57 protein-coding genes (2 of these 57 running past the window's edge) are annotated in these 55,817 nt (G+C 64.9%); 39 read left to right on the forward strand and 18 right to left on the reverse strand.

Annotated features, from left to right (window positions below):
* From DK842_RS02230 to DK842_RS02245, 4 genes are all read left to right on the forward strand, one after another.
* A protein-coding gene (locus DK842_RS02230) for a CTP synthase (RefSeq protein ID WP_114059897.1) crosses the window boundary here: on the forward strand, positions 1-830 show its 3' portion. Its footprint begins 811 nt before the window's first position; only the last 830 of its 1,641 coding nucleotides appear in the window; its start codon lies off the left edge, out of view; its stop codon occupies positions 828-830.
* Positions 831-986: 156 nt separating this feature from the next.
* Entirely contained in the window at positions 987-2,270 is a 1,284-nt protein-coding gene (gene eno, locus DK842_RS02235) for a phosphopyruvate hydratase (RefSeq protein WP_114059898.1), read from the forward strand.
* A 4-nt stretch (positions 2,271-2,274) separates the two neighbouring features.
* On the forward strand, positions 2,275-2,577 hold the full coding sequence (gene ftsB, locus DK842_RS02240; RefSeq protein ID WP_114059899.1) for a cell division protein FtsB: 303 nt from the start codon (positions 2,275-2,277) through the stop codon (positions 2,575-2,577).
* 63 nt (positions 2,578-2,640) lie between these two features.
* The gene (locus DK842_RS02245) at positions 2,641-4,407 is read left to right on the forward strand and encodes a GGDEF domain-containing protein (protein WP_114059900.1); all 1,767 of its coding nucleotides are present in this window, start codon (positions 2,641-2,643) and stop codon (positions 4,405-4,407) included.
* Between the two features lie 72 nt (positions 4,408-4,479).
* Here DK842_RS02245 and DK842_RS02250 read toward each other — a convergent pair whose 3' ends face one another.
* Positions 4,480-4,782: an RnfH family protein gene (locus DK842_RS02250; RefSeq protein WP_114059901.1), complete on the reverse strand. Its 303-nt coding sequence runs from the start codon at positions 4,780-4,782 to the stop codon at positions 4,480-4,482.
* Positions 4,775-5,212, reverse strand: a complete 438-nt coding sequence (locus tag DK842_RS02255) for a type II toxin-antitoxin system RatA family toxin (protein ID WP_114063574.1) — start codon at positions 5,210-5,212, stop codon at positions 4,775-4,777. The genes DK842_RS02250 and DK842_RS02255 overlap by 8 nt, the downstream gene beginning before the upstream one ends.
* Before the next feature lie 189 nt (positions 5,213-5,401).
* On the opposite strand from DK842_RS02255, the gene smpB reads away from it, so the two are divergent.
* The 7 genes from smpB to DK842_RS02290 all read left to right on the forward strand — a co-directional run bounded on the left by smpB (position 5,402) and on the right by DK842_RS02290 (position 10,633).
* Positions 5,402-5,857, forward strand: a complete 456-nt coding sequence (gene smpB / locus DK842_RS02260) for an SsrA-binding protein SmpB (protein WP_114059902.1) — start codon at positions 5,402-5,404, stop codon at positions 5,855-5,857.
* Complete coding sequence (locus tag DK842_RS02265; RefSeq protein ID WP_114059903.1) at positions 5,854-6,204, forward strand: hypothetical protein; 351 nt, start codon at positions 5,854-5,856, stop codon at positions 6,202-6,204. Before smpB ends, DK842_RS02265 begins: the two co-directional genes overlap by 4 nt.
* 72 nt (positions 6,205-6,276) lie before the next feature.
* Complete coding sequence (gene guaA, locus DK842_RS02270) at positions 6,277-7,860, forward strand: glutamine-hydrolyzing GMP synthase (protein WP_114059904.1); 1,584 nt, start codon at positions 6,277-6,279, stop codon at positions 7,858-7,860.
* 372 nt (positions 7,861-8,232) lie between these two features.
* Complete coding sequence (locus tag DK842_RS02275) at positions 8,233-9,537, forward strand: MFS transporter (RefSeq protein WP_114059905.1); 1,305 nt, start codon at positions 8,233-8,235, stop codon at positions 9,535-9,537.
* A gap of 117 nt (positions 9,538-9,654) precedes the next feature.
* Entirely contained in the window at positions 9,655-9,969 is a 315-nt protein-coding gene (locus DK842_RS02280; RefSeq protein WP_114059906.1) for a DUF883 family protein, read from the forward strand.
* Positions 9,970-9,974: 5 nt separating this feature from the next.
* A complete protein-coding gene (locus tag DK842_RS02285) occupies positions 9,975-10,367 on the forward strand; it encodes a phage holin family protein (RefSeq protein WP_114059907.1) in 393 nt (130 codons plus the stop codon).
* A complete protein-coding gene (locus DK842_RS02290; protein WP_114059908.1) occupies positions 10,364-10,633 on the forward strand; it encodes a hypothetical protein in 270 nt (89 codons plus the stop codon). The genes DK842_RS02285 and DK842_RS02290 overlap by 4 nt, the downstream gene beginning before the upstream one ends.
* A gap of 33 nt (positions 10,634-10,666) precedes the next feature.
* Here DK842_RS02290 and DK842_RS02295 read toward each other — a convergent pair whose 3' ends face one another.
* Positions 10,667-11,713: a hypothetical protein gene (locus DK842_RS02295; RefSeq protein ID WP_114059909.1), complete on the reverse strand. Its 1,047-nt coding sequence runs from the start codon at positions 11,711-11,713 to the stop codon at positions 10,667-10,669.
* Positions 11,714-11,904: 191 nt separating this feature from the next.
* Here DK842_RS02295 and tadA point away from each other — a divergent pair, with 191 nt between their 5' ends.
* The 3 genes from tadA to DK842_RS02310 are packed head-to-tail and all read left to right on the forward strand — an operon-like array spanning position 11,905 to position 13,683.
* Positions 11,905-12,639, forward strand: coding sequence for a tRNA adenosine(34) deaminase TadA (gene tadA / locus DK842_RS02300; RefSeq protein ID WP_114059910.1), 735 nt, complete (start codon positions 11,905-11,907; stop codon positions 12,637-12,639).
* 1 nt (position 12,640) lies between these two features.
* Positions 12,641-13,270 carry a L,D-transpeptidase gene (locus DK842_RS02305; RefSeq protein WP_114059911.1) on the forward strand — a complete coding sequence of 210 codons (630 nt, stop codon included), beginning with the start codon at positions 12,641-12,643 and terminating at the stop codon, positions 13,268-13,270.
* Complete coding sequence (locus DK842_RS02310) at positions 13,270-13,683, forward strand: DUF2721 domain-containing protein (protein WP_114059912.1); 414 nt, start codon at positions 13,270-13,272, stop codon at positions 13,681-13,683. The genes DK842_RS02305 and DK842_RS02310 overlap by 1 nt, the downstream gene beginning before the upstream one ends.
* 62 nt (positions 13,684-13,745) lie before the next feature.
* Here the strand turns inward: DK842_RS02310 and DK842_RS02315 are convergent, their stop codons facing one another.
* The 4 genes from DK842_RS02315 to DK842_RS02330 all read right to left on the reverse strand — a co-directional run bounded on the left by DK842_RS02315 (position 13,746) and on the right by DK842_RS02330 (position 18,308).
* Positions 13,746-14,516 carry a class I SAM-dependent methyltransferase gene (locus DK842_RS02315; protein ID WP_168194804.1) on the reverse strand — a complete coding sequence of 257 codons (771 nt, stop codon included), beginning with the start codon at positions 14,514-14,516 and terminating at the stop codon, positions 13,746-13,748.
* Between the two features lie 203 nt (positions 14,517-14,719).
* Positions 14,720-16,246 (reverse strand): fumarate hydratase, encoded by a 1,527-nt coding sequence (locus tag DK842_RS02320; RefSeq protein WP_114059914.1) that lies wholly within the window; start codon positions 16,244-16,246, stop codon positions 14,720-14,722.
* A gap of 235 nt (positions 16,247-16,481) precedes the next feature.
* On the reverse strand, positions 16,482-17,210 hold the full coding sequence (locus DK842_RS02325; RefSeq protein WP_198414618.1) for an MgtC/SapB family protein: 729 nt from the start codon (positions 17,208-17,210) through the stop codon (positions 16,482-16,484).
* Between the two features lie 201 nt (positions 17,211-17,411).
* On the reverse strand, positions 17,412-18,308 hold the full coding sequence (locus DK842_RS02330; RefSeq protein WP_114059915.1) for a DMT family transporter: 897 nt from the start codon (positions 18,306-18,308) through the stop codon (positions 17,412-17,414).
* Between the two features lie 95 nt (positions 18,309-18,403).
* Here DK842_RS02330 and DK842_RS02335 point away from each other — a divergent pair, with 95 nt between their 5' ends.
* Positions 18,404-19,225 (forward strand): AraC family transcriptional regulator, encoded by an 822-nt coding sequence (locus tag DK842_RS02335; RefSeq protein WP_114059916.1) that lies wholly within the window; start codon positions 18,404-18,406, stop codon positions 19,223-19,225.
* On the opposite strand, the gene DK842_RS02340 is transcribed toward DK842_RS02335, so the two are convergent.
* Both DK842_RS02340 and DK842_RS02345 read right to left on the reverse strand, forming a co-directional pair.
* A complete protein-coding gene (locus DK842_RS02340) occupies positions 19,215-20,630 on the reverse strand; it encodes a cryptochrome/photolyase family protein (RefSeq protein ID WP_114059917.1) in 1,416 nt (471 codons plus the stop codon). The genes DK842_RS02335 and DK842_RS02340 overlap by 11 nt on opposite strands.
* Positions 20,627-21,577 (reverse strand): LysR family transcriptional regulator, encoded by a 951-nt coding sequence (locus DK842_RS02345; RefSeq protein ID WP_114059918.1) that lies wholly within the window; start codon positions 21,575-21,577, stop codon positions 20,627-20,629. Before DK842_RS02345 ends, DK842_RS02340 begins: the two co-directional genes overlap by 4 nt.
* A gap of 110 nt (positions 21,578-21,687) precedes the next feature.
* Here DK842_RS02345 and DK842_RS02350 point away from each other — a divergent pair, with 110 nt between their 5' ends.
* Positions 21,688-22,155: a DMT family transporter gene (locus tag DK842_RS02350; protein WP_114063576.1), complete on the forward strand. Its 468-nt coding sequence runs from the start codon at positions 21,688-21,690 to the stop codon at positions 22,153-22,155.
* 2 nt (positions 22,156-22,157) lie between these two features.
* The gene (locus tag DK842_RS02355) at positions 22,158-22,631 is read left to right on the forward strand and encodes a DMT family transporter (RefSeq protein WP_114059919.1); all 474 of its coding nucleotides are present in this window, start codon (positions 22,158-22,160) and stop codon (positions 22,629-22,631) included.
* Here the strand turns inward: DK842_RS02355 and DK842_RS02360 are convergent.
* The gene (locus tag DK842_RS02360; protein ID WP_114059920.1) at positions 22,628-22,969 is read right to left on the reverse strand and encodes a YnfA family protein; all 342 of its coding nucleotides are present in this window, start codon (positions 22,967-22,969) and stop codon (positions 22,628-22,630) included. The genes DK842_RS02355 and DK842_RS02360 overlap by 4 nt on opposite strands.
* Before the next feature lie 120 nt (positions 22,970-23,089).
* On the opposite strand from DK842_RS02360, the gene DK842_RS02365 reads away from it, so the two are divergent.
* On the forward strand, positions 23,090-23,473 hold the full coding sequence (locus DK842_RS02365; protein ID WP_114059921.1) for a VOC family protein: 384 nt from the start codon (positions 23,090-23,092) through the stop codon (positions 23,471-23,473).
* Positions 23,474-23,541: 68 nt separating this feature from the next.
* Here DK842_RS02365 and DK842_RS02370 read toward each other — a convergent pair whose 3' ends face one another.
* The 3 genes from DK842_RS02370 to DK842_RS02380 form a co-directional block, all read right to left on the reverse strand.
* Positions 23,542-23,979: an Rrf2 family transcriptional regulator gene (locus tag DK842_RS02370; protein ID WP_114059922.1), complete on the reverse strand. Its 438-nt coding sequence runs from the start codon at positions 23,977-23,979 to the stop codon at positions 23,542-23,544.
* Between the two features lie 55 nt (positions 23,980-24,034).
* A complete protein-coding gene (gene hmpA, locus DK842_RS02375; protein ID WP_114059923.1) occupies positions 24,035-25,249 on the reverse strand; it encodes an NO-inducible flavohemoprotein in 1,215 nt (404 codons plus the stop codon).
* 164 nt (positions 25,250-25,413) lie between these two features.
* Complete coding sequence (locus DK842_RS02380; protein ID WP_114059924.1) at positions 25,414-26,046, reverse strand: lytic polysaccharide monooxygenase auxiliary activity family 9 protein; 633 nt, start codon at positions 26,044-26,046, stop codon at positions 25,414-25,416.
* Between the two features lie 300 nt (positions 26,047-26,346).
* Between DK842_RS02380 and DK842_RS02385 the strand changes: the two genes are divergently transcribed.
* From DK842_RS02385 to DK842_RS02395, 3 genes are all read left to right on the forward strand, one after another.
* On the forward strand, positions 26,347-28,971 hold the full coding sequence (locus DK842_RS02385) for a glycoside hydrolase family 15 protein (protein WP_114059925.1): 2,625 nt from the start codon (positions 26,347-26,349) through the stop codon (positions 28,969-28,971).
* On the forward strand, positions 28,968-29,303 hold the full coding sequence (locus DK842_RS02390) for a hypothetical protein (RefSeq protein ID WP_198414620.1): 336 nt from the start codon (positions 28,968-28,970) through the stop codon (positions 29,301-29,303). The genes DK842_RS02385 and DK842_RS02390 overlap by 4 nt, the downstream gene beginning before the upstream one ends.
* Before the next feature lie 90 nt (positions 29,304-29,393).
* The gene (locus DK842_RS02395) at positions 29,394-29,921 is read left to right on the forward strand and encodes a GNAT family N-acetyltransferase (RefSeq protein ID WP_114059927.1); all 528 of its coding nucleotides are present in this window, start codon (positions 29,394-29,396) and stop codon (positions 29,919-29,921) included.
* A 53-nt stretch (positions 29,922-29,974) separates the two neighbouring features.
* On the opposite strand, the gene DK842_RS02400 is transcribed toward DK842_RS02395, so the two are convergent.
* Together DK842_RS02400 and DK842_RS02405 are read right to left on the reverse strand one after the other, a co-directional pair.
* Positions 29,975-32,242 carry a nitric-oxide reductase large subunit gene (locus DK842_RS02400; protein ID WP_114059928.1) on the reverse strand — a complete coding sequence of 756 codons (2,268 nt, stop codon included), beginning with the start codon at positions 32,240-32,242 and terminating at the stop codon, positions 29,975-29,977.
* A 186-nt stretch (positions 32,243-32,428) separates the two neighbouring features.
* Positions 32,429-33,535, reverse strand: a complete 1,107-nt coding sequence (locus DK842_RS02405) for a nickel/cobalt efflux transporter (protein WP_114059929.1) — start codon at positions 33,533-33,535, stop codon at positions 32,429-32,431.
* 114 nt (positions 33,536-33,649) lie between these two features.
* Between DK842_RS02405 and DK842_RS02410 the strand changes: the two genes are divergently transcribed.
* From DK842_RS02410 to nemA, 4 genes are all read left to right on the forward strand, one after another.
* Complete coding sequence (locus DK842_RS02410) at positions 33,650-33,922, forward strand: metal/formaldehyde-sensitive transcriptional repressor (RefSeq protein ID WP_114059930.1); 273 nt, start codon at positions 33,650-33,652, stop codon at positions 33,920-33,922.
* 99 nt (positions 33,923-34,021) lie between these two features.
* On the forward strand, positions 34,022-34,639 hold the full coding sequence (locus DK842_RS02415; RefSeq protein WP_114059931.1) for a TetR/AcrR family transcriptional regulator: 618 nt from the start codon (positions 34,022-34,024) through the stop codon (positions 34,637-34,639).
* Between the two features lie 78 nt (positions 34,640-34,717).
* Positions 34,718-35,458 carry an NADPH-dependent oxidoreductase gene (locus DK842_RS02420; RefSeq protein ID WP_114059932.1) on the forward strand — a complete coding sequence of 247 codons (741 nt, stop codon included), beginning with the start codon at positions 34,718-34,720 and terminating at the stop codon, positions 35,456-35,458.
* Positions 35,459-35,489: 31 nt separating this feature from the next.
* Complete coding sequence (nemA, locus tag DK842_RS02425; RefSeq protein ID WP_114059933.1) at positions 35,490-36,584, forward strand: alkene reductase; 1,095 nt, start codon at positions 35,490-35,492, stop codon at positions 36,582-36,584.
* Positions 36,585-36,629: 45 nt separating this feature from the next.
* Here the strand turns inward: nemA and DK842_RS02430 are convergent, their stop codons facing one another.
* Positions 36,630-37,229 carry a TetR/AcrR family transcriptional regulator gene (locus DK842_RS02430; protein WP_114063577.1) on the reverse strand — a complete coding sequence of 200 codons (600 nt, stop codon included), beginning with the start codon at positions 37,227-37,229 and terminating at the stop codon, positions 36,630-36,632.
* A gap of 119 nt (positions 37,230-37,348) precedes the next feature.
* Here DK842_RS02430 and DK842_RS02435 point away from each other — a divergent pair, with 119 nt between their 5' ends.
* From DK842_RS02435 to DK842_RS02450, 4 genes are all read left to right on the forward strand, one after another.
* Positions 37,349-38,803, forward strand: a complete 1,455-nt coding sequence (locus DK842_RS02435) for an amidase (protein ID WP_114059934.1) — start codon at positions 37,349-37,351, stop codon at positions 38,801-38,803.
* Positions 38,804-38,990: 187 nt separating this feature from the next.
* On the forward strand, positions 38,991-41,063 hold the full coding sequence (locus tag DK842_RS02440) for a prolyl oligopeptidase family serine peptidase (RefSeq protein WP_114059935.1): 2,073 nt from the start codon (positions 38,991-38,993) through the stop codon (positions 41,061-41,063).
* A 144-nt stretch (positions 41,064-41,207) separates the two neighbouring features.
* Entirely contained in the window at positions 41,208-45,740 is a 4,533-nt protein-coding gene (locus tag DK842_RS02445; protein ID WP_114059936.1) for a response regulator, read from the forward strand.
* A gap of 14 nt (positions 45,741-45,754) precedes the next feature.
* On the forward strand, positions 45,755-46,672 hold the full coding sequence (locus DK842_RS02450) for a diguanylate cyclase (RefSeq protein ID WP_114063578.1): 918 nt from the start codon (positions 45,755-45,757) through the stop codon (positions 46,670-46,672).
* Positions 46,673-46,688: 16 nt separating this feature from the next.
* Here the strand turns inward: DK842_RS02450 and DK842_RS02455 are convergent, their stop codons facing one another.
* Together DK842_RS02455 and DK842_RS02460 are read right to left on the reverse strand one after the other, a co-directional pair.
* Entirely contained in the window at positions 46,689-47,852 is a 1,164-nt protein-coding gene (locus DK842_RS02455) for a PP2C family protein-serine/threonine phosphatase (RefSeq protein ID WP_114059937.1), read from the reverse strand.
* 222 nt (positions 47,853-48,074) lie between these two features.
* Positions 48,075-49,136 (reverse strand): M35 family metallo-endopeptidase, encoded by a 1,062-nt coding sequence (locus DK842_RS02460; protein ID WP_168194805.1) that lies wholly within the window; start codon positions 49,134-49,136, stop codon positions 48,075-48,077.
* 302 nt (positions 49,137-49,438) lie between these two features.
* Between DK842_RS02460 and queC the strand changes: the two genes are divergently transcribed.
* From queC to DK842_RS02510, 10 genes are all read left to right on the forward strand, one after another.
* Positions 49,439-50,143 carry a 7-cyano-7-deazaguanine synthase QueC gene (gene queC, locus DK842_RS02465; protein WP_114059939.1) on the forward strand — a complete coding sequence of 235 codons (705 nt, stop codon included), beginning with the start codon at positions 49,439-49,441 and terminating at the stop codon, positions 50,141-50,143.
* 1 nt (position 50,144) lies between these two features.
* The gene (locus tag DK842_RS24325; RefSeq protein WP_114059940.1) at positions 50,145-51,164 is read left to right on the forward strand and encodes a 6-pyruvoyl trahydropterin synthase family protein; all 1,020 of its coding nucleotides are present in this window, start codon (positions 50,145-50,147) and stop codon (positions 51,162-51,164) included.
* Between the two features lie 28 nt (positions 51,165-51,192).
* Complete coding sequence (queE, locus tag DK842_RS02475; RefSeq protein ID WP_114059941.1) at positions 51,193-51,828, forward strand: 7-carboxy-7-deazaguanine synthase; 636 nt, start codon at positions 51,193-51,195, stop codon at positions 51,826-51,828.
* Between the two features lie 274 nt (positions 51,829-52,102).
* On the forward strand, positions 52,103-52,354 hold the full coding sequence (locus DK842_RS02480) for a BufA1 family periplasmic bufferin-type metallophore (RefSeq protein ID WP_114059942.1): 252 nt from the start codon (positions 52,103-52,105) through the stop codon (positions 52,352-52,354).
* A 91-nt stretch (positions 52,355-52,445) separates the two neighbouring features.
* Positions 52,446-52,703, forward strand: a complete 258-nt coding sequence (locus DK842_RS02485; protein ID WP_114059943.1) for a BufA1 family periplasmic bufferin-type metallophore — start codon at positions 52,446-52,448, stop codon at positions 52,701-52,703.
* Between the two features lie 56 nt (positions 52,704-52,759).
* A complete protein-coding gene (bufB, locus tag DK842_RS02490) occupies positions 52,760-53,590 on the forward strand; it encodes an MNIO family bufferin maturase (RefSeq protein ID WP_114059944.1) in 831 nt (276 codons plus the stop codon).
* Positions 53,577-54,344 carry an HvfC/BufC N-terminal domain-containing protein gene (locus tag DK842_RS02495; RefSeq protein WP_114059945.1) on the forward strand — a complete coding sequence of 256 codons (768 nt, stop codon included), beginning with the start codon at positions 53,577-53,579 and terminating at the stop codon, positions 54,342-54,344. Before bufB ends, DK842_RS02495 begins: the two co-directional genes overlap by 14 nt.
* Positions 54,341-54,820, forward strand: coding sequence for a DoxX family protein (locus DK842_RS02500; protein WP_114059946.1), 480 nt, complete (start codon positions 54,341-54,343; stop codon positions 54,818-54,820). Before DK842_RS02495 ends, DK842_RS02500 begins: the two co-directional genes overlap by 4 nt.
* Before the next feature lie 77 nt (positions 54,821-54,897).
* Positions 54,898-55,746 (forward strand): phosphoserine phosphatase SerB, encoded by an 849-nt coding sequence (serB, locus tag DK842_RS02505; protein WP_114059947.1) that lies wholly within the window; start codon positions 54,898-54,900, stop codon positions 55,744-55,746.
* A 9-nt stretch (positions 55,747-55,755) separates the two neighbouring features.
* Positions 55,756-55,817, forward strand: partial view of a hypothetical protein gene (locus DK842_RS02510; protein WP_114059948.1) — the 5' portion only. 463 nt of this gene lie beyond the right edge of the window; only the first 62 of its 525 coding nucleotides appear in the window; it begins with the start codon at positions 55,756-55,758; its stop codon lies off the right edge, out of view.

Here is a 55,817-nt window from a genome sequence, read left to right on the forward strand (position 1 = left end):
ATCTGTCCGCCTGGAACGGCATCATCGACGCGATCGAAAAACCCGACCACGCGATCAAGATCGCGATGGTGGGCAAATACGTCGACCTGACCGAATCCTACAAGTCGCTGACCGAGGCGCTGAAGCACGCAGGCATTCACACCCGCACCAAGGTCGACATCATCTACGTCGACTCTGAAGAAATCGAACGCGACGGCGCCGAGTCGCTGCGCGGCATGGACGCCATTCTGGTGCCCGGCGGCTTCGGCAAGCGCGGCGTGGAGGGCAAGATCAAGGCAGTGAAGTTCGCCCGCGAGAACAACATCCCCTATCTGGGCATCTGCCTGGGCATGCAGATCGCGCTGATCGAATACGCGCGCGACGTGGCCGGCATGGCCGGCGCCAACTCCACCGAGTTCGACCTGGACACCAACTTCCCGGTGGTGGCCTTGATCGACGAATGGGTGAACCACGACGGCAAGATCGAGAAGCGCGACGAGAACTCCAACATGGGCGGCACCATGCGCCTGGGCGGCCAGCAATGCGATCTCGTTGACGGCTCGCTGGCGGCTCGCGTGTACGGCAATACCGAAATCACCGAGCGTCATCGCCATCGCTACGAAGTCAACAACTACTACATCCAGCGCCTGGAGCAGGCCGGTCTGACCATCAGCGGACGTTCCTCTGGACACGAGAAACTGGTGGAAACCATCGAGCTGGCAAATCACCGCTGGTTCTTCGCCTGCCAGTTCCACCCGGAATTCACCTCCACCCCGCGTGACGGCCATCCGCTGTTCATCGCCTACGTGAAGGCCGCGCTGGCATACCAAGCCGACAAGATGGCGAGCTGATCGGAAATAGCTGACCACGCTCAATGCGCCGGACGAGCGTGTACAGCACAATCCCAAGCTGAGCACTTGCTGTCATAAACAGCCGGTACAGTCCGCCTGGCCCGCCAGGCGGACCGCCTCTGCAAGTTCAACCAAAAAGCTATGAAGGGAAAGACAATGAGTTCGATCATTGACGTGGTAGCTCGCGAAATTCTGGACTCCCGCGGCAATCCGACCGTGGAAGCGGATGTATTGCTTGAGTCCGGCATCATGGGCCGCGCGGCCGTGCCGTCCGGTGCCTCCACTGGCACTCGCGAAGCCCTGGAGTTGCGCGACGGCGACAAGAGCCGCTACCTGGGCAAGGGCGTGCTGAAAGCCGTTGACAACATCAACACCGAAATCTGCGAAGCCATCATCGGCCTGGACGCTTCCGATCAAACCTTCATAGACAAGACCCTGATCGAACTGGACGGAACCGAGACCAAATCCCGCCTGGGCGCCAACGCCATGCTGGCCGTCTCCATGGCCGTAGCCCGCGCCGCCGCCGAAGATTCCGGCCTGTCGCTGTACCGCTACCTGGGCGGCGCCGGCCCGATGGCGCTGCCAGTGCCGATGATGAACGTCATCAACGGCGGCGAACACGCCAACAACACCCTGGACATCCAGGAATTCATGATCATCCCCGTGGGCGCGCAAACTTTCCGCGAAGCGTTGCGCATGGGCGCCGAAATCTTCCATAACCTGAAGAAGATCTGCGACAAGAAGGGATACGCCACCACCGTCGGCGACGAAGGCGGCTTCGCCCCGAACCTGGAAAGCCATGAAGACGCGATCAAACTGATCCTGGAAGCCGTGGACGCCGCAGGCTACGTGGCCGGCCAGGACGTGATGATCGCGCTGGACTGCGCCGCCTCCGAGTTCTTCCGCGACGGCAAGTACCACCTGACCGCGGAAAAACTGTCGCTGTCCTCGGAAGAGTTCGCCGACTACCTGGAAAATCTGGTCAACAAGTACCCGATCATCTCGATCGAAGACGGCATGGCCGAGCAAGACTGGGCGGGCTGGAGCCTGCTGACCGATCGCCTGGGCCAGAAAGTCCAGATCGTCGGCGACGACGTGTTCGTCACCAACCCGAAAATCCTGGCCGAAGGCATCGCCAAGGGCGTGGCCAATTCGCTGCTGGTGAAAGTGAACCAGATCGGCACGCTGTCGGAAACCCTGAAAGCAGTTGATCTGGCCAAGCGTTCCCGCTATACCTGCGTTATGAGCCACCGCTCCGGCGAGACCGAAGACAGCACCATCGCCGATCTGGCAGTCGCCACCAACTGCATGCAGATCAAAACCGGCTCGCTGTCGCGCTCAGACCGCATGGCCAAATACAACCAATTGCTGCGCATCGAGGAAGAACTGGGCGACGCCGCCTACTATCCGGGCCGTGCAGCGTTTTACCACCTGAAGTGATTGCATGCGCTGGCTGACCGTGACCCTGGTATCCTTGATTCTTGCCTTGCAATGGCCGCTCTGGTTCGGCAAGGGCAGTTGGCTCAGGGTCTGGCAGCTGGACAAGCAGCTGCAGGAACAGCGGGCGACCACCCAACAGCTGGTTGCCCGCAACGCCGCCCTGGATGCGGAAGTGCGCGATCTGAAGCAAGGCAGTGACGCAATCGAGGAAAGAGCTCGAAATGAACTTGGCATGATTCGCAACGGCGAGGTATTTTTCCAACTGCTGGACCCCAGCAAAAATCCCTCCCGACCGAGTCCGCGATAACGTACACTCACCCACTGACAACCGATGATGGCAGGCCGCCTTAAAAGCACCAAGGTTTGGGCAATGACGACACAAAACCCCATCGAAGTGGCAAGAGAAACCCTGAAGCAGCTTTCCATGCGCAAGCTGCTTCCGACACCGGAAAACTTCGAGCGGGTCTACCATGAGTTGACGCAAACCCCACTGGGGCGCGACAACAAATTGGCGGTGCTGCTGCTAAGAGCGCTGGAAACGCTGCCCCAGGACAATCCCCAGGCCAAGGTCACGCTGACCCGCCTGCGTCAGGTATTGGATGAAAACCGCTGGGAGCAAGCCCCGCAGCTGGTCATCGACTTTCTGCGCTCAATCTTCTCCGCTCAGCAACTGACGCAAAGCTGGGGCCAGCTGATCCAGAACCTGATCAAGAGCTGGGACATGCGCCAGCCCGATCTGCCCCTTCACCACAAGCAAAGCACGCTGGAACGCGTGCTGATCAATTTCGGCAACCAGCCCGACGAACTGAACCAGAAGCTGGTCGCCCTGCTGCAAAACTGGAACGCCTCGCCATCCAGCCGCGACCTCCCCCCGCCAGATCCCCTGCCCGCGCTCGAAGCCGCCGACGATGAAGCCGCAGGCAACTGGCAAGCCTGGCAAAAAACCCTCGCCTTCGCCCTCAAGCACGGGCTCGAACCTCGCCTGCTGGACTATCCGGACCTGGTAGATGGCCTGGAAGCGATGCTGCAGGAGCTGGAAGGCATCAATGACGATGCCAGCCTGAATGTGTTCATGCCCAAACTCCGGGCCTTCATGATCAAGCTGGAGCTGCAATCGCAACAGGAAGGGCGGCTGGCCACCGGCCTCGCCAATCTGTTGAAGCTGATGCTGGACAACGTTGCCGAGCTCAACCGCTCAGACGACTACCTGCTGGGCCAGGTCAGCTCGCTGCAGGAGATTCTGTCGCACGAACCGCTGTCCATGCAGCAGATTTATCAGCTGGAAACCAGCCTCAAGGAAGTCATCCGCAAGCAAGGCATGCTGAAGAGCTCGCTGGACGAAGCCGCCAGCTCCCTGCGCGCGCTGCTGGACCGCTTCGTCAGCCGGTTGGCGATGATGACCGACAGCACCGACGAATTCCACGGCAAAATCCAGGCCCACAGCGAGAAGCTGAAGCAGATGCCCGCCGTGGACGAATTGGGCGGCATCATCGGCGCGTTGATGGAGGACACCTCCATCATGCAACTGGACCTGACGCGCTCCCGCGACGAGCTGGTCTCAGCCAAAGAGCAAGTGGAAGCCGCCGAACGCCGCATCCATGAGCTGGAAAACGCGCTGGAGGCCGCCAGCGCCAAGGTCAAGGAAGACCAGTTGACCGGCGCCTACAACCGCCGCGGCCTGGCCGAGTATTTCCAGCGCGAGATCGGCCGCGCCGAGCGCACCGCCGCGCCACTGTCCGTCGCGCTCTTGGACGTGGACAACTTCAAACAGCTGAACGACCGCTACGGCCACCTGGCCGGCGACGACGCGCTGAAATATCTGGTCGACACCATCAAGCACAGCCTGCGCCCTGCCGACATCGTCGCCCGCTTCGGCGGCGAGGAGTTCGTGATCCTGATGCCGGACACGCCGGAAACCGAAGCGGTGCAGACCGTGCAGCGGCTGCAGCGCGAACTCACCAAGACCTTCTTTCTGGCCAACAACGACAAGCTGCTGATCACCTTCAGCGCCGGCATCGCCCGCTGGCATCTGGGCGAACAAGAGTCCGACGTGCTGGAGCGGGCCGACCACGCGATGTACCAGGCCAAGATCAACGGCAAGAACCGCGTCTGTTCGGCCGAGGACATGCCAAGCTGACGCCAGGCCCTGCTCTCCCCGCGCAAAAAGGGATGGCGAAAGCCATCCCTTTTTCACCATGCAACAAGCGGATCAGCCGCCCTTCTTCATTCTCTTGCCCGCCTCCGCGCGCTGGCGGCGCACTTCTTTCGGGTCCGCCAGCAGCGGACGGTAAATCTCGACCCTATCGCCCTCGCGCAACGGCGCGTCCGGCTTCGCCGCCTTGCCGAACACCCCCAGCTTCAGCGCCGAGCGATCCAGCTCCGGACACGCCTCCAAAATGCCCGAAGCCAGCGCCGCGCCCTGGACGGTCGCGCCCTCAGGCAAGTTCAACGCCACCAGCCACTGCCGGTCTGGCCGGGCATAGGCCACTTCCACATTCAGCCGCTCAGTCATCGCCATACTTCCTATCCGCTTCCTTGATGAAGGCATCCACCAAGGAGCCCGAGATATGGCCGAACACCGGCCCGATCAGCTTTTCCAGAATGCGGCTGGAAAACTGGTAGCGCAGGCTGAACTCAATCTTGCAGCCAAAATCGCCCAGCGGCTTGAAGCTCCATACGCCTTCCAGTTGCTCGAACGGCCCCTCCACCAGCTCCATGCGGATGGATTCGTTCTCCACGTTATGGTTGCGGGTGGTGAACTGCTGGCGCACCTTCAGGTAATCGATATGCAGGCTGGCCACCACCTGGCCGCCATCGCGCGACAGCACCTCGGTCTTGCCGCACCAGGGCAGGAAACGGCTGTAGTTTTCGATATCGTCCACCAGCGCGTACATCTGCGCCGGGGTATGCGCCACCAGGACGCTTTTTTCGACAAGCTGCATCGGCAAAAACCCGGCCCGGCCGGGATCCCGGAACTGACAATCAAGCCCTAATTCTAACAAAAACCGCTTGTCGCCGCCCGCCGGCCCGAAACGGCGCGGATCGTTCAACATCAAGCCACTGAAAAGACACGACTTTGGTTGCGCGGCCGCTTCTGATACAATGTCGGATTCAAAGGAACTCACCGTCACATGAGCATCATCCAGAACCGCAAGGCTTTCCACGACTACTTCATCGAGGAAAAACTCGAGGCCGGGCTTGTGCTGGAAGGGTGGGAAGTCAAGGCCATCCGCGCCGGCCGCGTGCAGCTGAAGGAAAGCTACGTCGATTGGAAAAACGGCGCCTTCTGGCTGATAGGCTGCCACATCACTCCGCTGCAGTCCGCCTCCACCCACGTCAAGCCAGACCCTGTTCGCCCGCGCAAACTGCTGATGTCGCAAGAGCAAATCAATCGCTTCATCGGCAAGGTGGAACGCGCCGGCTACACCATGATGGCGCTGGATCTGCATTACGCCAAAGGCAACGTCAAGGCCGAAGTGGGCCTGGCCAAGGGCAAGAAGCTGCACGATAAGCGCGACACCGAGAAAGACCGCGAATGGCAGCGCGAGAAGCAGCGCGTGATGAAGAACCAACGGGGCGCGGCATGAAGCGCGGCGCCTCCCTGCCCATCGCCCTGATCTGCGTCGGCAGCGTCTGGCTGCTGAAAAGCACCGCCCTGCTGCCCAACACCTCCACCCTGCTCGCCCTGCTGCTGTTCGCGGCGGGCGTGTTGCTATTCGCGCTGGACGGCTTCAACAAATCCACGCTGGTGACCAGCCCGATGCTGGCCTACTCCGGAGCCAGCGTCTACGCGATAGACCAGCTCGGCCTGCGCGCCACCCACTTCGTGGCGCTGGGCATGGTATTGATGGGCGCCCTGCTGCTGGCCGCGCGCAGCGACCGCGTGCCGGAGCGCTCAGAACCTCGCCGCCGGCTACCGCCCGACGAAGACTGAGCGCGGCGAAACCGCAAAATAATTTTCAGCATTGACGATAATGGCCTTAACGGCCTGCATTACTTTTCAAGGATAGGCATGGACAAGATCCTCATTCTCGACTTCGGCTCCCAGGTCACCCAGCTGATCGCCCGCCGCGTACGCGAAGCTCACGTTTACTGTGAGCTTCATTCTTTCGACATGCCCATCGAAGAGATCCAGGCCTTCGCGCCCAAGGCTATCATTCTGTCCGGCGGCCCCAATTCGGTGTACGAGTCCGACTACCAGGCCGATCCCAAACTGTTCGAGCTGGGCGTGCCGGTGCTGGGCATCTGCTACGGCATGCAGTTCATGGCCCAGACCCTGGGCGGCAAGGTGGAAAGCGGCGACAAGCGCGAGTTCGGCTACGCCCAGATCAAGGCCCGCCACCACTCCAAGCTGCTGGAAGGTCTGCAGGACCAGATCGACGACGCCGGCAACGGCTATCTCGACGTCTGGATGAGCCACGGCGACAAAGTGACCGCGCTGCCGGCCGGCTTCCAAGTGATCGCCGAAACCCCATCCTGCCCGTACGCAGCGATGGCCGACGAAGCCCGCGGCTTCTACGGCGTGCAGTTCCACCCGGAAGTGACCCACACAAAGCGCGGCACTGAAATCATCCACCGCTTCGTGCTGCACGTGGCCGGCTGCAAACCCAGCTGGACCATGCCCAACTACATCGATGAAGCGGTGAAGAAGATCCGCGAGCAAGTCGGCGACGAAGAAGTGATCCTCGGCCTGTCCGGCGGCGTGGACTCCTCGGTGGCCGCCGCGCTGATCCATCGCGCCATCGGCGACCAACTCACCTGCGTCTTCGTCGACCACGGCCTGCTGCGCCTGAACGAAGGCAAGATGGTGATGGAAATGTTCGCCCAGAACCTGGGCGTCAAGGTGGTCCATGTGCAGGCCGAAGCCGACTTCATGGCCAAGCTGGCCGGCGAGTCCGACCCAGAGAAGAAGCGCAAGATCATCGGCGCCGAATTCATCGAAGTCTTCGACCGCGAGTCCGGCAAGCTGACCAACGCCAAGTGGCTGGCCCAGGGCACCATCTACCCGGACGTGATCGAATCGGCCGGCGCCAAGACCAAGAAGGCGCACACCATCAAGAGCCACCACAATGTGGGCGGCCTGCCGGAAGACATGAACCTGAAACTGCTGGAGCCGCTGCGCGAGCTGTTCAAGGACGAAGTCCGCCAGCTGGGCGTAGCCCTGGGCCTGCCGCACGACATGGTCTATCGCCATCCGTTCCCGGGCCCGGGCCTGGGCGTGCGCATCCTGGGCGAAGTGAAGAAGGAATACGCCGACCTGCTGCGCCAGGCCGACGCCATCTTCATCGAAGAGCTGCGCAACACCGTCGACGAGAAGACCGGCAAGAACTGGTACGAACTGACCAGCCAGGCCTTCGCCGTGTTCCTGCCGGTGAAGTCCGTCGGCGTGATGGGCGACGGCCGCACTTACGACTACGTCGTCGCATTGCGCGCCGTGGTGACCAGCGACTTTATGACCGCCCACTGGGCGGAGCTGCCCTACAGCCTGCTGGGCCGCGCGTCCAACCGCATCATCAACGAAGTCCGCGGCATCAACCGCGTGGTTTACGACGTATCCGGCAAACCGCCGGCGACGATCGAGTGGGAGTGATTCCACGTTAGGCTGGCATCTCCCAGCACATAAAATCCTCAAGCCCGCGTCGCCGCGGGCTTTTTTCTGTCTCGGCATTAGGCCGCCACAGGGTACCCGCCCTCTTCCAAGACCTATTGAGATGGGAACTGACGCGCCATTCGCTCTTTCATGCTTGGCTGATGTCGTCAAGAACGCCGCCAGGCGGGCACTTAGGTCTATGCCAACAGCCACGCCTCCCGAAAAACAATGCGATAGGAATATGATTATTACCGCAGTATGGCCATCCCGCGCTAAACTGGCGACCATGCGCGAGCGAGCCGCCCCCTAAACGGACTCGCTCTTTACCATAGCGATGCCGCCAGATCGGCATCCCAAGCACCGTGATTGACCATGACTGACTCCCGATCCACCCCGCTCACCCGCACCGATTACAAGACGCTGGGCCTGGCCGCGCTGGGCGGCGCGCTGGAAATCTACGATTTCATCATCTTCGCCTTCTTCGCCACCACGCTGAGCAAGTTGTTCTTCCCGCCGGACATGCCTGAATGGCTGCGGCTGCTGCAAACCTTCGGCATCTTCGCCACAGGCTACCTGGCGCGGCCGCTGGGCGGCATCCTGATGGCGCATTTCGCCGACCGGCTGGGCCGCAAGCGCGTGTTCAGCCTCACCATTCTGATGATGGCCGGCCCCTGTCTATTGATAGGCCTGATGCCCACCTATGCCGACATCGGCATCCTCGCCCCGCTGGTTTTGCTGTCGCTGCGCATCCTGCAGGGCGCGGCGGTTGGCGGAGAAGTGCCCAGCGCCTGGTCCTTTGTCGCCGAACACGCGCCACCCGGCCGCCGCGGCTACGCGCTGGGCGTGCTTCAGGCCGGTCTGACCTTCGGCTATCTGCTGGGCGCGCTGACCGCCACCTTTCTCGCCCGCGTGTTCACGCCGCAGGAAATGCTGGACTACGCCTGGCGCATTCCCTTCCTGCTGGGCGGCCCCTTCGGCCTCCTGGGCGTATGGCTGCGTCGCTGGCTGAGCGAAACGCCGGTATTCCTGGCGATGCGCGAGCGCCAGACCGAGCGCGCGTCCTACCCGCTGGCCAACGTGCTCCGCCGCCATAAGGGCGCGCTGCTGCCGGCCGCGGCGCTGACCTGCGTCCTCACCTCGGCGGTGGTGGTGCTGGTGGTGGTGACGCCCACACTGCTGCAGCAACGGTTCGGCCTGCACGCGGACCACGCCTTCGCGCTCAGCAGCGTCGGCATCGTGTTTCTCAATATCGGCTGCGTGATCGCCGGCCACGTCTGCGACCGAATCGGGCAACGCCGCAGCCTGCTGCTGTATTGTCTGCTGCTGCCGATAGGCATCGCCGCGCTGTACGCGGACCTGATCGGCAACTGGGGCTGGACCGGCCTCGCCTACGCCTTCGCCGGTCTGTGCTGCGGCATCGTCGGCGTAGTGCCGTCCATCATGGTGGGCATGTTTCCCGCAGACGTGCGCGTGTCGGGCATCTCGTTCACCTACAACATCGCCTACTCGGCCTGGGCCAGCGTCACGCCGCTGCTGCTGATCGCGGCCATGCCGTGGAGTCCATGGATTTGCGTGCTGTACTGCGCGCTGCTGGCGCTGGCGGGGCTGCTCTGCGCCGGCGTCGCCCGCCGCGCGCAGGAACCTTCGCTGGACGAGGCGCTCTACCAACATGGATAGGCCGCCGGCGCGGAGGTTTGACTCTGCCGCCGCGGCCTGTTAGCTTGGGCTTGACTCGGCCGGCGTGCTGCGCCGCGTCATGAGCCGCTTCTTTTCAACATTCGCCAGGAGGTTGTCATGTCCACTGCCGCTAGCGCCAAGGAAAAAGAACAATTGCTGGATGACGTGCGCCAGGTGCTGAACAGCACCGAAGAGTTGATCAACACCGCCGTCGACGACGGCAGCCAGCACAGCAAGGAGCTGCGCAAACGCCTGTCCGACAAGCTGGGCACCGCCAAAGCCAAGCTGCGCGACGCCGAAGTGGCCGTAGTGGGCAAGGCCAAGGAAGCCGCCAAGGCCACCGACCAATACGTGCACGACAACCCGTGGAAATCCATCGGCATCGCCGCCGGCGTGGGCTTCCTGCTGGGCATGCTGGTATCCCGCCGCTAAGCTCGATGTCCGATCCCGCTCAAGCCCCCCGCCCCGGCACCCTTCGTTCGTTCGCGGGCGGCTTGGCGTCGCTGCTGCTGACCCGTGCCGAACTCGCCGCGCTGGAAGCGCAAGAGCTGAAAGACGAGATTGTCGGCAATTTGCTGCAAGGCATGCTGGGCATGGTGCTGCTGGGCTGCGGCCTGATCGCCGCGGTGCTGGCGCTGTGGGCGCTGACGCCGGCACCATGGCGCATCGCCGTCATGGCCGGCTTGGCGCTGTTGCTGTGCGGCGGCGGACTTAGCCTGCTGCTGGCGCTGCGGCGACGCTTGCGCCGACAGGCGCCGCCGTTTTCCGCCACGCTGGAAGAAACCCGCAAGGATTGGGCCGCTCTGGGTCCAGGTGGGGAACGCGCATGAGCCCGCAGGACAGGGAACTGAAGAAACAGCTGCTAGTGATGAAGGGCGAAGCCCTGCGCGTCAAATTGCGGCTGGAAAAACAGCGGCTGCTGCTGCCGTTGCAGTGGGCCGGTGATGGTTTCTCCGTCTGGCGCTCGCCCGGCCTGGCCGCCGCGCTGGAGGCGCTGAGTAGATTCGTACCGGACGGCAAGCTGGGCCGCTGGCTGAAAGACGGCGCCAGACTGTGGGCCGTCTGGCGTCTGCTGCGCCGCGCGCTCAGCCGCTGACGCCCAGGCGACGGCAAGCGGCTCTCCACGCCATCAGGCGCTCGCCGTCTCTCCGCTCTCTGCCGGCGCGCTGACATCGACCGCCATCTGCTCGCCCATCGCAGCCAGGGCCTCAGGCCCACCCTTGAGTATCTTGTCGACATCCTCCAGCGACTTTTCCGCTTTCTGGATGTCCTCGCGCAGCCCCCTCTCCTTGTGCTCGTCCTGGCTCTTCAGCTGTTGGGCCATCTGTTTGACGAACGCTTTCACCATGTTCAAGACCTGCTTCATTTCCTGGATATCCGGATCGGAAGCCACAGGATTGCCCTTCATCAGCATGCTGCGCAGCGCGGCTCTGGAATCCACCGCCTGCGCCTGCGGGACATCCTGATTTTTTGCCGCTTCGCCGGCCGCCTCCTGCTTGGCGTCTGCCGAAGCAGGGACGCCCGCCGCGCCAGCCGCATCCTGCCGTTCCCTGTCCTCGCCAGACCGAGTAGGCTCTTCCGGCTTGGCCGCGGCGAGCGCGGCGTCAGCCGCTGCTCCCGCGCCCGTGCCGCCGGCATCGACAGCGGAATCGCCAGCCGCCTGCTCATCCGCAGCGCCTGCGGCCGGCTCAGCCCCCTCTCCGCCAGCAGGCGATTCGCCCGCAGCCTGGCCCTCCCCGGCGCGGACCGCCATCTGCTGATCCACCGCGCTCTCCGTCATGCTGGCCACCAGCTCTTTCAAAGACCGGGCCAGCCTGGCCAATTCCGACGCCAGCGCGCGCAGACTGGCCTTGTCGTGCACCATCATCATTTGCTGACGCAAAGCCTCCACCCTTTGCTTCAGGAGAGCCTTCTGCATGGCGTTCGCCTCGCTGCTTTGCTTCTGAGTCGGGCGGCTCAGATCCACCCGCAACTTCTGCATATAGGCCTGCAGCCCCTGATTCAACGACTTCTGCAGCGCGCTTAACGGATCCGGCAGCTTGGCCTGAAGAGGATTTTGGGCATTGTTTTCTTGGAGGTCTGAGGGCGTCGCGCCGCCCCCTTTGGCGGCGGCGGCCGGCGTCGGGCTCTGCCTCCACAGGTTGATGCCGGATGGCGAAGACGGAATCACGGGCATGGCTATTCTTTCTGCTATTTTCTTACCATATCGTCACGAATCCGCAATTCTTTATGCCAAATAAGGCAATCTTCATGTTAAAACGGGATTTCCGCATGCCAGACCGGCGCAAGAGTCCATTCGTTTTGCCCCGCGCGGGAAACGCGCGATAATGACAGCATCGCCGCAACCGTTTTTCACGCCGACTCTCCGTGACGCTTTCTTCCCCACCGCTGCCGCCGACGGCCATATCCTGGCTGGCCCAGCTGAATATTCATACCCGCCAGCAGTTGCGCGACCGCGGCGCGGTCACCGTCTTTCTGCAATTGAAAGCCGCCGGCCACACCGCCACCCGACGACTGTTGTTCGCGCTGGAGGCCGCTGCCCGCGGCATACACTGGCAGCAACTGCGGGATGACGACAAAGCCGAGCTGCTGCGCCTGCTATCCGCCCATCCGCCGGTGGCCCTGCCGCCGGATGCTCGCGATTGCCGCCGCCACATGCAGCTGGCGCGGGAGCTGGCGGCGCAGGCCGCAGCCGAGGGCGAAGTGCCGGTGGGCGCGCTGGTGGTGAAGGACGGAGAGATCATCGGCCGCGGCTACAATCAGCCGATAGGCCGCCACGACCCGTCCGCCCACGCCGAAATGCAGGCGCTGCGCGACGCCGCCGCGCGCCTGGGCAACTACCGGCTCGACGGCTGCGACCTCTACGTGACGCTGGAGCCCTGCCCGATGTGCAGCGGCGCCATCCTGCACGCGCGCGTCTCCCGCGTGATCTACGGCGCCGCCGACGCCAAGACCGGAGCGGCCGGGAGCACCATCGACCTGTTCGCCGATCCGCGGCTCAACCACCACGCGGCGGTATTCGGCGGCGTGGAGGCGGAAGCCTGCGCCGAACAGCTATCCGCCTTCTTCCGCCAACGGCGGCAATCGGCCGGGGAGGCCTGACATGCGCCGGCTCATCGCCATTCTGCTCGCCTGCCTGGCCGGCCAGTCCTTCGGAGCCGGCATCGACGACGCGGCGCTGATCCTGCAGGCGCAAACCGATGGCCCGCTGCGCGCCACCCATCCCAACACCCGCCATTACGGCGCGCCCTGGGTCTGGGTAAGCGTCAAATCGCAAACGCTTCGCCTGTTGGACGGATGGGGCCTGATACAGAAGGAATACGTGGTCTCCACCGCCAAAAACGGCGTGGGCGAAACGAGCGGCAGCTACCAGACCCCGCGCGGCTGGCACAGCGTCTGCGAAAAATTGGGCGACGGCGCCGAGGAAAACACCATTATTTTCCGGCGCAAGGTGACGCCGTGGAAATACACGCCCGAGCTGCACGCCCAGTATCCGAACAAGGACTGGATCCTCACCCGCATCCTGTGGCTATGCGGACAGGAGCCCGGCCTGAACCAGGGCGGCAACGTGGACAGCTATGATCGCGCCATCTACATCCACGGCGCCGGAGATCATGTACCATGGGGCCGTCCCAGCTCGCTGGGCTGCGTCCGCATGAAAAACCGCGATGTGATTGAACTGTTCGATGCCGTGCCCAACGGCACCGACGTATGGATAGACGAGAACTCCTGATGCATTCCGCCCTGAACTTGGCCACTCCGGCCCTGCTGTTTCCCGCCGTCTCGCTGCTGCTCTTGGCCTACACCAACCGTTTCCTGGGGCTGGCCGGCATCATCCGCAACCTGTACGAGGAATACCGCGACAGCCAGGACCAGAAAATCCTGCGCCAGATCGGCAACCTGCGCACCCGCATCACGCTGATCAAGTGGATGCAGTTCATGGGCATCGCCAGCCTATTCCTGTGCACGGTGGCCATGTTCCAGATCTATACCGGCTGGCAGGCCACCGGGGAAGTGACCTTCGGCGCCAGCCTGCTGTGCATGATCGCTTCGCTGGCGGTGTCGCTGCTGGAGCTGGTGCGCTCGTCGGACGCGCTCAACATTCTGCTGTCCGACCTGCAGGCGGAATACGACCGCCGCCATTGATCCCCTGCCGCAAACGAAAAAGCGCCCGCGATCGGGCGCTTTTTTGCGTCCATTGAACTCGCTCAGCCGATCAGGCCAGCCGCGCCATCCTTGCGCGCCACCATCAGGTGCAGCGGCAGATCCACCCGCCGGGTCTGGCCTCTCGGCCCCCAGGCGCGGGTGATGCGCTGACAGGCGTCGTCCAGAATGCTCTCCCCCAGCGCCTGCTTGCACAGCTTGCTGGCCGACGTGGTGTTGAGAAAGCCCAGGAAATGATCCAGCGCCCAATCGTTGCTGATGGTGAAGCTGGGCGCCTTCAACAGCGGCAACGGACAGCCGCTGCCGCGGAAATCGTCCCACAACAGCTGGCAGCGGCTGGACCAGAACGGCTCGATGATGGACCACAGCACGCTGCAGGCGCGGTCGATTTCCGGCGACACCACGCAATGGTGATAGCCCCAGGCGGCGAAAATGCCGCCTGGCTTCAGCACCCGCTCCATTTCCGGCCAGAACGACGGCAGATGGAACCAGTGCAGCGCCTGCGACACGCAGATCAGGTCAAAGCAGTCGTCGTCGAACGGGGTCACTTCGGCCGGGCATTCGCGGTAATACACCTGTGTATGCGGCTCCGCCGCGGACAACTGGGTGGAACTGATGTCGGTGGCGTCGACGCGCGAGAAGTTCTGTCCCAGCCTGACCGCCGTCTGCCCGCTGCCGGTCGCGCAGTCCCACGCGCGCTGGTTGCCGGGACACAACGGCAACAGCCAGTCATACAGCGCTTCCGGGTAAGCCGGACGGAAACGCGCGTACAGATCGGAGTAAAGATTGAAGGTGGCGACGGAGCCGAGTTCCATATTCATTACTCGCTAGGTAAAAACACTGAAACAATGCCGGAAACATTTTTAGTATGTATGCCCTAAGCCACAGATTTGCAAGATAAAAAATGGAAAACATCGCAGATTGCCATGCTGTGCCGTCAGTCTGCAACACGGGAGTCCCCGCAGCGGCCGCGACACAAAAAAAACCGCTCCATTTGGAGCGGTTTTTCTGCGCGCTGTCAGGCCGCGCTGACCGGAATCTTTCCAATCTTCACTCGCCATTCCGCCGGGCCGGTGTTGTGCACCGAGGTGCCACAGGAATCCACCGCCACCGTCACCGGCATGTCCTTGACCTCGAACTCGTAGATCGCCTCCATGCCCAGGTCGGCGAAGCCCACCACCTTGGACGCCTTGATCGCCTTGGACACCAGGTAGGCGGAACCGCCCACCGCCATCAGGTACACCGCCTTGTTGTCCTTGATCGCCTCGATCGCCGCCGGGCCGCGCTCGGCCTTGCCTATCATGCCCAACAGGCCGGTCTGCTCCAGCATCTGGCGCGTGAACTTGTCCATGCGGGTGGCGGTGGTGGGGCCGGCCGGGCCGACCACTTCATCGCGCACCGGATCGACCGGGCCGACGTAGTAGATGAAGCGGTTGGTGAAGTCCACCGGCAGCTTCTCGCCCTTGTTCAGCATGTCGATCATGCGCTTGTGCGCGGCGTCGCGGCCGGTCAGGATCTTGCCGTTCAGCAGCAGCACATCGCCCGGCTGCCAGCTGGCCACTTCGTCCTTGGTGATCTTGTCCAGATCCACGCGCTTGCCGTTGGACGCGTCGTAGGTGATGTCCGGCCAGTCTTCCAGCTTGGGCGGCTCCAGATGGGCCGGGCCGTTGCCGTCCAGATGGAAATGGATGTGGCGGGTGGCGGCGCAGTTCGGGATCATCGCCACCGGCAGCGAGGCCGCGTGGGTCGGGTAGTCCAGAATCTTCACATCCAGCACCGTGGTCAGGCCGCCCAGGCCCTGGGCGCCGATGCCCAGCGCGTTGACCTTCTCGAACAGCTCCAGGCGCAGCGCTTCGACGCGGGACAGTTCCGCGCCGGCGGCGGCCTTGGCCTTCAACTCGTGGATGTCGACATGGTCCATCAGGCTTTCTTTGGCCAGCAGCATGGCCTTTTCCGGCGTGCCGCCGATGCCGATGCCGAGGATGCCCGGCGGACACCAGCCGGCGCCCATGGTCGGCACCGTCTTCAGCACCCAATCCACGATGGAGTCGGACGGATTCAGCATCGCCAGCTTGGACTTGTTCTCCGAGCCGCCGCCCTTGGCCGCGCAGATCACGTCCACCTGGTCGCCTTCGACGATCTCGAAGTGCACCACGGCCGGGGTGTTGTCCTTGGAGTTCTGGCGCTTGCCTGCCGGGTCCAGCAGCACGGAGGCGCGCAGCTTGTTGTCCGGATGGTTGTAAGCGCGGCGCACGCCCTCGTTGACCATCTCCTGCACGCTCAAAGCGGCATCCCACTGCACTTTCATGCCCACTTTGAGAAACACCACGGCGATGCCGGTATCCTGGCAGATCGGGCGCTGGCCTTCGGCGCACATGCGGCTGTTGACCAGGATTTGCGCCATCGCGTCCTTGGCGGCGATGCTCTCCTCGTTCAAGTAAGCCTGGTACAGCGCGTCGATATAGTCCTTCGGGTGGTAGCAGCTGATGTACTGGAAGGCATCGGCGATGCTCTGGATGAAGTCTTCCTGGCGGATGATGGTCATAAGGCTGTCTCGAGAAACCGGGCGCCGGTGGGGCCGCCCGTGAATTACCCCGCCGCCGGCGCCCTGTCCGTCCAGCGCCGCGCGACAACTAAAAACCTAGTTTTGATTGTAACACCGTCTGTCATGAACTTTGACCCCGGACAAAGCGCGGCGGCGGCCATTCGAGGCGGCACCGCAAACAAAGCCGCAGAACCCGGGCTCGGCGGCGGCGCAATGGCGAAAGGCCTGGCCGCGATCATTCGCTGGTGCTGGTGTTCCAATACGCCTGATGGATGTAGGGGTTGCCCGCCAGCTCGGCGGCGATGCGGTCCAGTTCATCCGAATCCACCGAGGTGGCCAGCAGGGTGGCGGTCATCTCCACCTCGTTGTCGCTGAACGCTTCCACGTCCAGATCGCCCACCGGATAGTTGGCCTGCTCCAGCATGCCGCTCACCTGGGCCAGCACCCGCTTCTGCTCGTCGCGGCTGGCGATCACGCACAGCTGGTAGGTCACTTCGCTGGAGTCGTCATCCAGCGGGCGTCGGTTGATGGAGTTGACCACCGGCCGCAACAGCGTGTTGACCGCCAGCACGAACACGGCGGTCAATATGGCCTGGCCAAGCATGCCGGCGCCGGCGCAGGCGCCGGTGGCGGCCGACCCCCACAAGGTGGCGGCGGTATTGAGGCCGCGGACGTTCAAGCCCTCTTTCATGATGGTGCCCGCGCCGAGGAAGCCGACGCCAGACACCACGTAAGCCACCACCCGCGACGCGCTGCCGCTGCCGTCCAGCTGCAACGCCATATTGACGAAGGCCGCGGCGCTGACCGCCACCAGCGCGTTGGTGCGCAAGCCGGCGGTGCGCTGGCGGTACTGCCGCTCCAGGCCGATCACCGTGCCGCAGATAAAGGCCATGGTCAGGCAGACCAGTGAATGCAGCAGTCCGAACCAGTCGAGATCGAACAGATTGTGCAGGTTGTAATGCATGCGTCCTCCCGCTTTGAGGGTTTGCCGATGGCAGGACGGGTGCGTCGTGGTTTTGCCGGAAAGCCACCAGGCACCGATCCTGACGCGAAAGCTGCCCTAGGCGGCTCTCGCCAGTCGGACGGCGCGCCGGAGGACGCGCCACCGGCGACACCTTACCTTGCCGCTTGCGGGCGAGGCAAGGCATCCGGTCGCCGGCGGGACTCAGCGCTGGGCCAGCGCCGGCCGGCGCAGCCTGCCCGGATTGAGCATGCCCTGCCCCAGCGCCACGCCCAGCAGAATCATGCCGCCGCCCAACCAATGGTAATGGTGGATGGTTTCGCCCAGCAGCGCGCTGGCTAGCAAAGCGGTGAACAAGGGCAGCAGGTTCATGAAGATGGCGGTGCGGTCGCTGCCCAGCCTCTGGATGCCGCGCATCCACAGATAGGCGGCGAACAAGGATGAACCGATCCCCGCGAACAAGACCAGGCCCACGCCCTGGGCCGGCACGGCCATGCTGCGCGCGGTGAGGGTGAGCGGCAGCAGCAGCAACACCGCCAGGCTGGCCTGCAGATAGAGATTGAGCCAGGCGCCGAACGGCGGCGCCCAGCGCCGCAGCAGGATGCCGTACAAGGCATAAGACGCGGCGCCAGCCAGGATCAGCGCGTCGCCGCTGTTGACGCCGTTGGCCAGCAGGCTCACCGGATCGCCCTTGCCCAGCAGGTAAACCACGCCGGACAGCGACACCGCCACGCCCAGCCAGGCCATGGCGCTCACGCGCTGGCGAAACGCGGCGGCGTTCAGCAACAGGCCCAACAACGGCACCAGCGCGGTGATCACGCCCATATTGGTGGCGCTGGTGCTGTGCGCGGCGTAATACGCCAGGCACTGGAACATCACCATGCCCAGCGCGGACAAGGCCAGCAGCTTGCCCAGCCAGGGCTTCAGCTCGCGCGCGCGGCGGCGCAGCTGCGGCAGGCAGAACGGCGTCAGCACCAGCGCCGCCAGCAACCAGCGGTAAATGGAAATCGCCGCCGGGTCCAGCACCTGGGCGGCAGCCTTGGAAACAATCACGTTGGCGGCCCAGATCAACACCGCCAGCAATGGAAACAGCATGGCCATCACAGCCTCCTTCTACTCGATGCGTCTATTCTAGAGTCGTCCGTTATGGACGATATAATGCAAAACAGACAATCCACTGAGGCGAACCGGACAAGATGAGCCCAGACCTAGACGATTACTTCGCCAGCGACGCCGCGCTGCCGGAACCCGCGCCGCTGACCTTTCGCTACCATCGCTTCACGCCCAGGAGCGAGTTCGCCCGCCATCGTCACCGCTGGGGCCAGCTGAGCCGCATCAACCTGGGCCTAGTGGAGCTGCTGCTGGACGAGGGCAAAGTGGTGGCGCCGGCCCAGTACCTGCTGTGGACGCCGCCGGAAGTGCCGCACGCGGCCTATGTGCGGCAGGCCATGCACTACATCTCGATCTATGTCAGCGGCGACATGGCCGCGCGGCTGCCGGACCATACCTGCCTGATCGAGCAGACGCCGCTGGTGCGCGCCCTGCTGGACGACTTCGCCCAGCGCCGCGTCGCCGTGCCCAGCGATCCCTGGGACATCCGCCAGGCCGAGCTGCTGTGCCAGCGGCTGCTGGAATCCGGGCGCGAAGCCAACTATCTGCCGGACAGCGGCCAGAAACTGTTGCGGCCGATACTGGACGCCATCCGCCACGACCCGGCCGACACCACGCCGCTGAAACAATGGGCGGATCGCGTATTCAGCACCGAGCGCACCTTGGCGCGCGCGTTCCAGCGCGAGCTGGGCATGAGCTTCGGCCAATGGCGCGCCCGCGCGCGTTTGCTGGAAGCGCTGTCCAGGCTAAAGCAAGGCGACAGCGTGCAGGACATTTCGGCGCGGCTGGGCTACGCCACGCCATCCGCCTTCATCGCCATGTTCCAGAAGCAGCTGGGCGCGTCGCCGGAGCGCTACCGCCGCCAGTTGCTGGAGGGCGGTCAATGGAACGAGGACGTCAGCGCTTGAACAGGGCCAGCGCCCGCTCGCGCTGAACGGCGTGATCGACAATGGGATGCGGGTAGTCCCGCCCCAGCCGCACGCCGGCGTCCATCAACTGTTCCGGCTTGGCCAGCCACGGCCCGTGGATCAGCTTGTCCGGCAGCGCCGCCAGCTCCGGCACGTAACGGCGGATGAAGCGGCCGTCCGGGTCGAATTTCTCGCTCTGGCTCACCGGGTTGAAGATGCGGAAATAAGGCTGGGCGTCGCAGCCGGTGCTGGCCGCCCATTGCCAGCCGCCGTTATTGGCCGCCAGGTCGAAGTCCAATAGCTTTTCGGCGAAGTAGCGCTCGCCCCAGCGCCAGTCGATCAGCAGATCCTTGACCAGGAAGCTGGCCGCCACCATGCGCAGCCGGTTGTGCATATAGCCGCTATGGTTCAGCTGCCGCATCGCCGCGTCCACCAGCGGGTAGCCGGTTTGCCCGTTTTTCCAGGCCTCGAACCATTCCGCGTCATTGGGGAAAGGCAGCGCGTCATACTCCGGCTTGAACGCGTGTTCCACCACGTCCGGCCGGTGCCACAGCACTTGCTGGTAGAAATCGCGCCAGATCAGCTCGCTCAGCCAAGTCATCGCCCCCTCGCCGCCGTCATGCCAGGCATAGGCCGCCAGCCGGCGGATGGAAATGGTGCCGAAGCGCAGATGGACGCTGAGATAGGACACGCCCTTGACGCCGGGGTAGTCGCGCATGGTCTTGTAATGGGCGATGCGGCGGGAAAAATCGGCGAACAGGGCCTCTGCCCCGTCGGCGCCCGCCCGCACCGGCAGCGCGGCCAGGCCGCTGGGGCTAAAGCCGATGTCGGCCAGCGACGGCATGGCCTCGGGCGCGCGCGGCAGCAGCGCGTCCAGATAGCGCCGCACCGGATAGGCCTGCAGATGGAAGGGCGTCAGTTTCTTCAACCAGGCGTTCTTGTACGGCGTGAATACGGCAAACGGCTTGCCGGCGCCGGTCAGCACCTCGTCGGTTTCAAAGACCACCTGATCCTTGCAGCCATGAAAAGCGATGCCGCGCTCGGCCAGCTTCTCCGCCACCTCCGCGTCGCGCGCGCGCGCGGCCGGCTCGTAATCGCGGTTGCAGAACACCGCCTCCGCGCCCAGCTCCGCCGCCAGCCGCGGTATCTCGTCCCGCGGCTGCCCATAGCGGATCAGCAGGTCGCCGCCCAGCTGATTCAACTCCGCCTTCAGCGCCGCCAAGCTTTGATGAATGAAGTCGACGCGGCGGTCGTCGCGCGGCAACGCGTCCAAAATCGAGGCGTCGAACACGAACACCGGCAGCGCCGCCCGGCTGTGCTTCAGCGCGTGGTAAAAAGCGGCATGGTCGTCCAGCCGCAAATCGCGGCGCAACCAGACCAGCGCCGTGCCTATCGTCTTGCTCATGGTCGGCTCCCGTTTGGCGATGCCAGCAAAGATGCGGGCAGGCCGCTGTCCCACAAGGGCCGCTCGCCGCCCAGCTTTTCCTGCAGAAAATCGATGAACGCGCGGGCCTTGGCCGGCAGCCGCCTGCGCTCAGGATAGACAACGTGGATGGCGTGCCGCGGCAAAGGGTAATCGGTCAACACCGCCTTGAGCCGCCCCGCCGCCAGGTCCGGCCCGACGATGAAAGTGGGCATCTCGCAAATGCCCAGCCCGGCCAACAGCGCGTCGCGGCGCGCCTCGCTATTGTTCACCTGGTAATTGCCGCGCGGCTGCACGCGGATGTCGCCGCCCGGCCCCTGGAACACCCAGCTGGCGCCGCCGCGATAATAGGAATACGCGATGCAGTTATGCTGGGCCAACTCGGCGGGATGCCTGGGCTCGCCATATTCCGCCAGATAGTCCGGCGAGGCGCACACCCACACCCGGCACGGCGCGAGGCGGCGCGCCACCATGCTGTTGTCCGGCAGATTGCCGATGCGCACCGCCAGATCGTAGCCATCGGCCACCAGGTCCACCATGCGGTCATCCATCGCCAGGTCCAGTTCGATATTGGGATGGCGGCGCAGAAATTCCGGCACCAGCGGCGACACATGCAGGCGGCCGAAAGCCATCGGCGCGCTGACGCGCAGCAAGCCGGCCGCCTGGCTTTGCAGGCCGGCCGCCGCCTCCTCCGCCTCCATGGCGATGGCCAGCGCGTGGCGCACGCTGTCGTAATAGCGCTCGCCGGCCTCGGTCAGGCTCAGGCGGCGGGTGGTCCGCTGCAGCAGCCGCACATTCAGCCCGGCCTCCAGTTGCTGCACCCGCTTGCTGACGGCGGATTTGGTCAAGCCCAGCTTGGCCGCGGCGGCGGAAAAACTGCCTGCCTCCACCACGGCGACGAAGATAGGGATCGCGGCGAAATGCTCCATCGCTATTGTCCACTTATTTTCTACGATAAGTTTCCACAAAGCCGGATTATCAGTCAATCAAACACAATATACGATGCGTTTTCATTCCATCACCGACAAAACCCATGGCCATGCCCGCACCACGCATTCCACTCAATCGACTCACGCTGCCGGCGCTTGCGCTGTTCGCAGGCGGCTTGCTCGCGCTGATGATCCATAGCAACAGCCAACTCGCGCGCGACAGCAATCCGCTTTGCGCCTCCTGGCTGGCGCACGGCATCGGCATGCTGGCCGCTTTGCTGATATGGCTGGCCATGCCGGCCTCAAAGACGACAGGCCGTTCAGACCCGCCGCCCATCTGGGCTTACCTTGGCGGCGTGCCTGGCGCGCTGGTGGTGTCGCTGGCCGCCATCACCGTCAACAGTCCGCTGGCGATGTCCGGCACGCTGGCGATAGGCATGCTAGGGCAAGTTCTCTTTGGTTTGTTTTCCGACCATTTTGGCTGGTTTGGCCTGCCGAAGCGGCGCTATCGCTTGCCAGACACCCTGGCGCTGCTGCCCATCCTGTCCGGCTGCGCCCTTTTGATTTTTGGAGCCTGAACATGGGGTATTTGATGCTATTGGCGCTGGCGAACGGGCTTTGCATAGCCGCCAGCCGCGCCATCAACGGCAAGCTTGCGCAAAGCCGCGGCGCGATGTCCGCCTCTTTCTGGAATCATCTGGGAGGGTTTCTGTTTCTCAGCCTGCCGCTTATCGGCGGTAGCGCCCCATATCGTCTGCCGTTGCAGGCGCCCGGCCTGGCTTGGCTGGGAGGCGTGCTAGGCGCCTGGTTTGTCGCGATCAACAGCATCGCGCTGCCCAGGCTGGGCATCATGAGAACCACGCTGCTAGTGATAGCGGGCCAGATGATAGGCGGCGTCCTGATCGACTACTTGTCGGGCCCCGGCACCAAATCGATTCCACTGCAACTGGGCGGCGTCGCGCTGATTTTGGCGGGCCTCTATCTGTCGAAACGCCGCCCGGAATCGCCCGCCGAGTCCCCGACCCCATCCGGCATGCGCAGGCCCACGCTTTAAGCGCGCGGCGCGAACATGATCACCAGCATCCCGGCCAGCGCCAGCGAACACCCCAGCGCGTCCCAGCGATCCGGCCGGATGCCGTCCACCAGCCACAGCCAGAGCAGCGCCACGCTGACATACACGCCGCCATAAGCCGCATAAACGCGGCCGGCGGCGGCGGGATGCAGGGTCAGCAGCCAGGCGAACAGCGCCAGGGAGACGGCCGCCGGCGCCAGCAGCCATAAGGACCGCCCCTCGCGCAACACCAGCCACGGCAGGTAACAGCCTATGATTTCCGCCAGCGCGGTCAATACAAACAGGCCCGCCACCCGCGGCAAGCCAAGCCACCATTCCATGCCCTCTTCTCCTTGGCCGCCGCGCCGGCATGGCGCTATCGGCATCATTCAAAAGAACAATTTAACACCTAAGCGCAATTTAAATAACATATCAGCATCCAACAGCCACAGGAGAACGCCATGTCGCCATTCCGGATACGGGGAATCGACCACGTCGTGCTGCGCGTCGCGGACATCGCCCGCGCGGAACGATTTTATCGCGACGCCTTGGGTTGCCAGGTGGTGAAGAAGCTAGAACAGCTGGGCTTGGCGCATCTGGACGCCGGCGGCGCGCTGATCGATCTGCTGGCCGGCGATGCCCCATCCGGCTGCAATGTCGACCACATCTGCCTGCGGGTGGAGCCGTTCGATGAGGAAGCGATCCGCGCCCACCTGGCCGGGTTGGGCATCGACGTCGAACCGGCCCAGCAACGCTTCGGCGCCGAAGGCTACGGCCCTTCGGTCTACCTGCGCGATCCGGACGGCAACGGCATCGAGCTGAAAGGCCCGCCGACGGCCGAATAGCCAAGGCGCGCCGACGCGGACGGCACGCATCGCACGACAAGATGGCGCAGCGCAGGATCAGGCCGCGATCAGCGACTCGAGCGGTGCAGGCGGATGATGGCTTCGCCGGTGGGGCCGGCGACGATGTCGCGCAGCGTGTAGCCGTCCAGCGACAGGAAGAACGCTTCCAGCGCCTCGTCCAGCGCGCCCTTCAGCAAGCAGCCGCGGTTGAGCGCGCAAGGCGGCTCGGCGCAGTCTATCAACTGCGTCTTGCCCTCCAGCGAGCGCACCACCTCGCCCAGACGGTAATGCTCGGGCGGCCGCGACAAGGACATGCCGCCGCCCTTGCCGCGGGTGGTGACCAGCCAGCCTTGCTGCCCCATGAAATGCACCACTTTGACCAGATGGTTGCGCGAGATTTCGAATCGCTCGGCGATTTCCGGAATCGTGGCCAGTTGGCCGGACGGCTGCCCGGTCAGATACATCAGCACGCGCAGTCCTAGGTCGGTGAAACGGGTCAGTTGCATGGCAGTCCATCGGTGCGAAGAGTCGGCGGCAGCATACCGCGTCCGGGCCGCGCCCTCAATCGTCGCCGGGGTTGGAGCCGAACACCTCGTAATGGATGCGATCCGCCGCCACCCCCAGGCCGCGCAGGCTGTCGCGCTGCGCGCGCATGAAGCCCAGCGGGCCGCAGATGTAGTAATCGGCGTCCGGCAGCAGCGCCCACTCCTTCAGCTCCGCCAAATCCAGACGCCCGGCGGCGTGGTAGTCGATGCCCCGCACATCCTGCGCGCGCGGCGTCTCGTAGCGGACATGAATCCGCAGCTGCGGATGGCGCTCGGCCAGTTGGCGCACTTTCAGTCCCATCGCGTGCGCGCCGCCGTGGCGCGCCGCATGCAGGAAACGCACCTCGCGGCCGCCGCGCTTGAGCAGGCGGCCCAACATCGCCTGCATCGGCGTCTGGCCGACGCCGGCGCTGATCAGCACCGCCGGACCGTAACGGTCTTCATGCAGGAAGAAGTCGCCCTGGGGCGCAGTCAGCTCCAGCACGTCGCCAACCTGGACTTCGCGATGCAGCAGATTGGACATCCGGCCCGCCGGCTTGCCCTCGGCCGCGTCCTCGCGCTTGACCGAGATGCGCAGGTATTCGCCATTGGGCGCGTCGGACAGGCTGTACTGGCGCGGCTGGCTCAGCCCCCACTCGGCGACGAAGCGCTTCACCGTCACGTACTGGCCTGGACGAAAGCCCGGCAGCGCGCCGCCATCGCAAGGCTGCAGATAGAAGGAGACGATTTCCTCGCTCTCGGCCTCCTTGCGCGCCACCCGGAACGGCCGCCAGCCGCTCCAGCCGCCGGCCGCATTGGCGGACTCGCCGTACATGCCGTTTTCGATGCCGATCAAGGTATCCGCCAGCAAGCTGTAAGCCTCGGCCCAAGCCTGGATCAGGTCATCGCCGGCCGCCTCGCCCAGCACTTCGCGGATGGAGGCCAGCAAATGCTTGCCGACGATGGGATAGTGCTCGGCGCGTATGCCCAGGCTGACATGCTTGTGCGCGACCCGGATCAGCACCGGCAGCAGCGGCGATGGATCGTCGATGTGCTGGGCATAGGCCAGCACCGCGCCGGCCAATGCCTGCTGCTGCTGGCCGGAATGCTGGTGCCCCTGGTTGAACAGGTTCTTCAGCTCCGGATTGTGCTCGAACATGCGGCGGTAAAAGTGGCTGGTCAGCGCCACGCCATGCTGTTGCAGCACCGGCACGGTGGCCTTGACCAGGGATCGGGTTTGTTCACTCAGCATGTCAGGCTCCTTAAGATACTTAAAAAATACATCTTAATTGTCGGAAAAAATCCCCGCGCGGAGGGGATTCGTTAAAAGATGCTCAAATAATACATGTTTATTTGACTTGTGTCACAAAACTACACCACTCGCTGCCCGGCGTGGCGCGGATGCGACAAAGCCGGCTAGGAAAAATCGAAATCGACTACCTGATAGAAGGCATTGCCGGTATCGGCCACTTCCCACACCGTCAGCACCACATGGTAGCCCTGGCGCTGCGGCAGGCGCAGCTCATGGATGGTCGGCTGCGGCGGCGTCAGCTCGGCCTGATGCTCCCAGAACGGCTGAGCGGTGAGTTCGGCCTTGTAGAAAGGCTCGGATTCGAACTGGGCACGGCTCAGCGGGCGGTTGGGATCCCAGCCTTCGCGGGTGATGAAGTAATTCCAGCGCCGGGTCAGGTGGGAGGCGTGATAGCTCCATTTGAACTCCAGCATCTGCCCGGATTTGACCGGATGCTTGTGCCAGCGATCCGCGCTTTGCTCGTCCAGCACTGCGGAATGCGCCTGCCCGGCGCTGGCGATCTTGCCGTCCGCCGGCGGAGCGGCGTTTGGCGCGTCGGTCGGCGCCAGCGGGTCATGCAGATTGGCTGTCGGCGCCGGGAAAAACTTGCCGGCTTCCAAGCCATTGACGTTCCAGCTCTGCAGCGGGCATTGCGCGTTGACGCCATCCACGCACAACTGGCCGCGCGAAGCGGGTTCGAACACTTGGCCGTGGCGAAGCTGGGCGTTGGATTGAGGCTCTACCTTGGTCTGGCTCATTGCATCCCCTTGTGTCGCATGATTGGAAAAACCGGACAGAACATCCGGCTGTGCGCAGCGTAAGCGGCGTTCCCATTCTCTCGCCCCATCCTTTGTGCCGGTTATCCCCTAGCGCCCATGGCATCCAGTCCCAATGGGCGGCTTCGCCTTGCTTATTCCCAATACCTGTACTCTCGAACAATCGTTTGAACTGGCGCAATGCCGGCCGCTCTTTCTTTGATATATTGCGTAACAAAATTACATTGACATCGAGCCGACCGGCCTCGTCAACCGCAGCGCTACAAAGTGGAGACAACAACCATGAAACAACCGTCCCTGATCCGTCCGGCCTTGCTGGGCCTGCTGATCGCCAGCCTGTTCAGCCCACTTGCCCACGCCGGCGAAGCCTTCGGCTCGCCCGGCAACGCGCCGGTTCGAGGCCCGGCGTCCAAGTCCTTCCTCGGCACGGCCGTCGGCGGCCCCTCCAAGGTTTACTTCACCGGCTACCGCGGCATCGTGTCCGAGGTGTACTACCCGGTGCTGGACACGCCGGAATCGGTGGACCTGCAGTTTCTGGTGGGCGACGCCGGCAAGACCTTCGTCGACGAGGAGAAACAGCAGGCGTATTCGGCCAGCCAAACCGACAAGCGCACCATGAGCTGGATCGCCAGCACCGGCAACGCCGGCCACAACTGGCGGATCAGCAAGCGCATCTTCGTCGATCCGGCCCGCGACGCGCTGGTGCAGCGCGTCACCTTCAGCGCGCTGAATGGCCGCAAGCTGGGCGACTTCAACCTCTACCTGCTGTTCAAGCCTTGCCTGGACAACAGCGGCGCCGGCAACAATGCCCAGACCGTGGCCGCCGCCGGCGGCTACGCGCTGGCCGCCAGCCGCAACAGCCGCGCCTCGGCGCTGATGGCCAGCCAGCCGTGGAAAACCGTCAACGGCCAACCTATGCTGTCCAACGGTTTCGTCGGCCAGAGCGACGGCTGGACCGATCTTGTCGGCAGCGGCGACAACGCGATGAACTGGACCTTCAGCTCCGCCAGCGGCGGCAACGTGGCGCAGACAGGCTGGCTGGACCTGGGCGACCCGAACGCCACCAGCGTGTCCTTCGACGTGGTGCTGGCCTTCGGCAAGAGCCAGGGCGAAGCGGTCAACGCCGCCGCCGCCTCGCTGGGCTCCGACCTTGCCGCCGCCCAGCGGCAATACGACGATGGCTGGCACGCCTACGCCGCCGGCCTGTCCGCCCAGGGCGGCCTGGCCGACGACCGCTACTATCTGGCGGCGATGACGCTGAAAACCATGCAGGACAAGAGCAACGGCGCCATGATCGCCGGCATCGGCACGCCATGGGGCGAAACCCAGGGCGACGCCAACCAGGGCGGTTACCACCTGGTGTGGCCGCGCGACCTGTTCAAGTTCGCCAACGCCCTGACCACGGCCGGCGACACCGCCACCGCCACGACCGTAGTCAATTACCTGTTCAATACCCTGCAGCAAACCAGCAACTGCGGCGCGGCCGAATACAACGCCGCCGGTTGCGCCGCCGGCTACAGCCGCGTCGGCCGCTTCCCGCAAAACGCCTGGGTCAGCGGCTGGCCGTACTGGCAAGGCACGCAGATGGACGAACAGGCCATGCCCATCCTGCTGGCCTGGCGGCTGGGGTCGGTCGTGTCCAATCCCTTGTGGCCCAAAATCAAGCTGACCGCGGACTACATAGTCGCCACCGGACCATGGAGCTACCAGGAACGCTGGGAGGAAAACTCCGGCTACTCGCCGTCCACCCTCGCCGCCGAGATCGCCGGCCTGGTGGCTGCCGCCGACATCGCCCGCGCCAACGGCGACGACGCCAGCGCCGGCCGCTACCTCTCCGCCGCCGATTACTGGCAGCAAAGCGTCGCCGCCTGGACCTACACCACCAGCGGCGGCTTCGGCAATGGAAGCTACTATGTCCGCGTCAACCCGGCCAGCCGCGCCGGCAGCGGAACCGACCGCGCCAGCTTCCGGCCCATCGCCGGCCCAGACACGCCGCAAACCGTCACCGTGAAGAACGGCGGCGGCGACCGCGATGCCCGCCGCGTGGTGGACGGCGGCTTCCTGGAACTGGTGCGCATGGGCGTCAAACGCGCCGACGATCCCACCATCGTCAACACCATGGCCGTGTTCGACAGCGTGCTGGGCCAGAAACTGGCGCTGCCCGGCGCGCCATCCTTGCCGGTCAACGCCTGGTTCCGCTACAACTTCGACGGCTACGGCGAACACAACGACGGCCGCGACTTCGACGGCGCGGGCGTTGGCCGGCTGTGGCCCATCTTCACCGCCGAGCGCGGAATGTACGAGATCGCCCGCCAGGGCAAGGCCTCGGCCGGTCAGCCTTATCTCGCCACGCTGAAGCTGCTGGCCACGCCGGAAGGCATGCTGCCGGAACAAGTGTGGTCCAACAGCGCCACGCTGCCAGACGGCTGGACGGTGACCACGCCGGCCGGCTACCAAGCCGGCGCCGCCACCAAATCGATGGGGCCGTTGAACTGGGCGATGGGCGAATACATCAGCCTCTTGGCCTCGATCCATGCCGGCAAGGTGGTCGACATTCCGCAGGTGGTCTGCGCCCGCTACAACAACTGCCGCGCCGCGCCCAAGGCCGGCGAGGTGCCGGTCGGCATCAACGTGACGGCCAGCACGCAGTGGGGCCAGCAGGTCTACGTCACCGGCAACGCGCGGGCGCTGGGCAACTGGAACACCGACCTCGGTCTTCCGGTTGATGCGGTCAACTACCCGGTATGGCAAAACGGCGTCAACCTTCCGGCCGGCCAGCCCATCGCCTACAAGTACTACCGCAAGAACGCCGACGGCAGCGTGACTTGGGAGAACCTGTCCGGCAACCGCAGCCTGCTGACGCCGGCCAGCGGCAGCCTCAGCCTGAATGATCAGGTGAGCTGGTGATCCCGCGCCGCGCCTGGCCCGCCGCCCTGCTCTTGACCGCGGCGGCGGCCGGCGGCGCGGCCTGGCGGCTATGGCCGGCGGAGGCGCCCGCGCCTCCTCCTCCGGCTGCGGCGAAGCCGCCTCCGGCCGCCTTGCCCGCTCGGCCCATCGTCCATCAGACGACGCCGGCCCAGCCCTGGCGAGCGCCCTCACGCCCGGCGCTGCCGCCAGTGAAAAAGGGCGGCGACAGCTGGCAGCCGGAGGCCGCGCCAGTAGTCAGCAAGACGGAAGTCCAGCGCGGCGCGCCGGACATCCCGGACGCGCAGCCGCTGCCCAGGCCGCCCGATCCCTGATCCGCTACGCCGCGCCAGGCCCGGGGAACCGGGCCTGTTTCTTGCTTATTACCGTATTTGGAATGTCTCCCAAGAAAGTGACCAAGCAAGATGCCGCAACTGGACATCCTCGCGCTCGACGCCGAACCCGCCTCCGCCCTGCTGCCGGAACTGGCCGAACTGCTGCACGCCTGCGTGCATGACGGCGCCAGCATCCATTTCGTGCTGCCGTTTTCCGTGGAGCAAGCCGCCGCCTTCTGGCGCGACAAAACCCTGCCCGGCGTCGCCGGCGGCGGCCGCGTCCTGCTGGCCGCGCTGCTGGACGGAAGGCTGGCCGGCAGCGCGCAGCTGGACTGCGACACCCCGCCCAACCAGCCCCACCGCGCCGAAGTCTGCAAGCTGCTGGTGCATCCGGACTGCCGCCGCCAGGGCATCGCCCGCGCGCTGATGGCCGAACTGGAAAACCAGGCCCGGCGGCGCGGCCGCAGCCTGCTGACGCTGGACACCGCCAGCGGCGACAAGGCGGAGCCGCTCTATCGGTCATTGGGCTATCAAGAAGCCGGCCGCATCCCCGGCTACGCCTGGGACGGCCGCGGCGAAAAACTGCAAGCCACCACGCTGATGTACAAGACGCTGTAGACGCGAAAAAGCCGGGCACGCCCGGCTTTTGCTGTTTGCCATCAGTCTTCCGCTCACACGCCTTGCCCAGCCAGCGCCTTCTTGCCGCCCCAGCCCAGCAGCCGCAGGGCGAAGCGGCCCAGATACAGCACGCCCAGCGCGAACACGATGTCGCCCGGCACCCGCAGCCACACCAGGTTCTGCATCAACGCCGAGTGCACCACCTCCGGCGAACGCGCGTACCAAAGGCCGTACGTCACGCTGGCCCAGGCCTGATAAATGCCGGATGGCAGGATGGACAAGAACACCATCATGAACAGGCCGATATTGAGCAGCCAGAACATAGGCTTCAGCAGGCGGTTGTCCCACAGCGCGGCCTCGGACACGCCGCGCAGGCAGAACAGCATCAGGCCTATGCCCAGCATGCCGTAGACGCCGAACAGCGCCGCGTGGCCATGGGCTGGGGTCATGTTCAGGCCCTGCACGTAGTACAGCGAGATGGGGGGGTTGATGGAGAAGCCCAGCAGGCCGGCGCCCACGGTATTCCACACGCCCACGGCGACAAAGCACAGGATGGCCCACTTATAACGCTCCACCCACGGCGCGGCGCCGCTGCGGCGGTAAGTCTGCCAGCCCTCGAAACCCACCAGCGCCAGCGGCACCACTTCGAAAGCCGAAAACACCGCGCCGACGGCGATCACCGCAGTGGAAGCGCCAGTGAAGTACAGGTGGTGCAAGGTGCCCAGAATGCCGCCAAACAAGAAGACGATGGTCTCCAGCACGATGGCGCGGTTGGCGCTTGCCATGCGGATCAGGCCCAGCCGCGCGAAGATCAGCGCGATAACCGCGGTGGCGAACACTTCGAAGAAGCCTTCCACCCACAAGTGGACCAGCCACCAGCGCCAGTACTCGATCATCGAATAATGGGTGTGTTGGCCCCAGGCCAGCGAGGTAGCGTAGAACAGGCCGATGCAGGTGGCGGACAACAGCAGCATGGCGATCAGGCTGCGGCCTTCCGTTTCCTTGTTGCGCAAGGCCGGCAGCAAGGCGCGCGCCACCAGGAACAGCCAGAACAAGAGGCCGACGAACAGCAGGATTTGCCACACGCGGCCCATGCTGGTGTAGGCCAGACCCTGATTGCCAATCCAGAAGCTGAAATCCGTGCCCAGGCGCTGCAAGGTGCCTACCCAGCCGGTGACGGTGGAGCCGACCACGATGAAAATCAGCGCCCAGAACAGTACGTCCACGCCCAGTTTCTGGTATTTGGGTTCATGGCCGGACAGCAGCGGCGCGATATACAGGCCGGTGGCCAGCCAGGCGGTGGCGATCCACAACACGCCGAACTGGGTGTGGATGGTGCGGCTCACCACCCAGGGCAGCACCTCGGCCAGCGGGATGCCAAAGAAACTGTGGCCCTCCACCGCGTAGTGGGCGGTGATGGCGCCCATGCCCACCTGGGTCAGCAGCAGGCCGATCACCACATAGAAATACTTGCGGGTGGCGCGCATGGACGGCGTGGCCTGGAGCTTGCGCAGCGGATCGGCATCCGGCACTTGCGCGGGCTCCTCGCCTTCGCCGGCGGCCATGTGGTACCACACCATGGCGGCGATGCCGGCCAGCATCAGGATCACGCTGGCGATCGACCACATGCCGTTGGCGGCGGTGGGCGCGTTGCCCACCAGCGGCTCGTGCGGCCAGTTGTTGGTGTAGGACAGGCCGCTTTCGCCCGGACGATCCGCGGCGGCGGACCAGGCGGACCAGAAAAAGAAGGCGGCCACGGCTTCGCGGTCGGCTGCCGACGGCAGCGAATTGGCGCTCATCGCATACTGCTCGCGCAGCGTGTCGAAGGCCGGGTCCGTACCGTACAGGCCTTCGTAGTGCGCGGCCACTTCGCGCGCGGCGGCGGCGCGTTCCGCGCTCAGCGTCAGCGTGTCATGGGCCGCGTCATAGCCGTTGGCGCGCATCTCGCGGCGCAGTTCGGCGTCCAGCATGCCTTGGCGGCCGACATCAAGCTGGGCGTAAGCTTGGCCGAAGCGTTGCTTGGCCCGGCTCTCCCGCAGCGCCAGCGCCTCGCGGTGCAGCCAGTCGGCCGACCAGTCCGGCGCCACATAACTGCCGTGGCCCCATACCGTGCCCAATTGCTGGCCGCCGGACGACAGCCAGGCCTGCTGGCCGCGGCGGATCTGCTCGCCGGTGAACACCACCTTGCCGTCCGCGCCCTGCACCACGGATGGAATCGGCGGCGCCGACTGGTAGATTTCCTTGCCCATGTAGAGCAGGACCGAAAATGACAGCAAGCAAATCAGCGCCAGCCATCCCCATAGTTTTCGCGTGTTTTTCATCTGCGCTCCCTTCGCGGGCTTCCCAAGTAACTGACTCAATCCGCAGCCTACATGCTGGAAATAAAGATGCACATACTGCACATCTTTAAGCGTGATGCAGATCAAGGCTTCGAAATCCACTCCTTGAAAACGCATGAAAAAAGGCGGCCCCGCCCGGGAGCCGCCCTGGTCGCCCCATCCAGCCGCTCAAGCCAAGTGAGCCCAGCCGGACCAGCCCAAATACAGGCCCACCAACATGATCAGCGCGCCGGAAATATACGGCGCCTTGCGCACCCAGTCGCCGAAGCCGCTCCAGCGGCGCGACACATGCTTGACGCTGAGTGCGGCCAGCACGCCGGACGCCACCATGGTCAAGGCCAGGCCGATGCTGAAGCACAGCACCAGGGTGGCGCCCAGCGCCACCTGCTTCAGTTGCAGGCACAGCAGCAGCACGGTGATGGACGCCGGACACGGCACCAGTCCGCCGGTCAGGCCGAACAGCACGATCTGTCCGGTGGTGACGTCGCGGCCGGCGAAGCGGCGGCGGATATCGTTGGCGTGCGCCATCTCGTGCGGGTCCTGATAGCCGGGCGCGGACACGTCCACCCCCTCGCGCTCGGCCACCGCGCGATGATGATCGCTCTCTGCGAACTCGACATCGTAGTCATGGCTATGATGGCCATGTCCCAGCTTCAGCCGAGCGATGAATTCGTGCGGCTCCGGTATTTCCTCCACCGACTCCAGGAAGCCGCCGGCGTCGCGGAATGCGAACGCCTGGCGGCCGCCGCCGGCCCGCTCCGTCTCCAACCCGACTTGCTCGGCCCGCCACGCCAGGCGGTGGCCGCCGGCTGCTGACAGCCGGAAGCGCGGCGGCGCGCCGGTTTCGAAAATCTCCAGCGTCACGACGCCATGCCCGGTGTCGATCCGCCGTTCCCCTTCGCGATGATGGCCGTGGCCGTGATCATCGCCCTGCCGGCTGTGGCGCCAGGTGCGCCACATCATCCACGCTGCCACCAGGATCACCAAGGCCGCCGACGCCATCTGGAAATACGGCTCCGCGGTTTCGGCGTTCCAGCTGCGGCCGAAGTACAGCCCGGCCATCGCCACCAGCCACACCACCGCCGTGTGGGACACGGTGGCGGCCAGGCCCAACAACACGGCCTGCCGCACCGTGCCGCGGACGGCGACGATGAAGGCCGCCATCATGGTCTTGGAATGGCCGGGCTCCAGACCATGCAAAGCGCCCAAAACAACGGCGCTGGGGATAAACAGCCAGGCATTGCCCTGCTGCAGCAGAGTGGCGAAAGAAGTCACGATAGTTTCCAGGCGAGGTGGGAATGCCGCGATTATACTCACCCCCAGTATCAAAATACTAGCCCCCAGTATCCACCATGCTAAGATCGGCCAGTCAACACGGAGAAACACGAGATGTCGCACACGGTACGGGACAAGGCCAAACTGCTGGCACGAGTGCGCCGGCTGCAAGGCCAGGCCGCCGCGCTGGAAAAGCAATTGGAAAACGATGGCGATTGTTCCGCCATCCTGCAACAGATCGCCGCGATACGCGGCGCGGTCAATGGACTGATGCTGGCGGTGATGGAAGGCCACCTGACCGACCACGTGGTCAAGGAACCGGAGCTGGAGCAGCGCCAGCACGACCTTGACGCCGTGCTGCAGGTGCTTCGCTCCTATCTGAAATGACTCCCGCCAGATCCTGCCTGTGCCCCGAACGCAACAGCTTAAGCGGTTTTTCGTCCTTCAATCTTGAAACTAGACGACCGGTCTAGTAGAGTTTGCCACATGTCACGAGCCAACCATACAGCCGATACCCGCGAGCACCTGCTGGCCACCGGCGAGGAAATCATCCTCGGCAAAGGCTTCGCAGCGGTCGGGCTGGCGGAGATCCTCTCCACCGCCGGCGTGCCCAAGGGATCGTTCTACCATTACTTTCCGTCCAAGGAAGGCTACGGCGTGGAAATGCTGCGCCGCTACTTCCTGAGTTACGACGAAAGACTGGTGGCGCTGCTGCGGCCCGAGTCCGGCAATGCCCGCGACTGCCTGATCCGCTATTTCCAGGGCTGGCTGGACACCCACCGCTGCACCGAACAGAGCCATACTTGCCTGGCGGTGAAACTGGCGGCGGAAGTATCCGACCTGTCCGAGCCGATGCGCGAAATGCTGGCCGAAGGCATGGGCCGGCTGATTTCCCGCCTGGCCGACGCCATACGCCGCGGCCAAGCCGAAGGCAGCCTGTGCACTTATCTGGAGCCGGACGAACTGGCCGCCAGCCTGTACAGCCTGTGGGTGGGCAGCGCGCTGCTGTATAAGGTGCAGCGCTCCGACCAACCCATGCACAATGCCTACCGCCTGACGGAAACCATGCTGCCGCGGCCCGACAAAGCCAGCTGTAAACGATAAAGAGAGCGCCCCGCCGCAACCGGCGGGTTTTCTTGAAACTGACACTAGACGACTGGTCTACTAAAAATGGAGTCAAACATGAACGAAACCTTGCAGCTGATGCACAGCCATCGCAGCGTGCGCAGCTATCAGGACAAGCCCATCGCCCCGGAATTGTTGGACGCCGTTCTGGACGCCGCCTGGAAAGGCCCGACCTCCATCAACGGCCAGCAGGTCTCGCTGGTGGTGGTGCAGGATGCCGAGCGCCGTCAGCGCATCGCCGAAATCGCCGGCGGCCAGCCGTGGATCGCCCAGGCCCCGGTGTTCGTCGCCATCGTGATGGACTTCCACAAGACTCGCCTGGGCGTGGAGATGGCCGGCGAAAAGCAGGTGATACACGACAGCGTGGAAGCCTTCGCCGTCGGCTCGGTGGACGCCGGCATCGCGCTGGGCAACCTGATCACCGCCGCGCACGCCGCCGGCCTGGGCGCGGTGCCCATCGGCGGCATCCGCCGCGATCCGCGGGCAATGGTGGAGCTGCTGGAGCTGCCGGAACTGACCTTCCCGCTGGTAGGCCTCGCGCTCGGCCACATCCAGAATGACGCCGACGTGAAGCCCCGCTTGCCGCGCGAGAGCTTCGTCCATCGCGAACGCTACCAGGCCGATGGCCTGGCCGGCCACATCGCCGCCTACGACGACACCCTGCGCCGCCACTGGCAGGAGATCGGACGCGAGGACGGCGAGCCCTGGACCGCCAACACCGCCCGCTATTACCGCCAGGTGTATTTCCCCCAGGTCGCGCCCGTCGCCCGCGCCCAGGGTTTTGGATTTGAACAATAAGCCGCCGACACCACCCGACAAGGATGAAACCATGCAAGCCGACAAACTGCTGACCCCGTTGACCGTAGGCGCCGCCACCCTGGCCAACCGCGTGGCGATGGCCCCGCTGACCCGCCTGCGCAACATCGAACCGGGCGACGTGCCCGGCCCGCTGGCCAAGGAATACTACGTTCAGCGCGCCAGCGCCGGCCTGATCGTGGCCGAAGGCACCCACATCTCCCCCACCGCCAAGGGTTACGCCGGCGCGCCGGGCATCTACAGCGAAGAACAAGTCGCCGCCTGGAGCGAAATCACCGCCGCCGTGCATCAGGCCGGTGGCAAGATGGCGCTGCAACTGTGGCACACCGGCCGCATCTCGCACCGCTCGCTGCAGCCTAACGGCGACGCGCCGGTCGGCCCGTCCGCGATCCAGGCTGACAGCCGCACCAATATCCGCGCCGCCGACGGCAGCTTGGTGCGCGAGCAATGCGACACCCCGCGCGCGCTGGACATCGAAGAAATCCAGGACATCATCGAGGACTACCGCCGCGCCACCGACAACGCGCGCCGCGCCGGCTTCGACCTGGTGGAAATCCACGGCGCCCATGGCTATCTGATCGACCAGTTCCTGTCGCCGGCCGCCAACGTCCGTACCGACCAATACGGCGGCAGCGTGGAAAACCGCGCCCGCTTCCTGCTGGAAGTGGTGGACGCGGTGGCGGCGGAATGGGATGCAGACCACGTCGGCATCCGCATCTCGCCGCTGGGCATCTTCAACGGCGTCACCAACACCGACCAGCTGGAGATGGCGCTATACCTGGCCGAGCAGCTGGCCAAGCGCAAGCTGGCCTTCCTGCACATCTCCGAGCCGGACTGGGCCGGCGGCCCGGTGCTGGACGACGGCTTCCGCGCCGAGCTGCGCCAGCGCTATCCGGGCGTGATCGTCGGCGCCGGCGGCTACACCGCGGAGAAGGCCGAAACGCTGTTGAGGAAAGGCTATATCGACGCCGCCGCCTTCGGCCGCAGCTACATCGCCAACCCGGACCTGGTGGAGCGGCTGAAGCGGAACGCCCCGCTCAACCCGCCGAAGCCGGACAGCTTCTACGGCGGCGGCGCGGAAGGCTATACCGACTACCCCGCGCTGTAAGCTCTCAGCCAAGCCCCGCCCGCCGCGGGGCTTTTTCACGTCCGATCAGCCGATCGACGCCTGCGCCTGCCGCTCGACAATGGCGCCGGCGATCCGCAGCGCAAGCGCGCCGGCATCGGCGATGGACTGGTTCTGCGCGGCGACCTGCGCGCCCTCGAACACCAGCATCAGTTCGCTCGCCGTCTCTTCGGGCGACGCGAGGCCGGCGGCCCGGCACAAGCCCGCCAGCCGCCGCCACTGGTCTTGCTTGTACTCCGCTATCAGTTTGCGGCCGACGTGCTCTCTATCCGGCAGCTCCGCGATCGAATTGATGAACGGACAGCCGCGGTGCGACCAGGCGCCGGCGTCGTCGGCGAAAAAGGCCGCCCAGCCCAGAATCTGCGCGCGCGGATCGCCGGCATGCTCGGCCTCTATGGCGTCGAACGCGCGCCAGTAGCCGGCGATCACCTGGCGCAGCCATTCCGCCAACAGCGCGTCTTTCGACTGGAAATGGCGGTACAGCGCCATCTTGGTGGTATTCGCCCGGGCGGCGATCGCCTCGACGCCGGTCGCCCGAATGCCATCGTTGTAAAACAGTTCGCCTGCCGCCTCGAGGAGGCGTTCCCGCGGCGGGACCGAAGGCTCGGCCGCTTTTCGCTTGTTCATTTTTCCATCCGTCTTGACGATGATACCGATCGGTATCATCATGCCCACACAGTGATACCGGACGGTATCACCACTCTCCGGCTCATGTCGAGCCGGAGCATCCTCCATGGGAATCAGCGATGAAGCTTTCGGAATATGCGCAATATGACGCGGTGGGACTGGGCGATCTGGTCGCGCGGGGCGAAGTCAGCCCGCAGGAGCTCGCCGATGCGGCGCTGCGGGCGTGCGCGGCGGTCAATCCTCAAATCAACGCGGTCATCGAAACCTGGCAGCCCGAGCTGTCCGGCATCGCCCCGGCACTGGAGCGCGGCTCGCCGCTCGCCGGCGTGCCCTTCCTGATCAAGGATGTCGGCGTGACCATGGCGGGCAGGAAGATAGAATTCGGCAGCCGGCTAGCGCACGGCTTCACCGCCGCGGCCGACTCCATCCTGATGCGGCGCTTCCGCGAAGCGGGGCTGGCGACGCTGGGGCGGACCACCACGCCCGAGTTCGCCTGGAGCGGCACCACCGAATCCGCGCTCTGCGGCCCGACCCGCAACCCCTGGGACCCGGCGCGCGGCGCGGGCGGCTCCAGCGGCGGCGCGGCGGCGGCGGTGGCCGCCGGCATCGTGCCGATGGCGCATGCGACCGACGCGGCCGGCTCCATCCGCATCCCGTCCGCCGCCGCCGGCGCATTCGGACTGAAGCCGACGCGCGGCCGCGTGTCCAACGGCCCGATTCTCGACGAGGCCATCCACGGCCTGGCCGCGCAGTTGGGCGTCAGCCGTTCGGTGCGCGACAGCGCCGCGCTGCTCGACGCCGCGCGCGGCGCGGACGCCGGCCAGCCCTTCTCCATCGCCGAACCCGCCGGCAGCTATCTCGCGCAAGTCGGCGTCGAGCCCGGCCGGCTGAGGATAGGCGTGATGGCGCAAGCCTGGGGCGGCCAGCGCACTTCACCATCCATTCTCGGACATCTCGCCGAAGCCGCGCGGCTATGCGAATCGCTAGGCCACGCCGTGGAGGAAGCGGCGCTTCCCCTGGGATGCAGCTGGGACGCCTTCGTCCATGCCAGCTCGGTGCTGTGGGCCGCCAACATCGCCGCCTGGATCGACGACATGGCGGCAGCCACCGGGCGCAGGATCGATCTGTCCACGCTGGAGCCGCAGACGCTCGCCGTCTACCGGACCGGACACGGGATACGCGGCATCGAGATCGTGCGGGCGCTGGATCTGCGCAACGCCGTCACCCGCAGCGTCGCCGCCTTCTTCGCGCGCTACGATCTGCTGCTGACGCCGACCCTGCCCGATCTGGCGCCGCCCATCGGCAGCTATGCGGCCGGCGCGGAAACGATGGACGGCCACCAGTGGACCGAGCGCGTAATGGGCGGCTCGCCGTTCACCCCGGTCTTCAACGCCGCCGGCGCGCCGGCCATGTCGGTGCCGCTGTTCCAGGATGCGGCGTCCGGCTTGCCGATCGGCATGCAATTCGTCGCGCCGGCCGGACGGGAGGACGCGCTGTTCCGGATGGCCGGCCAGTTGGAACGCGGCTTGCCATGGACAAGCCGCCAGCCGACGATATGGGCGGGAAAAGCCTGAAGCCCGCGGCAGCCGGACCCAGACGCCTCAATCAGAAAGGGAAACCGGCGCCCCGCGCCGATGACAAAAGGATTTGAAACGCGCTACAGTCTGGGATTGGCCGCCGGCCTGGCCGGCGCGCGCGACAACAGGACGCCCTGCACGCCGGCCTCGCCGGCGGCAAGGGCTCCGCGCTTAGGAGAACATCATGAAGACCAGACTGCTCGCGTCCGCCGCCGTGCTGCTGGCGGCGCAGGGCCACGCCGCCGCGCAGGATTCCTACCTATGGCTGGAAGACGTGCAGGGCAAGGATGCGCTGCAATGGGTGAAGCAGCAAAACGAGCGCACCCAGAAGGAGTCTCAAAGCTGGAAAGACTTTCCTTCGCTGAAGGCTGACATCCTGTCGGTGCTCAACTCCAGCGCCCGCATCCCCGTCGTCGAGAAAATAGGCGAACGCTACTACAACTTCTGGCGCGACGCCGAGCACCCCCGCGGCCTGTGGCGCAGCGCCACGCTGGACGAGTACCGCAAGGCCGAACCCGCCTGGCACACCGTGCTGGACCTTGACGCGCTGGCCAAGCAAGAAAAAGAGAACTGGGTATGGCAGGGCGCGGACTGCGTCAAACCGCGGCAGGACCGCTGCCTGATCCGCCTGAGCCGCGGCGGAGGCGACGCCGCCGTGGTGCGCGAATTCGACTTGCCCTCGGGCGGTTTCGTCGCCGACGGCTTCGTCGTGCCCGAGGCCAAGAGCGAGGTCAACTGGAAAGACCGCGACACGCTGTACGTCGCCACCGACTTCGGCCAAGGCACCCTGACCGACTCCGGCTACCCCCGCATCGTCAAGGAATGGCATCGCGGCCAACCGCTGGCCGACGCCGCCAAACTGTTCGAAGGCAAGCCATCCGACATCTCCGTCAGCGCCCAGCGCATCTTCACCGCCGGACGGCAGTACGATCTGATCAGCCAGGGCACCTCCTTCTTCAGCAACGACGCCTATCTGCTGCGCGACGGCAAATGGCAAAAGCTGGACAAGCCCGGCCACGCCGACATCAGCTTCCACGGTCCCTGGCTGCTGCTGAAACCGCGCCAGAACTGGAAAACCGGCGGCCGCGACTGGAAATCCGGCAGCCTGCTCGCCATCCGGCTGGACGACTACCTGGCCGGCAAACGCGACTTCACTCCGCTGTTCCTGCCCAGCGCCACCACCTCGCTGTCGGATAGCAACAGCACCCGCGACACGCTGATGCTAACCGTGCTCGACAACGTCAAAAGCCGGCTGGTGGAGTGGACGGCTAAAGACGGCAAGTGGCAGTCGCGTCAGGTCGCCGCGCCCGGCTACGGCAGCATAGGGGTCACGCCGGTGGACAGCGACAACTCGGACGACTACTTCTTCACCTTTACCGATTTCCTGACCCCCAGCTCGCTGTCGCTGGCCCATGCCGGCGGCGACGCCCGCGAATTGCTGAAACAGCAGCCCGCCTTCTTCGACGCCGCCCCTTACCGCATCCAGCAGTTCTTCGCCCGCTCCGACGATGGCGCCCGGGTGCCTTATTTCGTGGTGGCGCGCAAGAATCTGAAGCTCAACGGCAAGAACCCCGCCCTGCTTTACGGCTATGGCGGTTTCGAAGTGTCGCTGACGCCCTATTACAGCGGCGTGCTGGGCAAGGCCTGGCTGGAACGCGGCGGCGTCTACGTGCTGGCCAACATCCGCGGCGGCGGCGAGTACGGCCCGGCCTGGCACGAGGCCGCGCGCAAGCAACATCGCCAGCGCGCCTACGACGACTTCTCCTCCATCGCCAAAGACCTGGCTCGGCGCGGCATCGCCGACGCCCGCCATCTCGGCATCAAGGGCGGCAGCAACGGCGGCCTGCTGATGGGCGTGATGCTGACTCAGTACCCGCAGCTGTTCCGCGCCGTGGTCTGCCAGGTGCCGCTGCTGGACATGCGGCGCTACAACAAGCTGTTGGCCGGCGCCAGCTGGATGGACGAATACGGCGACCCGGACAAGCCCGAAGACTGGGCCTACATCAAACGCTACTCGCCGTACCAGAACCTGCGCCCCGGCATCCGCTATCCGGCCACGCTGTTCGCCACCTCGACCCTGGACGACCGCGTCCATCCCGGCCACGCCCGCAAGATGTACGCCGCGATGAAGGCGATGGGCGCCGACGTCCGCTACTACGAGCGCACCGAGGGCGGCCACGGCGCCGCCGTCAACCACGAAGAAGAGGCGCGCATCGCCGCGATGGAGTACGCCTTCCTCTGGCGCCAGCTGCGCTGACGCCGGCGCAGCGGCCCGCTTCGTTCCGGGCCGCTGCGCTTTTCATCCGCGCCTCGCGGAAAATGCAATTCAAATGCCACTCGGCAGTTCCTATAATCGGAAACGGTATCGCCGGCCCGTCCTCCCATTCTCCGGAGCTGCCCAGTGTTTCCGATTCCGCGCCTATCCAGCTGGTTGAAGCAGGAATTGCGGCTGATCGCCGTTTTCCTGTGCACGGTGGCGGCCGTCACCGCCGTGGTGGTGTTCCAGACCGGCCTGCACCTGCGCCAGCAATTGCTGAGCACCTACCAGGTTCGTCTGGGCTACGTCAGCCACACCCGCAACGATATTCTGCGCCGGCAGTTCGACCAGCTGCGCCGCGACGTGCTGTTCCTCAGCGCGACGCCGCCGGTGTCCGGCCTGGTTCGCGCCGTGGAAGGCGGGGGAATGGACAAGCAGGAAAACACTCGCGATGAGGTCTGGCGCCGCAGGCTGAACGCGATCTTCTCCGCCTTTCTCCGCGCCAACCCAGACCTCGCCTCCATCCGCTTCATCGGCGTAGCCGACCAAGGCAAGGAACTGATCCGGGTGGAGCGCGGGATGGGCAACCAGCCCGACATCGTGCCTTCCTCCGCGCTGCAGCCCCACGGCGCCCGGGACTACATGCGCGCCACCATCCGCCTCAGACCCGGACAGGTTTACTTTTCCGAGATCACCGACGGTTCCCGGCATCCCATGCACCCCAATGCCAAACCCGTGCCGACCCTGCGGGCGGCCACGCCCATCTTCGATGCCAAGGGCCGCGTGTTCGGCATCGTGATCATCAATTACGACGTCCAGAACCTGCTGCTGTCCCTGCGCAACAACATACCGGTCGAGCTGCGCCTCTACTTGGCCAACCGCGGCGGCGACTACCTGCTGCATCCCGATCTGGGACGGACCTTCGGATTTGAGCGTGGCCGGCGCTGGCGCTGGCAAGAGGATTTCCGTCCCATCCCCTCCGGCCTAGGCCAGCCCGACGGCCTGCAAGCCTACGCCTCTCCCGACGGCGTCTCTTACGCCCGCTGGCTGGACGTGCCTTTCGACACCGGCAATCCCGGGCATTACAGCCGCATCTACGTGGAATTGCCCGATCAGGTCGTAGCCAACCTCGTCCACAACGCGCGCCTGTCGGCGCTGGGCAGCACACTCGCCATCTTTTCGCTGATCGGGGTGATCCTGGCGGTCTACCAACGCAAGTACCGGCAAGCCAGCGCGCGCCGAGCCGAATTGGCCGCCATCGTGGAGAGCTCCCACGACGCCATCGTCGGCTGCGCCCCCGACAGCCTCATCACCAGCTGGAACCAGGCCGCGGAAAGGATGCTGGGCTACACGGCAACGGAAGCGCTGGGCCAGCCATTGGCCCGCTTCATTCAACTGCCGGCGACGGATGACGGCACTTTTCCGCTACAGCGCGTGCAGGAAAAACAGATGCCGCTGGAGCTTCGCTGCAGCCTGCTGGGACGGAATGAGCGCTGGCTGGACGTGGCGGTTACCGCCTCCCCGGTTCGGAGCGAGGATCGCCTGGGCGGCGCCGCCTTGATCATCCGCGACGTCACCGAGCAGATGGCCAACGAAATGCGCATCCTGGAATTGAACAGCTCGCTGGAAAAACAGGTTGAACAACGCACCGCCCAGATCCGCGTGGTCTCCTCGCTGCAGAACGCCATACTCGATTACGCCGGCAACGCGATCATCGCCACCGATCTGGACGGGATGATCACGCTGTTCAACCCGGCCGCCGAACGCATGCTGGGCTACCCCGCCGACAGCCTGATCGGCCAGTCGCCCCTAACCCGCCTCCACTCTCCGGCGGAGCTGGCCGAGCGCGCCAGCCTGCTGCGCGAACGGCTCAATCTCAATATCGAACCCGGATTCGACGCCATCGTCGGCCCCACCCGGCTGGGCGAGCCCAATGAAAGCCGCTGGACCTACACCCGGCGCAATGGCTCCACGCTGCCGGTATGGCTGACGGTGTCCGCGTTGGAGGACGGCGCAGGCTTGGTCAGCGGCTACCTGGCCATCGCATCCGACATTACGCAGCGAGAAGAGGACCGCCGCAACCTGGAGGACGCGCGGGACCAATTGGCCAAAGCGGCCGAAGTGGCGGAGCTTGGCATCTGGAGCTGGTCGCTGGCCGACGACACGCTGGAATGGAACGACAGGATGTTCGAAATCTACGACATTCCCAAATCGTTCCGCGATTTCGGCCTCTATTACAACCACTGGCGCGGACGCATCCACCCCGACGACGTCGAGCGGGTGGAACACCAGTTGCAGCAGACGCTAGAGGACAAAGGCGTGTTCCACGCCGAATTCCGCATCCGCCGCCAGGATGGAGAGGTCCGGCATCTGCAAGCCGCGGCGCAGGCGGAGTGCTCGGCGGAGGGCACGCCGCTGCGCATCGCCGGCATCAGCCGCGACATCACGCTGGAGCGGGAGCGAGAGGCCTGGCTCAACCAGGCCAAGGCAGCGGCTGACAGCGCCAACCGCGCCAAATCGGAATTCCTGGCCAATATGAGCCACGAAATCCGCACCCCGATGAACGCCATTCTGGGCATGCTGCAGTTGATGCAGCAAACCAGCCTGAACCCGCGCCAGGCGGATTACGCTGACAAGGCCGCGTCCGCCGCCAAGACTCTGCTTGGCATCCTCAACGATATCCTCGACTTTTCCCGCGTGGAAGCCGGCAAACTGACGCTGGCGCCGCACCCCTTCAGCGTCGACAAGCTGCTGCGCGACGTCGGCGTGATCATGTCCGCCAATGTCGGCGAAAAAGACGTGGAGGTGCTGTTCGACATCGACCCGGAATTGCCGGACTGGATCACAGCCGACTCGCTGCGCCTGCAACAGATTCTGATCAACCTGTCCGGCAACGCGCTCAAGTTCACCGAGCGCGGCGAGGTGGTGATCTCGGCAGAGCTGCGGCGGCGAGAGCAACATCGCCTGCGGTTGGCGTTTTGCGTCCGGGACACCGGCATAGGCATCGCGCCAGAGCAACTGCAACGCATTTTCGAGGGGTTTTCCCAGGCGGAGGCCTCCACCGCGCGCCGCTACGGCGGCTCCGGCCTGGGCCTGGCCATCAGCCAGCGCCTGGTGGCGCTGATGGGCGGCAAGCTGGAGGTGGACAGCGAACCCGGCAAAGGCAGCCGCTTCCGCTTTGAAATCGACTGCGACGCCGCGGAGGCTCCCGCGCCCGTATCCCAAGTCGTCGACCTGCGCGACCTGAGCTGCCTGGTGATAGACGACAACGAAAACGCCCGTCAGGCTCAAAGCGCCCTGCTGCGCGCCTTCGGCTGGCACGTGGACACCGCCGCCAGCGGCGAGGAGGCGCTGGCGCAGATCAGCCAGATCGAGCACCGGGACTACGACGTGATCCTGGTGGACTGGCGCATGCCCAGTCTGGACGGCTGGGAAACCTGTCAGCGGCTGCGCCGGCTGCAAAACGGCGCCCGCGCATCCGTGATACTGCTAGTCACCGCCCATGGCCGCGAAATAATGGCGCAGCGCCAGGCGCTGTCGCCTGGCATGTTCGACAACCTTCTCGTCAAACCCGTCACCGCCTCCATGTTGTTCGACGCCATCGCCGACGCCCGCGCCGGCGCGGGCCGCCGCGAAGCGGAGCCTGCCGCGCTGGAGAACCGCGCGCCTCGGCTATGCGGGCTGCGCTTATTGCTGGTGGAGGACAACCTGACCAATCAGCAGGTTGCGCGCGAATTGTTGAGCAACGAGGGGGCGTCCATCGACGTGGCAGACTGCGGACAAGCGGCGCTGGACGCGGTTCTCGGCGCGGCCAACCGTTACGATCTGGTGCTGATGGACATCCAGATGCCGGATATGGACGGCTATGCCGTCACCCGCATCCTGCGCCGGACCCACCCCTCCGCCGAGCTGCCCATCGTCGCGATGACCGCGAACGTGATGCCCGCGGACAGGGAGGCCGCGCGGAACGCCGGCATGGACAACCATGTTGGCAAACCCTTCGACCTGAACCAACTGGTGGAAGTGATCCTGCACCATGCCCGCGGCCATGCCGCCCCCCCAGCAGCAGCGCCCCCGTCCTCCGACCTGCAGAGCGGGCAGTTGCTGAACAGCCAGGCCGCCCTCGTCCGCTTCGGCGGCAACCGCGGCATCTATCGCCATACCCTGCTCAGTTTCTGCGAGGAAAGCCGCTCGCTGCTGGAAGGGCTGCTGCGGGCTCGCGCCGATGGACAACGCCAGCAAGGCGTGCAATTGCTGCATACACTGAAAGGGCTGGCCGCCACAGTCGGCGCTGAAACACTGGCGATGCTCGCCGCCGGGGAGGAAAAAACGTTGCGCGACCCGGCGCGGGAATGGCCGGCCGATCATGAAGAACTGGCGGCCGCGCTGGCCCAGGCGGATCAGGCCGCCCAGCTTTTGGCGGAACAGCTGGAGTGTTCCGCTCCGCCGGCCCAGCCAGAGGAAGCGGAGCTTGCCGCGAAACTCGCCACGCTGACGCAATTGCTGCGTGAAGCCAACGTCGAAGCCGTGCAATTATTCATCGCGCTCAAGCAGCAACACGGCATCGCCCATCCTGACGAGTTCGCGCGGCTAGATGCTGCGATCATGCACATGAATTTTGCGGAAGCGATTCGCATTTGCGAAGACATGCGGCCGCAGAAAGCGCCACAGACATGACCCACGATGCCATCATGCCCCCTTCTAGCAACGCCGCCAGGCGCGGCCGGGTATTGGTCGTCGACGACCAGCCGGCCAACATCGTGGTGGCTCATCAAATACTGCGCGAACACCACGATGTGTTCATGGCTACCGGCGGCGAGCAGGCTTTGGCGTTCTGCCGCAGCACGCCGCCCGATCTGTTGTTGCTGGACGTGGAAATGCCGGGCATCAACGGCATGGATGTCTGCCAGCAGTTGAAGCAGGACCCGAACACGCAAGACATACCGGTGATTTTCGTTACCGGCCACCAGAGCCAACAGGACGAGGTGGCTTGCTGGGAAGCCGGCGCCGCCGACTTCGTCAGCAAGCCGGTCACGCCCATTACCCTGCTCAACCGCGTCAATGCCCATCTGACGCTGAAATTCCAGGCGGACCAGCTGCGAGTGCTGGCCTACCGCGATGGGCTGACCGGAATCGCCAATCGCCGCAAATTCGACGAGCGGCTGGAAAAAGCCTGGCGGCATTGCCAGCGCGGCGGCAGCACCCTGGCGCTGATCATGTCCGATGTCGACTACTTCAAGAAATACAACGACAACTGCGGCCACAGTTCCGGCGACGAATGCTTGCGCCAGGTTGCGTCGGCGATCCAAAAGCAGATGTGCCGCCCCTATGATCTGGCCGCGCGCTATGGCGGCGAAGAGTTCGTCTGCCTGCTACCGGAAACCACGCTGGCCGGGGCGGTGACGGTTGCGATCAAGATAGACGCCGCGGTAAGAGAAATGCATATCGCGCACCCGGCGTCTGACGTCGACGCTTGTGTGACGCTGAGCCAGGGCGTGGCCGTAATCGATCCGGCAGACGGCGAGGATGGAGAACATCTGTTGCGGCTGGCGGATGATCAACTGTATCTGGCCAAGCGCACCGGCCGGGGGCGCGTCTGCTCGATGTGAGCCGCGGCGCGGCGGCTCAAGCGCTGGAATCTGGGCCCAGGTGGCGTATCACCAGCAAAGAGACATCGTCGCTGGCCACGCCGCCCAGCATGTGCGCTTTGGCGGCGGCCAACACCGAGTCGCCTATCCGGTCAGGCCATCCAGCCTTCACCGCGGCTTCTACGCCAGCCAAGCCGAACATCGCCCCCCGCCCATCCTTGGCCTCCGTGATGCCGTCGGAACTGACCACCAGCGTCTGTCCCGCTTGCCAGGAAATGGTCTGCATATCGTCGTCGAACGCATCCGCCGGCAGCACACCCAACGGCGGATGGGCAGACTTGCAACGTGCCTCCACTTCGCCTTTGTCGTTGAACAGCAACACGCAGGGCACGCCGCCGTTCCACACCCGAACCTCGCTGCCGGAAGGATCGGTCGTGATCAACGCGGCAGCTACGAAACGCCCCCCCGGCAACAGTTTGTGAAGCTTCTGGTTAACCCCTCTCGCAATGGCGTCCATGCCGCAGCCGGACTCGGTCATTTCGTGAAAACAGTCTATCGCCGGCAGCGCGCTGATCGCAGCCGTCAGGCCGTGGCCGGTGCAGTCGGCCAGCATGATGTGCTCGCCGCCTCCCGGCGGCTGACAGATGATGATCAAGTCGCCATTGAAACCGGCGGCCGGGCTCAGATACTGCCAAATGTAGTCGGGACGGGAGGTCCGCTGCCGGATCAGACGTTCGATCAGCTCCAGCGCCAGCTGCTGTTCGAACTCGTTCTCCTCGTAATACTTTTCCAGCCGGATCGCGTCCTGGTTGATCTGGTTCTGCATCTCGGCGATGCGCAGGAAAACGTGGATTTTGGCCGACAACAGGTCGAAGCTGACCGGCTTGGCCAGATAGTCGTCGCCGCCGGCCTTCAAGCCGACAACCACGCTTTCCAATTCGTTCAAGCTGGTAAGGAAGATGATGGGGACCCAGTGCTCGCCGAAAAGCTTGCGCAACTCGGTGGTCGCCTGCAAGCCATCCATCTCCGGCATGATGACATCCATCAGGATCAAGTCCGGCGCCTGATTGCGGCAATACTCGACCGCCTCCAGCCCGTTCTTGGCGGAAACGCAGCGATAGCCGAGCTCCAGGATGAACTGCTCGATGAAATAGCGGTTGGTCGCGCTATCTTCTACCAGCAAGATGGTCGTCGATGACATCGCATCCCCATGCCATTGGGCGATCCCGGGACAAAGGCCGCCTGATCCGCTCCGACATCCGCAACAGACTGGCCTCGCGGAGTCGGCGCCTCTTCATGATATGACGCGTCGCCCCCGCATTCCACCCCATTATCCAGCCACGCCGGACATGACAAACTGTCGACACCAAATCAAAACCCGCCGGCCTCAGCCTGGCGGGTCCGGTTGGACTCAGTCGATGGATCAGGGCTGATACGGCGTGTTTTCAGCGAAATATTCGTGGTTGTCGGCGTTGTTCAGCGCCTGGGTCGGATTGCTCTTCGCCAGATTCTTGGCGCCGGTCTGGCCGTAAACATGGTCGTCGGTGCCCGCCACCACGGTGAAGTGGGACAGCTCATGCACCAGCGTGCCGCCTTTGGAGTCGGTGCCCTTTGTCGGAGCGTTCCAGAATGCTCCGCACAGGTAGATGGTGTACGGCTGCGATGGATAGACGTAGGCGTAGGTGCCGCTGTCGGTGCAGCTGCAATCCAGCTTGATCGGCTTGGTGTCCAGCGCGTCCTTGATCTTCACGTAATGGGATTTGGCGGTGTTCCAGTTGGTCTGGCTGTATTTGCCGAACCAGGTGACGTAACGCTGGGTGCCGGACGGCGTGCCATTCAGATAAGCGTTGGTCTCGTCGGCCATCCCGCTGGCCGCGGTGACGCCGTCGCGGGACTGGTTTTGCTGAGTGACCGAGCAGTTGCCGGCATAAGTGACGCCGCTGACCGCAGTGCGCGCCAGCGCCTGCCACTCCTGCTTCGCCGCCTGCGAGCGCTGCAGCAGCGGGCTGATTTTACCCGCGCTGTAGCCGCTGACCGCATTGGAGGTGATCGCTTCATCCTGCGGTTGCGCCGCGCCAGCCGATTTGGCGCTGACGCCGGCCGGCAGGCTGCGGTTCAGCACCTTGCCGCTGTTGCTCTCGAAACGCACGTTGAGCTGGCCGCCCTTGGACAAATCGTAGTAGTCGGATACCCGGACCTTGGCGCTCAGCGTCGCGCCCGGCGCCAAGGAAACCGTGTCGCGCAGCGACGGCACCACGCGCTTGTAGCGCGGGCCCAAATATTCGGCCTGCTTGCCGTTGACGTTCACCGCCAAAAACTGTTCCTGCAGCTCCTTGCCCGGCACGTACCAGCGGTAGACATGCAGCGTCTCCTTGCCGGCGTTGCGATAGGTGACGGTCACGTCCACGTCCTGCGACGCGCTGACCGCGGGTTGGCTCAGACTGACCTGAAGGTCACTGGCGAAGGCAGATGAGGCGAGCAGCATGGCAACCGCTGCGATAGGTAATCTCTTGTCCATTGTTTTCCCTTTGTTGTCTGGATGCTTGGAACATCACGAAAAGTTATTAGTCGCACAATCATCATGCTCAATTCATTAATTGCATGAACACGTCATGATCGCAATCAATAAAAACTCACTCGTTGCACAATTTCCACATGTCATATTTTGACCACAAACCATCCACGCGTCCCAAGCGTTCTATAGTGGGTTAGAATCTTCTGTTTGCGCGCCGGGTGAGACCGATCCCGGTTCGCGGTCACAAACCTTCGACTGTTTTTCGACGGAACATGAATCAAGCAACTAAAGAAAAAGCTCTGGTGGTGCTTTCGGGCGGCCAGGACTCGACCACCTGTCTCTATTGGGCTCTGCGGCGTTTCGGCGCCGGCAACGTGGAGGCCGTCACCTTCGATTACGGCCAGCGCCACCGCGTGGAGCTGGACTGCGCGCGCAAGATCGCCGCGCTGGCCGGGGTGCGCCAGACCGTCCTTCCCATCGATACTTTCGCCGCCATCGGCGGCAACGCGCTGACCGATGCCGGCATCGCCCCGGAAGACGGCGTCCGCGAAGGCGACGCGCTGCCCAATACCTTCGTGCCGGGCCGCAATCTGATCTTCCTCACGTTCGCCGCCGCCTTCGCCTACACCCTCGGCTCGCGCCATCTGGTGACCGGCGTCGCCCAGACCGACTACTCCGGCTACCCCGATTGCCGCGAAAACACGCTGAAGGCGCTGGAAATGGCGCTGAGGCTGGGCATGGACAGCCGAGTGGAGCTGCATGCGCCGCTGATGTACTTGTCCAAAGCCGAAACTGTCACTCTGGCGCAACAGGTTGGCGCGTTGGACGCCCTGGCCTGGAGTCACACCTGTTACAACGGCGAGGTGCCGCCCTGCGGTCGTTGCGCTTCGTGCGAATTGCGCGCCAAGGGCTTCGCCGAAGCCGGCGTGCCGGACCCGCTGGTGGAACGCTGCCGGACCGAGGCGCGAGGACACTAAGATGCACGCTTGTTACCTGATAGCCGGCGCCGGCTTCGAAGCGGCGCGGCGGCTGCCGGCCGACCATGGCCATGCCTCGAGGCCGCATGGCCACAGCTTTCGCCTGAGCGTGCGCAGCGATGCCCAAAACACCAGCCAGGACGCGCTGCAAGCCGCCGTCCGGGCTGCCGTCGCGCCGCTTGATTACGCCGATCTGAGCGCGGCGCTGTCCGCCTGCGACGACCTGGCGCTGGCTCGCCACATCGCCGATGCCCTGCCCTGCCCCGCCGCCATCCAGCTGCGCGGCGCGCCGGACCGCGGCGTGATGCTGGACGGCGCGCGCGCGCTCAGCTGGATCAGCGCCTCCTTCGAGGCCGCCCACCATCTGCCCCACGTGCCGCCCGGCCATAAATGCGGCCGCCTGCATGGCCACGGCTTCGGCGTGCGCATCGTCGCCGACGCCTCGCTCAGCGGCCAGCATGATCTGGCGCGCGCTTGGGCGCCGCTCCATCGCCGGCTCAACCACCACTACCTGAACGACATCGCCGGGCTGGACAACCCCACCAGCGAAGTGCTGGCGCAATGGTTGTTCCGGCAATTGGGCGACGCCATCTCCGGCCTTGCCTGGGTGGAGGTGCGCGAAACGCACAGCGCCGGCAGCCAGTTCGACGGCCAGCGCTTCCGCATCTGGAAGGAGCAGCGCTTTGAAAGCGCGATGCCTTTCGACGACGCAGGCAACTACACCGGCCACAGCTACCTGGTCCGCCTGATGCTGTCCGGCGGCATAGACCGCACCATGGGCTGGCTGCTGGACTTCGGCGACGTGAAGGACCGCTTCAAGCCCATCTACCGCCAGTTGGACCACAATCCGCTGGACAAGCTGACAGGCGTGCGCCGCGCCGACAACGCCGCGGTCGCGGAGTGGATCCACGCCCAGCTGTCGCCGCTGGTGCCGGAACTGGCGCGGATAGACCTGATGGAAAGCGACGACGCCGGCGTGTCCCTGCACTTCCATCAGGACATGCGCTGGCCGCTGCTGTGACCGCCGCCGTCGATAGCGAGAAAACGTTGTGACTACCTATACCATCAAGGAAATCTTCTACACGCTGCAAGGCGAAGGCCGCCAGGCCGGCCGCGCGGCGGTGTTTTGCCGCTTTGCCGGCTGCAACCTGTGGTCTGGCCGCGAAGAGGACCGCGCCAAGGCCGTCTGCCAGTTCTGCGACACCGACTTCGTCGGCGCCGGCCCGGATGGCGGCAAGTTCGATGGCGCGGCAGCGTTGGCCGCCCGCATCGCCGCCGAGTGGCCCCAGGGTGCCGGCGGCGTGCCCTACGTGGTGTGCACCGGCGGGGAGCCGCTGCTGCAACTGGACGCGGCATTGATAGACGCCCTGCATGCGGAAGGTTTCGAAATCGCCGTCGAAACCAACGGCACCATCGCCGCTCCGGAGGGAATCGACTGGATTTGCGTCAGTCCCAAAGCCGGATCGGAGTTGCAGCAATGCTCCGGCGACGAGCTGAAACTGGTCTATCCGCAGATCGCGCAGTTGCCGGAAACCGTCGCCCATCTGGATTTCGGCACCTTCTACCTGCAGCCGATGGACGGCCCCCAGTTGGCAGACAATACCCGCGCCGCCATCGCCTACTGCATGGCGCATCCGCAATGGCGGCTTTCGGTGCAGACCCACAAGGTGGTGGACATCCGCTGACCCCCAGGCCGCTTCCGCGGCCTTTTTCTTGCCTCCTCTCTCATCGCCTACCTGTCGGCGCGCCCACCCGCTATAACGATGAAAATATCCGCTCGCCTGGCCTTGGCGGCATCCCGGCGGCGCGGCGATCCTGGCCCGCGAAAATTTTTTGTCGGTTCGCGTAAGAAACGAAAAAGCATCGCGACTCAATGGTTGTGCGCCGATGCTCGAACGCCATCAGGACTCAGGCATCCGCCGCCACATACAACAATCGCGCTACCCCAGGAGAGAAACCATGAACCCCAACAAGACCCTGATCGCTTCCGCCCTCGGCGCCGTCATCGCCTTCGGCGCGCTGGCCAGCATGCCTGCGGCCGCCGCCGACAAGGATCAATGCTTCGGCATCGCCAAGGCCGGCCAAAACGACTGCAAGAACGCCGCGCACGCCTGCGCCGGCCAGTCCAAGATGGACAAAGACCCTGCCGATTTCAAGCTGGTGCCCGCCGGCACTTGCCAGAAGATGGGCGGTCATACCAAGCCGATGTAATGTTGCCGGCTGGCAATTCCAGCCGCTTTGATTACCATACCCGGCTGGACGAAAACGATCGTCCGGCTCACACCCAAGCAAGGAGTCACACATGAAGCAAAACAAAGCACTGATCGCATCCGCCCTGGGCGCCGTCATCGCCATGGGCGCGCTGAGCGCCGCGCCGGCAGCCGCCGCCGACAAGGAAAAATGCTACGGCATCGCCCAAGCCGGCAAGAACGACTGCGCATCCGCCACCGGCGCCCATTCCTGCGCCGGCCAGGCCAAAATGGACAAAGATCCGGGCGACTGGAAATACGTGGCCAAGGGCAGCTGCGAGAAAATGGGCGGCAAACTGACCCACAAGTAAGCCCCACCCACCGGCGGCCCGCGTCCCGGCGGGCCGTCTTCTCCCGGAACACCAGCATGTCTGTCTCTACACTTCCCGCCGCATGCGGCATCGGCCTGCGCGCGCCGCATTACCGCGAAGTCCTCGACACCCTGCCCCCGCTGAGCTGGGTAGAGGTGCATAGCGAGAATTTCTTCGATGGCGGCACCCCGCTGGCCATGTTGCGCCGCGTGGCCGGGCACTGGCCGCTGTCGCTGCACGGCGTCGGCCTGGGCCTGGGCTCCGCCGCCCGCCCCGACCGGGGCCACCTGGCCTCGCTCAGGCGGCTGATAGACGAAGTCCGGCCAGCCGCGGTCTCGGAACATTTGTCGTTCAACCATTCGTCCAGCCGCTATGTCAACGACCTGTTGCCGATACCCTATACCCGCGCCGCGCTGGACGCGGTGGCCGGACACGTGTCGGAAACCCAGGACGCGCTTGGCCGCCCCATTCTGCTGGAAAACCTGTCCAGCTACGTCGAATTCCCCGGCAACGAAATGAATGAGGGAGAATTCCTGGCCGAACTGGTAAGCATCACCGGCTGCGGCATCCTGCTGGACGTCAACAATCTGTACGTCAATCGGATCAACCTCGGCACCGACACCGACGCGGTCTTGGCCGCGCTGCCCGCCGGCGCGATTGGCGAAATCCACCTGGCCGGCTACAGCGAGCGCGAAGGCCTGCTGGTGGACACCCACAGCCAGGCGGTGCATGACGAGGTATGGGCCTTCTACCGAGAAGTGATCGCCCGCTTCGGACCGCGCCCGACGCTGATCGAGTGGGATCTCGACATTCCGCCGCTGGCCGCTTTGCTCGGCGAGGCGGCCAAGGCGCAAGCGCTGCTGGAGGCATGCGATGAACTGGCATGATTGGCAGCACGCGCTGCTGGAAGCCATCGCCGATCCGGCGCAGGCATCCGCCGCCGACTCGCTGGGCCTCTCGCCCGCCGGCCTGGCGGTCTATCGCAACAACTACCGCATCGGCCTGATCGATGCGCTGGCGCACAGCCATCCGGTCTGCCGAGAACTGGTGGGCGAGGACTTCTTCGCCGCCTTGGCGCGCGAATACGTGAAGACCCATGCGTCGGGAAGCGGCAATCTGCACCGCTACGGCGCGGATTTCGCCGACTTCATCGCCGGCTTCGAGCACTGCCGCGAGCTGCCCTACCTCGCCGACGTCGCCAGCCTGGAGTGGGCGATCCACTGCTGTTATTACGCAGTCGACGCCGAGCCGCTGGCCATCTCCGCGCTGGCCGGCGTCGCGCCCGAGCAATGGGAGGCGCTGGCCTTCGAGCCGCTGCCGGGCATCGCGCTGCGCCGCGCCTCCAGCCCCGCGCTCAGCATCTGGCGCGCGCACCGCGACCATGATTCTCTTGAGGGGCTGCTGGCGCGACCGCCGGAAAACGCGCTGATCCGCCGCGAGAACGGCCAGGTCCAGGCGCTGCCTCTGGACGACGCTCGCTTCGATTTCTACGCCGCGCTGTTCGCCGGCGCGCCGCTGGCCCAGGCGCTGGAGCCGGCGCAAGCGCGCGACCCCGGCTTCGACCTGCAGGCCGCGCTGCTGGGCCTGTTCCAGCCGCCGCTGTTATCCGCCATCCACATCCGACAAGGTGAAACCAAATGAATGCGATTGCCAAACCGGCGGTCTCCGCCTACCAGCTGCTGATCCGCTACTCCAACCTGCTGCAACCCCTGATCCTGCTGCTGCTGCGGCTGTGGCTGGTGGACGTCTTCTTCCGCTCCGGCCTGACCAAGATAGACGACTGGGACATCACGCTGGCGTTGTTCACCGACGAATATCACGTGCCGCTGCTGCCGCCGGCCGTAGCCGCCGCGATGGCCACCTGCGGCGAACTGGGCCTGTCCGTTTTGCTGGCGCTGGGACTGGGCGGACGCTTCGCCGCCGCCGGCCTGTTCATCCTCAACGCGGTGGCGGTGATCAGCTACCCGGCGCTGAACGAGGCCACCCGGCAGTTCCATTACTTCTGGGGCGCGCAGCTGTTGACGCTGCTGGCCTTCGGATCCGGCGCGCTGTCGCTGGACGCCTGGCTGAAGCGCTGGCTGAGCGCCCGTTGCGAGGCCTGCGGCAAAGTTAACTGAGCGGTCGCCCCGCGCGGGGCGGCAGCCGGCGCGAGACGTGGCATAATGAAGACACCCGTCTTGATGCCGATCGCACAATGAGCACACTGAAAACCCTGGTAGTACTCGCCCCGCAGCCGGACCCGCAGCACATCACCGACATCGCCCATCTGGCCGAGGCGCCGCATCTGGATCATCCGCACATCGACGTGGTGCGGATGCGCGGCGCAAACCCGGCCCACAGCCAGTCCGTGCTCGAACGCTGCCGCGGCCACGGTTACGACGCCGCCTTCGTCGACAGCGGCCGGGCTTTCGCCGACTTCCGCCTGCTGGTGTCCGACATGGACTCCACGCTGATCAATATCGAGTGCATAGACGAGATCGCCGACATCAAGGGCATCAAGCCCCAGGTGGCGGACATCACAGAGCGCGCGATGCGCGGCGAGCTGGACTTCGCCGCCGCCCTGCGCGAACGGGTGGCGCTGCTGGCGGGCCTGCCGGAGTCCGCGCTGCGCCAGGTATACGAGGAGAGGCTGAAGCTGAATCCGGGGGCCGAATCCCTGCTCGACGCCTGCAAGCGCTTCGGCATCAAAACCCTGCTGGTCTCCGGCGGCTTCACGTATTTCACCGAACGCCTCAAGGCCGACTACGGCCTGGACTACGCCTACGCCAACCAGCTGGAGATCGTGGACGGCAAGCTGACCGGCCGGTTGCAGGGCGAAGTCGTCGATGCCGAAGCGAAGAAGCGGCTGTTGGTCTCCACCCGCGACGCGCTGAAGCTGAAACCGGGCCAGGTCATGGCGGTGGGGGACGGCGCCAATGACCTGCCCATGCTGCGCGAAGCCGGCGTCGGCGTCGCCTACCATGCCAAACCGCGCGTCAGCGCCGAGGCCGACATCGCCATCGAACATGGCGGCCTGGACGCCATCCTGCGCCTGTTCCACTGAGCGAAAACCATGGCCGAGACCCGATCACCAGAGCTGTTGCAACTGGACACCGTCAGTTTCGATGCCGAGCT

Source organism: Chromobacterium phragmitis (assembly GCF_003325475.1).
Classification (GTDB): domain Bacteria; phylum Pseudomonadota; class Gammaproteobacteria; order Burkholderiales; family Chromobacteriaceae; genus Chromobacterium; species Chromobacterium phragmitis.

Bases quoted from the DNA above. Each gene is read 5' to 3' on its own strand.
- eno (WP_114059898.1), top strand. From the start codon at position 987: ATGAGTTCGATCATTGACGTGGTAGCTCGCGAAATTCTGGACTCCCGC.
- ftsB (WP_114059899.1), top strand. From the start codon at position 2,275: ATGCGCTGGCTGACCGTGACCCTGGTATCCTTGATTCTTGCCTTGCAA.
- DK842_RS02245 (WP_114059900.1), top strand. From the start codon at position 2,641: ATGACGACACAAAACCCCATCGAAGTGGCAAGAGAAACCCTGAAGCAG.
- DK842_RS02250 (WP_114059901.1), bottom strand. From the start codon at position 4,782: ATGACTGAGCGGCTGAATGTGGAAGTGGCCTATGCCCGGCCAGACCGG.
- DK842_RS02255 (WP_114063574.1), bottom strand. From the start codon at position 5,212: ATGCAGCTTGTCGAAAAAAGCGTCCTGGTGGCGCATACCCCGGCGCAG.
- smpB (WP_114059902.1), top strand. From the start codon at position 5,402: ATGAGCATCATCCAGAACCGCAAGGCTTTCCACGACTACTTCATCGAG.
- DK842_RS02265 (WP_114059903.1), top strand. From the start codon at position 5,854: ATGAAGCGCGGCGCCTCCCTGCCCATCGCCCTGATCTGCGTCGGCAGC.
- DK842_RS02275 (WP_114059905.1), top strand. From the start codon at position 8,233: ATGACTGACTCCCGATCCACCCCGCTCACCCGCACCGATTACAAGACG.
- DK842_RS02280 (WP_114059906.1), top strand. From the start codon at position 9,655: ATGTCCACTGCCGCTAGCGCCAAGGAAAAAGAACAATTGCTGGATGAC.
- DK842_RS02285 (WP_114059907.1), top strand. From the start codon at position 9,975: ATGTCCGATCCCGCTCAAGCCCCCCGCCCCGGCACCCTTCGTTCGTTC.
- DK842_RS02290 (WP_114059908.1), top strand. From the start codon at position 10,364: ATGAGCCCGCAGGACAGGGAACTGAAGAAACAGCTGCTAGTGATGAAG.
- DK842_RS02295 (WP_114059909.1), bottom strand. From the start codon at position 11,713: ATGCCCGTGATTCCGTCTTCGCCATCCGGCATCAACCTGTGGAGGCAG.
- DK842_RS02305 (WP_114059911.1), top strand. From the start codon at position 12,641: ATGCGCCGGCTCATCGCCATTCTGCTCGCCTGCCTGGCCGGCCAGTCC.
- DK842_RS02310 (WP_114059912.1), top strand. From the start codon at position 13,270: ATGCATTCCGCCCTGAACTTGGCCACTCCGGCCCTGCTGTTTCCCGCC.
- DK842_RS02315 (WP_168194804.1), bottom strand. From the start codon at position 14,516: ATGGAACTCGGCTCCGTCGCCACCTTCAATCTTTACTCCGATCTGTAC.
- DK842_RS02320 (WP_114059914.1), bottom strand. From the start codon at position 16,246: ATGACCATCATCCGCCAGGAAGACTTCATCCAGAGCATCGCCGATGCC.
- DK842_RS02325 (WP_198414618.1), bottom strand. From the start codon at position 17,210: ATGCATTACAACCTGCACAATCTGTTCGATCTCGACTGGTTCGGACTG.
- DK842_RS02330 (WP_114059915.1), bottom strand. From the start codon at position 18,308: ATGGCCATGCTGTTTCCATTGCTGGCGGTGTTGATCTGGGCCGCCAAC.
- DK842_RS02335 (WP_114059916.1), top strand. From the start codon at position 18,404: ATGAGCCCAGACCTAGACGATTACTTCGCCAGCGACGCCGCGCTGCCG.
- DK842_RS02340 (WP_114059917.1), bottom strand. From the start codon at position 20,630: ATGAGCAAGACGATAGGCACGGCGCTGGTCTGGTTGCGCCGCGATTTG.
- DK842_RS02345 (WP_114059918.1), bottom strand. From the start codon at position 21,577: ATGGAGCATTTCGCCGCGATCCCTATCTTCGTCGCCGTGGTGGAGGCA.
- DK842_RS02350 (WP_114063576.1), top strand. From the start codon at position 21,688: ATGCCCGCACCACGCATTCCACTCAATCGACTCACGCTGCCGGCGCTT.
- DK842_RS02355 (WP_114059919.1), top strand. From the start codon at position 22,158: ATGGGGTATTTGATGCTATTGGCGCTGGCGAACGGGCTTTGCATAGCC.
- DK842_RS02360 (WP_114059920.1), bottom strand. From the start codon at position 22,969: ATGGAATGGTGGCTTGGCTTGCCGCGGGTGGCGGGCCTGTTTGTATTG.
- DK842_RS02365 (WP_114059921.1), top strand. From the start codon at position 23,090: ATGTCGCCATTCCGGATACGGGGAATCGACCACGTCGTGCTGCGCGTC.
- DK842_RS02370 (WP_114059922.1), bottom strand. From the start codon at position 23,979: ATGCAACTGACCCGTTTCACCGACCTAGGACTGCGCGTGCTGATGTAT.
- hmpA (WP_114059923.1), bottom strand. From the start codon at position 25,249: ATGCTGAGTGAACAAACCCGATCCCTGGTCAAGGCCACCGTGCCGGTG.
- DK842_RS02380 (WP_114059924.1), bottom strand. From the start codon at position 26,046: ATGAGCCAGACCAAGGTAGAGCCTCAATCCAACGCCCAGCTTCGCCAC.
- DK842_RS02385 (WP_114059925.1), top strand. From the start codon at position 26,347: ATGAAACAACCGTCCCTGATCCGTCCGGCCTTGCTGGGCCTGCTGATC.
- DK842_RS02395 (WP_114059927.1), top strand. From the start codon at position 29,394: ATGCCGCAACTGGACATCCTCGCGCTCGACGCCGAACCCGCCTCCGCC.
- DK842_RS02400 (WP_114059928.1), bottom strand. From the start codon at position 32,242: ATGAAAAACACGCGAAAACTATGGGGATGGCTGGCGCTGATTTGCTTG.
- DK842_RS02410 (WP_114059930.1), top strand. From the start codon at position 33,650: ATGTCGCACACGGTACGGGACAAGGCCAAACTGCTGGCACGAGTGCGC.
- DK842_RS02415 (WP_114059931.1), top strand. From the start codon at position 34,022: ATGTCACGAGCCAACCATACAGCCGATACCCGCGAGCACCTGCTGGCC.
- DK842_RS02420 (WP_114059932.1), top strand. From the start codon at position 34,718: ATGAACGAAACCTTGCAGCTGATGCACAGCCATCGCAGCGTGCGCAGC.
- nemA (WP_114059933.1), top strand. From the start codon at position 35,490: ATGCAAGCCGACAAACTGCTGACCCCGTTGACCGTAGGCGCCGCCACC.
- DK842_RS02430 (WP_114063577.1), bottom strand. From the start codon at position 37,229: ATGAACAAGCGAAAAGCGGCCGAGCCTTCGGTCCCGCCGCGGGAACGC.
- DK842_RS02435 (WP_114059934.1), top strand. From the start codon at position 37,349: ATGAAGCTTTCGGAATATGCGCAATATGACGCGGTGGGACTGGGCGAT.
- DK842_RS02440 (WP_114059935.1), top strand. From the start codon at position 38,991: ATGAAGACCAGACTGCTCGCGTCCGCCGCCGTGCTGCTGGCGGCGCAG.
- DK842_RS02450 (WP_114063578.1), top strand. From the start codon at position 45,755: ATGCCCCCTTCTAGCAACGCCGCCAGGCGCGGCCGGGTATTGGTCGTC.
- DK842_RS02455 (WP_114059937.1), bottom strand. From the start codon at position 47,852: ATGTCATCGACGACCATCTTGCTGGTAGAAGATAGCGCGACCAACCGC.
- DK842_RS02460 (WP_168194805.1), bottom strand. From the start codon at position 49,136: ATGCTGCTCGCCTCATCTGCCTTCGCCAGTGACCTTCAGGTCAGTCTG.
- queC (WP_114059939.1), top strand. From the start codon at position 49,439: ATGAATCAAGCAACTAAAGAAAAAGCTCTGGTGGTGCTTTCGGGCGGC.
- DK842_RS24325 (WP_114059940.1), top strand. From the start codon at position 50,145: ATGCACGCTTGTTACCTGATAGCCGGCGCCGGCTTCGAAGCGGCGCGG.
- DK842_RS02480 (WP_114059942.1), top strand. From the start codon at position 52,103: ATGAACCCCAACAAGACCCTGATCGCTTCCGCCCTCGGCGCCGTCATC.
- DK842_RS02485 (WP_114059943.1), top strand. From the start codon at position 52,446: ATGAAGCAAAACAAAGCACTGATCGCATCCGCCCTGGGCGCCGTCATC.
- bufB (WP_114059944.1), top strand. From the start codon at position 52,760: ATGTCTGTCTCTACACTTCCCGCCGCATGCGGCATCGGCCTGCGCGCG.
- DK842_RS02495 (WP_114059945.1), top strand. From the start codon at position 53,577: ATGAACTGGCATGATTGGCAGCACGCGCTGCTGGAAGCCATCGCCGAT.
- DK842_RS02500 (WP_114059946.1), top strand. From the start codon at position 54,341: ATGAATGCGATTGCCAAACCGGCGGTCTCCGCCTACCAGCTGCTGATC.
- serB (WP_114059947.1), top strand. From the start codon at position 54,898: ATGAGCACACTGAAAACCCTGGTAGTACTCGCCCCGCAGCCGGACCCG.